We start from the raw sequence: 54,858 nt of genomic DNA on the forward strand, positions 1-54,858 counted from the left end.
CAGAGCCAGCCTGGCGCGTTCGCCGCCGGACAGCGTGCCCAGCGGGCGGCTCCGGTCCAGCCCGGGCAGCCCGAGTTCGTGCAGCGCGACATCCACCCGGACGTCGGCTTCGTAGCCGCCCCGGGTCTCGAACTCCGCCACCAGCTCCGCGTACACGTCCAGATCCGGAGAGGACTCCTCCCCGAGTGACCGCTCGGCCGCCCGCATGCGGGCTTCGAGCTCCCGAAGGTCGGCCAGCGCCAGGTCGACGGCTTCCGCGACGGTCACGTGCGGCGGCAGCGCGAGCGTCTGCGGCAGGTATCCGACGCCGCCGGGCGCGACGACCACGAGCTCACCGTTGGTCGGCTGTTCCTCCTCCGCCATGAGCCTGAGCAGCGTGGACTTGCCCGACCCGTTGTCGCCGATCACCCCGATCCGCTCGCCGGGCTTGACGGCGAACGACACGCGGTCCAGGACGACGCGGGTGTCGTATCGCTTCGTGATCTCGGCCAGTGACAGTTGGGCAGCGGTACTTATGAGGCCCACCTCCTCGCTTCCAGTGAGACGAGACGATCCGTCTCATGAGAGAGTAGCGTCACGTCCTTCAAGACGCAACGTCTCGTCTCAGGTCTATCCGAGGAGAAGGCGGCGGCGTAAGATCAACGCCGATTCCCCACCCTCCAGGGAGCGGCCATGCGGAAGGCAGTCGTCACCGGCAGCACCAAAGGGCTCGGGTTCGCTCTCGCCCGCGAACTGCTCCGACGCGGGCACTCCGTGGTCGTGTCGGGCCGTACCAGGGCGGCGGTGGACGAGGCCGTGGCGCGACTGCGCCCGGAGGCGGCGGAAGGCGCGGCCGTGCACGGGTGCGCCGTCGACATGACCGACCCCGAGCAGGTCGAGAAGCTGTGGGCCACCGCGGTGGACGCACTCGGCGGCGTGGACCTGTGGATCAACAACGCCGGCGTCGCCAACACCACCCGCCCCATCGTCGAGACCGCGCCCGGCGACGTCCGCGCGATGGTCACCACGAACATGCTCGGCACCGTCTACGGCTCCCAGGTCGCGGTACGCGGCATGCTCGCTCAGGGCGGCGGCCAGGTGTTCAACATCCTCGGCGGCGGCAGCGACGGCCGGATCCGTCCCGGCATGGGCGTCTACTCGGCCACCAAGCGCGGCCTCGACTCCTTCACCCGGGCGCTGGCCAAGGAGGTCGCGGGCACCGGCGTACGGGTCGGGCAGGTCAGCCCCGGCATGCTCATCACCGAGGGCTGGCTGCGCGAGGCCGCCGCCGCCCCCGAGCAGGTGGCCAAGCAGCGCAAGCTCCTCAACATCCTCTGCGACCACGTCGACGAGGTCGCTCCGTACCTGGTCGGCAGGATGCTGGCCGGCACGGGGAACGGCGACGTCATCGCCTGGCTCACCACCGGCCGGATGGCCCGCAAGTTCCTCACCGGCCGCAAGCGGGACGTGCTCGGCCGTTACGGCCTCTGAGCGGGGGATGCGGGTCCGAAGCCCGCCGGAAACACCGGTCCGAACGTCGCCAGCCCGCGTCGGGGGCCCGCACCTAGCGTGTTCCGCGATGGAAACCCTCCGGCCGTCCGGAGGGCCCCTACGGCGAAGGAACACCTATGGATCTGCAGTTGTCCGGCCGCGTCGCGATCGTCACCGGCGCGTCCAAGGGCATCGGCCTGGCCGTGACCCGCACCCTGCTCGGTGAGGGGGCCAGTGTCGTGGCCGTCTCCCGCAAGACCAGCCCCGAGCTGGCGGAACTGGGCGGCGACCTGCTCCACGTGCCGGTCGACCTGATGGACCCCGAGGCGCCCGGCCAGGCCGTGGCGCGGGCCGTGGAGGAGTTCGGCGGGCTCGACATCCTGGTGAACAACGCCGGTGGCCCGCCGCCCGGGGTTGCCCTGCCGCGCTTCTCCTTCATGGCACCCGCAGATGAGGACTGGCGGGCCATGTTCGAGTTCAACCTGTTCGCGGTGGTGCGCTTCGTCCGGGCCGCCATCCCGCCGATGCTGGCGCGCGGCGGCGGCTCGATCGTCAACGTCTCGTCGGGCTCCGCACGGCTCCCCGCCCCGATGAACGTCGACTACAGCGCGGCCAAGGCGGCCCTGAACAACGTGACCAAGGCGCTGTCGGAGGAGTACGCCCCGCAGGGCATCCGCGTCAACACGGTCTCTCCTGGACCGGTGCGCACGGCGTGGTGGACCGAGGAGGGCGGCGCGGCCGACATCATCGCCGGACAGGCGGGCGCCGACCGTGACTCCGTGCTGGACCGGCTGGCGCCGGAGATGATGAACCTGTCGATCCCGAGGCTGGTCGACCCCCAGGAGGTCGCCGACGCGATCGCCCTGCTGGCCTCGCCCCGCTCGGCCGCCACGACCGGCGCGGACCTCGCCGTGGACGCGGGCTTCCTCAAGCAGGTCTGACGGATCCGGCGACGCGGCCGGACGCGGAAGGCCATCGATCGCGTCCTCGATGGCCTTCCGAATGCCGTGGACCTGGCCGTCAGGGTCCGTTACGCGGGCAGGACCGAGCCGGTCCACACAGCGCCGGCGGCGGAGTAGACGCTGGCCAGTTCGCCGTCGAAGTAGGGAGAGAAGCTCGTGTCGTAACGCAGGCTGCCATCGGTGTCGGCGACGCTGATGGTGATGCCGTTGAGGTACCCCATGCGGCTGGCCTTGTCATAGCGCAACAGCCAGGAGGAGCCGAGGGCCCCTTCACCGGTGAACCGGGAATCCACGGCCATGAGTTCCTCCGCCTTCAAGCTGGGAACCCTTACGGCGCTTGTGTCACCCCTGGACGATTCGATGGTCTCACCCGTGTACGGCCGGGTGCCGTCGGGATGGGGGCCGGCGGGATAGCCGAAGACGTCGACCGAGGAGCCCAGCGGCTGGCTCCAGGCCAGCCCCTGGCCGCCGACGTTGTCGACCAGCCTTCCGAAGTTGGTCAACCCGCCTGAGGCAGAGGAGACGACGCCGCCGTAGACGTTGACGAAAGCGTAGTCGCGGTCGTAGTCGTCGTAGGTGGTGAAGTCGTAATGGCCGGAAACCTGCTTTCCGACGTAGAGACCCCACGGAGTCGTGCCACCGGAGTAGCCGGGAACGAAGACCCACTTGTCGAGGGTGGCGTAGGAACGCTGGGTGTCGTACACGCAGTGCGCTGCGGTGGCCACGAGGTTGCGGTACTGCGACTGCACGGCGGTGCCGGTGCACCAGTGCGGCTGACCGTCGGCGCCGACGAAGAACACCTTGCCCGAGGTGCCGGGCGCCTTGGCCTTCGCCGGATCGGAGGTGGACGGGGGCGTCGGCGGGATAGTGCCGGGCTTGGTGTCCGCGGGGATGCCGCTGATGGGAAGGACCTTGTCGACGGCGGTCCGGACGTTGTACGGAGTGGCGTTCATCAGATGGGCCCCGCCATCGCCGAGCCAGAACGCCGCGATCTCAGCAGCGGCCGCTTGGGAAGAGGCCAGAGGATCGGTCACCACGCTGGAAGCCCCAGCCGGTGCGGTCACCAGACCGGAGACCAGCAGACCGACAGTTAACAGACTCAGTGTTCGCTTCATCTCGCATCTCCAGATCTGCGGGCCGGACAGAGGGCGAAAATTCGAACAGGTGATCGCCACTGATCGCAGACGCTACCTGTCGGCCTCGTAAGGATCAACGATTTTTGCGCGGCGCCATCAACCACTGTCAGACGAGGAGTCACCGACCTGCGGGCTCCGCCGGAATCCGTCCGTGACAGCGTTGAGATCTTCGATCGCGAAGATCTCCCACAGCCTTCGTTCCGGACGGCACGGCATCGAGCGGGGAGTGCATGAGCATGGGTCGATGGGCGATCGGGCTGGCTCTCGTGCTGACAGCATCGATCCCGGTCATCGGCCCGCACGCCGGAGCCGTTACCCGTCCAGATCCGGTCGCGGCGCTGAAGCGGCAGCTCGACGGTCATGGCGGGGTGCGGGCGAGTTCGGTCTACCGAATTGTCTGGGGTCCGAAGAAGGACCACGTCACCAGCCGATCGCGGTCCGCCTACGAGTTCGGTGGCGGTGGAATCGTGGCCCTCGATTTCCGCCCCTCGAAGCCCTCAGCCGACGGTGCCTCCCGGGCCGTCGTCTTCCCGGGTCGTTCCTACGGCTGGTATCCCGACCGCCCTGCCTACCTGCCGGAGGGCAAGTCCTGGATTCTGGACACCGAGAAGAACGAGCTGTACCTGGAATGCGGGAAGATCAGGCTGAGCGATCCCGCCACTCTCCGGCACGTGCTGTCCACCACGACGGCCAAGCGGCCCGCCGGCGTCTACGACGGCACCCGCACCACTCTCCACGAGGGCAGCACCACCATCGGCAAGCTGTACAAGCTGAATCCGCGTCTATGGGTGGGCGACTTCGAGAAGCCCACAGGACGCTACGCGAGCTACGCCAAGTTGCCCGTGAAGTGGCGGCTGTGGCTCGGTCCGGATCAGCTCGTACGCAGGTGCCAGACGCGGTATGACGAGCCCGAATACCCCTGGAACGTCGAAGACCGCAGCCTCACGACCGCCGATGTGCGGTTCTCCGGCTGGGGCGACGCGATCCACATCGAGCCGCCCCCCGCCGAAGAGGTGGCTACGCGCGATGAGCTGGTCTTTCCCGACCACGACTGAACACGGCGATGGCGGGACCCAGACGGAAACCGCGCGGTGAGCGTGCAGCTCACCGCGCGGTAACCGATCACACGTCGTAGTAGAGCTCGAACTCGTGCGGGTGCGGGCGCAGCCGGATCGGGTCGACCTCGTTCTCGCGCTTGTAGGAGATCCACGTCTCGATCAGGTCGGGCGTGAAGACGCCGCCTTCGAGCAGGTAGTCGTGGTCCTCCTCCAGGGCGTTGAGCACGTCGGTGAGGGAGCCGGGCACCTGCGGGACCGAGCGGGCCTCCTCCGGCGGGAGCTCGTACAGGTCCTTGTCGACGGGCTCCGGCGGCTCGATCTTGTTGCGGATGCCGTCGAGCCCCGCCATCAGCATGGCGGCGAAGGCGAAGTACGGGTTGCAGGACGGGTCGGGCACGCGGAACTCGATGCGCTTGGCCTTCGGGTTGGAGCCCGTGATCGGGATCCGGACGCAGGCCGAACGGTTGCGCTGCGAGTAGACCAGGTTGACCGGTGCCTCGTAGCCCGGCACCAGCCGGTGGTAGGAGTTGACCGTCGGGTTGGTGAAGGCCAGCAGCGACGGGGCGTGCTTGAGCAGGCCGCCGATGTAGTAGCGGGCGGTGTCGGACAGGCCCGCGTAGCCGACCTCGTCGTAGAAGAGCGGCGAGCCGTCCTTCCACAGCGACTGGTGGCAGTGCATGCCGGAGCCGTTGTCACCGAAGATCGGCTTGGGCATGAAGGTGACGGTGTGACCGTACTCCATGGCCGTGCTCTTGATGATGTACTTGTAGAGCATCAGGTTGTCGGCCGTCTTGAGCAGCGTGCCGAACTTGAAGTCGATCTCCGCCTGACCGGCGGTGCCCACCTCGTGGTGCTGCATCTCGACGTCGATGCCGCACTCGATGAGGTTGCGGACCATCTCCGAGCGCAGGTCGGTGAAGTGGTCCATCGGCGGCACCGGGAAGTAGCCGCCCTTGTAGCGCGGCTTGTAGCCCAGGTTGCCGCCCTCGGTGGCCTTGCCGGTGTTCCAGGCGCCCTCGATGGAGTCGATGTAGTAGTAGCCCGCGTTGGACTTCGTCTCGAAGCGGACGTCGTCGAAGATGTAGAACTCGGCCTCGGGCCCGAAGAAGACGGTGTCGGCGATGCCGGTGCCCTTGAGGTACTCCTCGGCCTTGCGGGCGACGTTGCGCGGGTCGCGGCTGTAGGCCTCGCCGGTCAGCGGGTCGTGCACGAAGAAGTTGATGTTGAGCGTCTTGTGCTGGCGGAACGGGTCGACCACGGCGGACGACGGGTCCGGCAGGAGCAGCATGTCGGACTCGTGGATCGCCTGGAAACCGCGGATCGACGAGCCGTCGAACATGAGGCCGTCAGAGAAGACGTTCGCGCCGAAGTTCTCGACCGGGAAGGTGAAGTGGTGAGTCGTCCCCGGCAGGTCGGTGAACCTGACATCGACGAACTGCACCCCTTCGTCCCTGATGAACTTCAGGACGTCGTCGGCGGAGTTGAACACTCTCGAACCTCCCTGGGGACGGGCTATCACCCGTGAAGGTACGGCGCGGCCGTTTCCGCATGGTGTCTCGATTGTTTCGCATGTGTTACGCGGCGTTCACGTCCCCAGAAGGGCCCGGAACGTGGGCGCGCAGGACCGGTGACGGCGACTCCGCGGCCGGCTCGGGGGCGGGGGAGAGCAGGTCGGGGCGGACGGCGACGATCAGCAGGGCCGCCACGACCACCGCCAGCACGGCCGCGAACGCGTACCAGACCCGTCCCACGCGCCGGCGCCGGCGCGGGCGGGCGCCCTTGCTCGCCGCGGCGCTCAGCCTGCGCCGCTCCTCCTCGCTGAACTGCGCGACCAGTTCGTGGAAGCGCGCGTCCAAGTCGTCCCCGTACGGCATGGCCTCCATCATGCGCCGGACCACCCGCGTCACGGAAGCGCGGACGGGTCACGATCCCGACCGCCCCCACCGGCGGATACCTTTGACACATGAGCAGCAACGAGCCGCGGTGGACGCAGACCTGGCTGGGCGGGCTCCGGTCCGCCGGGGTCGATCTCGGTTATCCGGGGCAGCGCCTCGGGCTGCCGGAGGAGGGCAGCGGGTCCGTCTCCGGCTGGGGGCGCAGGATCGCCGCCCTGGTCATCGACTGGATGATCTGCACGTGGGCGATCACGCAGTTGCTGCTCGGGATCAGCACGGCCGAGCAGCCGTGGGTGCCCGCGATCGTGTTCGCCGTGCAGTACGTGGTACTGGTCGGGTTCATGGGGCAGACGTTCGGCCACCGGCTGGCCGGCATCCGGGTGGCGGCGATGGACGGCGGCGACCCCCGCCTGTTCCCGGTGCTGGTGCGCACGGTGCTGCTCGTGCTGGCCCTGCCGGCGCTGATCTTCGACCGCGACCACCGCGGCCTGCACGACCGCGTGTCGAACACCGTGGTCGTCCACATGTGAAAACCGTACCGGGTTTACTTTTGTACTGAGTACGGTTTACGCTGCCGTCATGATGATGGCGGGTTTGCGCGAGCGCAAGAAGGAAGAGACCCGGCGGCGCATCGCGGGCGTCGCGCTGGAGCTGTTCGCGGAGCGCGGGTACGACGCGGTGACGGTCAGCGAGATCGCCGAGGCGGCCGGGGTCGCCAAGGTCACCCTGTTCAACTACTTTCCCAGCAAGGACTGCCTGGCTCTCGACGGCATACACGACGACCTCGCCTCGATCGTGGCCCGGCGGCCGCCCGGCCAGACGCCCCTGGACGCGCTGCGCGCCCACTACGCCGCGCTGGCCGCCGACGGTCCCCGCGACGTCGGCCGGATGCTCGCCCAGGTCAGGGTCATCGCGTCCACGCCGGTGCTCATGGCGGGCGTCTACCAGGCGCACATGGGGCAGCGTCACGAGCTGGCCGCCGCGCTGCGGGACACGGCCGGCTCGGAGACGGCCGCGCAGCTCATGGCCGCCCAGATCACCGCCGTCATCACCACGGTCGAGGAGGCGTTCTTCCAGCGGCTGGCGTCCGGGACGCCGCTGGAGGAGGCGGGCCGGATGCTCGCCTCCGACGTGGAGCTCGCCTTCGACCAACTCCAAGACGGTATTGGTAAGGACAAATCATGAAAAAGGGCATCAACTATGACACCGGCTTCCTGCCCGAGCCCGACCGCAGCCGCAAGGCCTTCGACCGGGACACCGTCCGGCGCGACCTCCAGGTGATCGCCCGCGAGCTGAGCTGCCGGGCCGTCCGCGTCTCCGGCGGCGACCCCGCCCGTCTCGCCGTCGCCGCCGAGGAGGCCGCAGCCGCCGGGCTGGAGGTCTGGTACGCGCCGTTCCCGGTCGACCTCACCCCCGAGGAGACCCTGCCGATGCTGGCGGAGTGCGCCACGAAGGCGGAGGAGCTGCGCGCGGGCGGCGCCGAGGTGGTGCTGGTGGCGGGCTGCGAGGCCAGCGCGTTCCTGTCCGGTTTCATGCCGGGGGAGACGTACGGCGAGCGCCTGGGATCACTCACCGAGGCGTCCCCCGAATGGTGGAGCAGGGAGATCCCGGCGATCACCGAACGCCTGGACTCCTACCTGGCCGAGGTCGCGGCCACGGTCCGGCCGCTGTTCGGCGGCAGGATCACCTACGCCTCCGCGCCCTGGGAGTTCGTCGACTGGACCCCGTTCGACGTCGTCGGCCTCGACGCCTACCGCGCCGCCTACAACGCCGAGACCTTCCGCGACGAGCTGCGCGCCCGCTCCGGGCAGGGCAAGCCGGTGGCCGTGACCGAGTTCGGCACCTGCGCCTACCGCGGCGCCGGCGAGCGGGGCGGCTCGGCCTACCTGGTGCCCGAAGGCGCGGTGCCCGACGAGGACGAGCAGGTCCGCTATCTCGACGAGCTGCTCGACGTCTTCGAGCAGGAGGGCGTCGAGACGGCCCTGTGGTTCACCTTCGCCGGTTTCACCAGGATCGGCCGGGACGATCAGGCCGACCTCGGCTCGTACGGCGTCGTCAGGATGCTCGACGAGACGCGCTGGGAGCCGAAGGCGGCCTTCCACGCCATGGCCGCTAGATACGCGCGCAGGCCATGACCCCACGGCTAAAGTCCGAAGCCGGGGGCTTGCAGCTCCTCGCCGCTCACTGGTGGTGAGGGTTCAGGCCGCGTTCGGCTGCATGACGGCAGCCCAGCCCGTGACACCGCGCGAGGCGATGTTGCGGGCTGCGTTGACGTCGGCGTGCTCAGCGAAGCCGCACGACGTACAGCAGAAGGTTTCCTGGTCCGGCCGGTTCCGTTTGTCCATGAGCCCGCAGGCTGAACACTCCTGAGAGGTGTAGGCCGGGTCGACGTGGACCAGCGCGACCCCGGCGCGTGCCGCCTTGTAGCCGATGAAGCTTCCGAGCTGGTGGAAGCTCCACGAGTGCAGCGTGACCCGCTGGGGCTTGCGAAGCCGTACCCGATCGCGGATGCCCTGGAGGTCTTCCAGGGCAATCCCGCGCCCGGTGCGTTCTGCCTCGGTCACGATGCTCTTGGAGATGACATGGTTGATGTCCCGGGCGTACCGGGCCTCCTTGCGCCGCCGTGCCTTCAGCAGGCGTCTGGCAGATTTAGTCCGCTTGGCCTGGAGTCGCCGCCGCAGTTCCCGGTTGCGGTGACGGACCGCGGTCAGCGCTTTCCCTGAGTGGCGGGTCCCGTCCGAGGTGGTGGCGATGTTGGCGATGCCGAGGTCAACACCGATGAACGCATGGGGTTCGGTGACGTTGGCGTCCGGGGCGTCGCAGGTGGCGATCAGAAGCCACAGGCCGTCGCGGTGGACCAGGTCAGACTCGCCCCTGCGGTAGGCCGCCAGCATTCTGGCCTGCTCGTCGGAACAGCCGAGCCGGATGCCTTTCGTTCGGCCGCTGGTGGTCCAGATGGACACGGTGCGGTCCGGGATCTGCCAGGACAGGCACCGGTCGTCGAACGGCTGCGCCGAGTCCTTGCGGAACCTGATGGGCTTGTCCAGGGGTTTGCGGAGGTTGGCCCTCACCTGGGCGCGTACGGTCGTGTAGGCGTCGGTCACCTTTTTGATCACGTGCTGGGCGGGCTGGGCGGACAGACCCATGTTCTTGCACCAAATGTAGGTGTGCCTGCGCAGATCGTAGTTCCGGAACGTCTTGGTGTCCCACGCGATGCGCGACACCTCGTTCGCCGCGCGGTTGCACAGGTTCAGGGTGTCAACCAGCGCCGCCTCTTGGGCGGGCGTGGGGAACAGCCGCACCTGCACAACAAATTTCACGTAGTGAACTTATCGGCAATCGAACAACCGTGCGGGCCGAACGCCATTCCTTCCCAGGGCTAAAGCCCGGGGGCTCCTGGCGAATGCACGCTGAAGATGGCGGTGCCGGGCAGGTGGCGGCCCCGCAACGGGCTCCAGCCGCCCCACACCCGGTCGTGCCCCTCGGGCCACTCGGGCTCCAGCAGCCCGGTGATGGCGAGCCCGGAGGCGGCCAGCAGGCCCACCCAGTCGCCCATGGTGCGGTGGTGCTCGGCGTAGGTGAGGGTGCCGTGCTCGTCGCGTTCCTCGTACGGGCTGCGGTCGAAGTAGGAGCGGTCGGAGGTCAGCCCGCGCGGGCCCGGGTCGTCGGGGAACGCCCAACGGATCGGGTGGCTGACCGAGAACACGAACAGGCCGCCCGGCCGCAGCACCCGGCGCACCTCGCGCAGGACCGCCGCCGGGTCGGCCACGAACGGCAGCGCGCCGTACGCCGAGCAGGCCGCGTCGAAGCTCTCCGCGGCGAACGGCAGCGACTCGGCGTCGGCCTGGATCGCCGGCACCCGCACGCCGGTCTCCTCGTCGATGCGGCGCGAGTGGAGCAACTGGCCGCGCGACAGGTCGAAGGCGGCCACCCGCGCACCCCGCGTCACCAGCCAGCGGGCGCACTGCGCGGCGCCGCAGCCGATCTCCAGCACGTCGCGCCCGGACACCTCGCCGAGCAGCCGGGCGTCGGCCTCGTCGACGCCCTCAGGGCACCACACGAAGCCGGCGTCGCGCAGGAACGCGCCGTGCTCCGCCTGGTAGTCGTCGGCGTTGCCGTCCCACCAGCCGCGGTTGGCCCGCGACGACAGGGACGGCACTAGCGCATCTTGGGGCCGCGCGGCATGCGGGCGCCCTTGGGCATCGGACCCTTGGGCATCGGCATGTTCTTCGGCAGGGACCGCAGGCGGTCCTTCACCTCGTTGACCGAGGGCTTCTTCAGGTTGCGCGGCAGCTTCATGATGTGGCGCTGCAGCTTGGCCAGCGGGACCTGGCCCTCGCCGTCACCGCACTGGACGTCATAGATCTCCACGCCCAGCACCGCGCGGGCGATGCGCTTCTTCTCCGCCGCGAGCATGCGGGCCGTGCGGTTGCCCGGCCCCTCGGACACCAGGATGACGCCCGGATAGCCCACCACCATGTGGACCAGGTCCTGGTCGCGGTTGACCGCGATGGCCGGGGTGACCTGCCAGTTGCCGCGCATGCCCTGCAGCACGGCGGCGGCGGCGCCGGTCTGGCCGTGCAGCAGCGAATACTGCGCCCGCTGCGCGAGCTGCCCGAACACCACCAGGCCGACGGTGAACGCCAGCAGGATGCCCAGGAAGATCGAATACCACAGATAGTCCGTGACCAGACCGATCACGACCACCACAGCCAGCGTGCCGACCGCCGAGAGGAAGACGATCGGCATCCCCTTGGGATTGGACTGCTTGATGATCTGCGCGATCATGCGGAGCTGCTTGATGCGCCCCGGCTTCTCTGGGTCCTTGGACTTCGCCATGGAAGGAAGGATACAAACGAACCGGACAGGACGGAGAACGCGGCCGCCAGGCAGCCTCGCCGCGACCGCGATCTTTTTGCCGAATCCTGACTCTCAGACCTTGACCGTCGCCGAAAGCCTCCGGTCGGCGTAGTGGCGGGCGGCCTCCAGCAGGTACTCCCCGGACGCGACGCGCCACCCCCGCCCGTCCCAGACCTCGAACGTACGGTCAGGCACGTCCACGACGGCGGTCACGCTCTGCCCCGGCTCGGCCTCCACCACCGCGAACCCGGCCAGCCACCGGGCCGGGCGCCCCGGATCGGGCGTGACCGGCGCGGCGTAGACCTGCACGACCTCCCGGCCGCGCCGCCCGCCGGTGTTGGTCACGCGCACGGTCACCGACCCGCTCCCGCCGGAGATCGAGTCGTACGACCAGGTGGTGTAACCGAGCCCGTGCCCGAACCAGAACGCCGGCGCGCGCCCGCTCCGCTCCCACGCCCGATACCCGATGAACAGCCCTTCGTCGTAGACCATGACACCGCGGTCCGGAGTCACGTTCACCACCGGCGCGTCGGCAAGCCGGGCGGGCCAGGTCGTCGGCAGCCGCCCGCCCGGCTCGGCGTCGCCGAACAGCACGTCCGCCAGCGCCGCCCCCGCCTCCTGCCCCGGGAACCAGGTGAGCAGCACCGCCGCCACCGAGTCCAGCCACGGCATCTCCACCGGCGAGCCCGCGTTCACCACCACGACGGTGCGCGGGTTGGCGGCGGCGACCGCGGCGATCAGCTCGTCCTGGCGGCCCGGCAGCACCAGGTCCCCGCGGTCGAAGCCCTCGCTCTCCACCTCCGGCGTGGTGGCGGCCACCACCACGGCCACGTCGCTGCCGGCCGCCACCCGCACCGCCTCGGCGAGCAGCTCGTCCTCGCCGGGCGACGGCTCGGCGTGGCCGAGCACGCACACGATGAACACCATCCCCCTGAACCCGGCCGTCCGGTGCAGGACCTCCAGCTCGTACGTGACGCCCGCGTCCAGATCGGCGGTCACCCGCCGCTCCGGCGGCGACAGCAGCGCGGCCGGGTCGTCGCCGCCGGGGGTCAGCGTCTCGTCGAGCAGCACCCGGCCGTCCAGCGACAGCGTGTACGCGCCCGCGCCGGCCACCGACAGCTCGTGCCGCCCTCCGGTCTCCGGCGTGTACGCGGCGCGCAGCCGGACCGCCGCGAGCCGGTCGGCGTCCACTCCGGGCGGGGTCTCGCCGATCCAGCGCCCCTCGGCCGCCGGCAGCGGATGCTCGGCCAGGACCCGGCCGCCGGCGTCCAGGAAGGCCGCGGTGGCCGAGACCGCCAGCGGGGACAGGCGGACGCGCGGATCGGTGCCCCGCGCGTACCGGACCTCGACGCCGCCACGCCCGCGCAGGCCGTCCAGCGGGGAGACGAAGCGGGCGGGGAACACCTGGGCGCTGCCGCCGCCCATCACCCTGGCCTCCCTGGCCGCCGACCCGATCAGCGCCACGGACCGCACGCCGGACAGCGGAAGCAGCGGCCCGTCGTTCTTCAGGAGGGTGAAGCTCCGCGCGGCCACCTCACGCGCCAGCGCCACCCCGTCGATGACCTCACCGGCCGCGGCGGGCGGCGGCCCGCCCAGCGCGCCCGTGCGCTCGGCCAGGCGGAGCACACGGCGCACCCGGTCGTCGATCAGCGACTCCGGCACCCGCCCCGCGCGCACCGCCTCCTCCAGCTTGTCGCCCCACGGCCCGTGCGGGCCCGGCATGGCCACGTCGGTGCCGCCCAGCGCGGCGGCCTCGGTGGTGCGCACCGCCGTCCAGTCGGACACCACGAGACCGTCGAAGCCCCATTCGTCCTTCAGCACCCCGTGCACCAGATCGGCGTGCTCGCTCATCGTGACGCCGCCGACCGCGTTGTAGGCCGTCATGACACCCCACGCGCCGGCCTGGACGACCCGCTCGAACGGCCGCAGGTACAGCTCGCGCAGCGCCCGCGCGGACACCTCGACGCTGACCGTGAACCGCTCGGTCTCGGAGTCGTTGGCCACGAAGTGCTTGGGGGTGGTCGCCACCCCGCCCTCCTGCACGCCTTCCACGTACGCGGCCGCCACCTCGCCCGTCAGGTGCGGATCCTCGGAGAAGCACTCGAAGTGCCGCCCGCCCAGCGGCGACCTGTGCAGGTTGACGGTCGGCGCGAGCAGCACGTGCACGCCCTTGCGCCGGGCCTCCTGGGCGAGCAGCCGGCCCACCCGCCGGATCAGCCCCACGTCCCAGGTGGCGGCCATGGCGGTGGGGCTCGGCAGCGCGATCGACGGGCTGGCAGCGCTCCACCGTTCGCCGCGCACGCCGATCGGCCCGTCGCTCATCACCAGGCGGTCCAGGCCGATCTCCGGCACCGGGTGCAGCGCCCACATGGAGGCGCCGGTCAACATCCTGACCTTGGTACGCAGGTCCAGCCCGCTGATCACGTCGTCGAAGTCCACGATCACAGTGTCGGCGGCCCGGCGGCCGGGGTCACGCCACCACGAAGAACTCCAGCAGCTCGGGCAGCAGGGCCTCCGGGGCCACGGCGTGCGCCTGCCCCTCCAGCACCCGGTGGACGGCGCCAGGAACGCGCCCCGCCACGGCCCGCGCGGCCGCCGCCATCCACGCCGGGCCGGCGTCGCCGTTCATGACCAGCGCCGGCTGCGTGACCTCGGCCAGCCGGGCGGCCGGCAGCGCGTTGCCCGGTCCCATGACGGCCGCCTCGTACGCCAGCGTGTGCGCGACGGCCTCCACCTCCGGCCAGGACGGGTCGGCCCGCATCAGCGCCACGGCCTCCCGCGGCACCTCGGCCGCCGCCACCATGAACAGCTCGGCCGCGTCCCCCCGCCGCCCCTCCCGGACCAGGGCGTCGAGCCGGGCGGCGAAGTCGTGCGGCAGTACGGGGGCGTCGGCGGTCACGTGGTAGGGCGGCTCCCACACCGCCAGCTTGGTGACCTCCGGCAGCCGGGCCGCCGCCTCCAGCGCCAGCGCGCCGCCCGACGACCCGCCGAACACCATCGCCCGCCCGCCCGCCGCCCCGACGACCGCGGCCAGATCCTCGATCTCGCGCTCCACCGCGTACGGGGAGGTGTCGCCGCTGCCTCCCCGCCCGCGCCGGTCGTAGTCGTACACGGTGAACCACGGCGCCAGCCCCGCCGCCACGCCCGCCAGCGTGGGGTGACCCCTGCCGGCGAACGCGCCGTGCACCAGGACCACGGCCGGTCCCGAGCCGTGGCGGTCGTAGGCGATGGCGGTCCCGTCGGCCGAGACCGCCGTGCCCGTCAGCGTCACGGTGCTCATCCGGCCGGCTGCGCCAGGCAGAGCGCCTCCCAGTGGTGGCCGTCGAGGTCGGCGAAGGCCCGCTGGTAGCGGAAGTCGTCCTGCCGGGGCGGGCCCAGCGGGGTGGCGCCGGCGGCGACGGCCTTCTCGGTCAGCTCGTCCACCTGGGCCGGGTTCTCCAGGCCGATGACCAGGATCGCCTCGGTCGTCTTGGCCGGGTCGGCGAGCTCCCTGGCCGCGTAGCCGGCGAACACCGGCTCCGTCAGCAGCATGACCTGCGCGCCGTCGTTGATCATCACGGACGCCATGTCGTCGGCCATGCCGAAGAAGGCGAAACCGAGCGCGGTGAAGAACTCCTTCGAGCGGTCGAGATCCTTGACCGCCAGGTTCACGAAGAGCTGCATGACCGGACTCCATCCTCGTCAGGGGGTTCCCGCGTTCTCGCGGGAATGGGACCAGTCTGCGGATCGCGGCGGCCCCGGTCTTGGATCTGCGCGCCACCCCCTTGACGATGCGCGCCTACCGCAGGCTCGCCCGCCGGTACTCGGCCGGCGGCACCCCGTACGCGCGCTTGAACAGACGGCTGAAGTGGGCCGGGTCGGGCAGCCCGCAGCGGGCCGCCACCGCGCTGACCGGCACGCCCGCCAGCGCCGGATCGGCCAGGTCGCGGCGGCAGCGCTCCAGCCGCCGATGGCGGATCCAGCCCGCCACCGTCGTGTCGCGGGCCTCGAACACCCGGTGCAGCGAGCGCGGCGACACGTGACAGGCGGCGGCCACGGCGGCCGGGTCCAGGCCGGGATCACCCAGATGGCGTTCGATGAAGGCGTGCACCCGCGCCGTCAGCGCCTCCTGCCGGGCCCGCTCGGGCACCTCGTCCAGCCGGTCCACGCGCTCGGCCACGGCGGTGGCCACCAGATCCATCACCACCGTGGACAGCCGCGCGGCGCTGGCCGGCCGGTAGGTCTCCAGGTCCAGCGCCACCCGGCGCAGCAGCGGCGCGGCCAGCGCGGCGGTGCCCTCGCCGGCCGGGATCGGCACGGCGGTGATCGAGGTGGCCGCGCCGGCGGGCAGCGACAGCAGCTCGCGCGGGAAGCTGAACACCGCCAGCCGCACCGCCGCGTCGTAGGCCAGCTCGTAGGGCCGGGTGAAGTCGTAGAGGGCGAACCCGCCCGGGGCCAGCCGGACCGAGCGGCCGTCCTGCGACAGGATCGGGCTGCCCGACACGGCCAGCACCAGCCGGTAGAGCTCGGGGCTGTCACGCCGGATCAGGCCCGCCGTGCGGTGCACGCTGTGGGGCGTGGAGGTCTCCACCTTGCCGACGCCGATCGGGCCGAGCTGCCCGGCCTCGATCTGCCCCCGCAGCGGGGTGCCGCGGGCGATGTGGAAGTCGAGCGGGCCGAGCGTGTCGCAGACCACGCTGCGCCAGGCGTCGAGCCGCTGCCCCGGCGGCACGTCCCCGGTCCGGATCAGAATGGCCACGTCTCGCCCCCTTCCGACGCTCACGGTAGCGCGGCGACCGGATCGGGGAAACGCGGAAGCCCCGGGACCCCGCCCGGGGCTTCCGACGCCACGTGGCCACCGCGAACGACGCCGCGATCACGCCGCGAACGACGCCGCGATCACGCCGCCAAGGACGCCGCGAACGACGCCGCGATCACGCCGCCAAGGACGCCGCGAACGACGCCGCGACCACGCCACGAAGACGGCGCGATGACGCCGCGAACACGCCGCGCTGGCGGCGCGGTCAGGCCGTCTGGCGGGCGGCGATCGCCTGCTGGTAGAGCTTGCCCGCGCGGTACGACGAGCGGACCAGCGGGCCGGACAGGACGCCGGCGAAGCCGATCTCCTCGGCCTCCCGCTGCAGCTCCACGAACTCCTCCGGCTTGACCCAGCGCTCCACCGGGTGGTGGCGCGGGGTCGGCCGGAGATACTGCGTGATGGTGAGCAGGTCGGTGCCGGCGGAGTGGAGGTCGCGCATCGCCTCCAGCACCTCCTCGCGGGTCTCGCCCAGGCCGAGGATGAGGTTGGATTTGGTCACCAGCCCGGCCTCGCGGGCCGTCGTGATCACCTTCAGCGAGCGGTCGTAGCGGAACGCGGGCCGGATCCGCTTGAAGATGCGCGGCACGGTCTCGACGTTGTGCGCGAACACCTCCGGCTTGCTGGAGAAGACCTCCTCCAGCTGGCCGCGGTCGCCGTTGAAGTCGGGCACGAGCAGCTCGACGCCGCAACCGGGCAGCAGCGCGTGGATCTGCCGCGCGGTCTCGGCGTAGAGCCAGGCCCCGCCGTCGGGCAGGTCGTCGCGGGCCACGCCGGTCACGGTCGCGTAGCGCAGGCCCATCTGCTGGACGGACTCGGCCACCCGGCGCGGCTCGTCGCGGTCGTACTCCTTGGGCTTGCCGGTGTCGATCTGGCAGAAGTCGCAGCGGCGGGTGCACTGGTCGCCGCCGATGAGGAACGTCGCCTCGCGGTCTTCCCAGCACTCGTAGATGTTGGGGCAGCCCGCCTCTTCACAGACCGTGTGCAGGCCCTCGCGGCGCACGAGCGATTTCAGCTCGGTGTATTCGGGGCCCGTCTTCAGCTTGGTCTTGATCCACGGGGGCTTGCGCTCGATAGGGGTCTCGGCGTTGCGCACCTCCAGGCGGAGGAGCTTTCGGCCTTCAGGAGCAACGGTCACCCTGCCAGCTTACGTCTCCCGCCCGCATGGCCCTCGCCAGGGGCGTGGATCAGGCGATGAGCCCGAAACCGCGCACCGCGCGGGTGTAGTGGGCGAGTAACTCCTCGTCGATGCGCCCGGACTCCACCTCGCCCAGCAGCGGGGAACGCGCGGGCCCCGGCCGGTCGGCGCGGGCCAGCGCGTCGCGCCTGATCGCGGGCACGGTCTCGCCGCGCAGCGCGGCCGCCTGCATCGGCGCGAGGTAGCCGCCGGCGGCGATCAGCTCCTCCAGCTCCGCCACCTCCTCGGGCGTGACCGCCTTCGCGGCCAGCGCCAGCCTGCGCTCGCGCGCCCGCCCGTCGCCCGAACGGGCCAGCCGGGTCAGCGCGTACTCCACCAGCAGCACCGGGGCGCCCAGCACCCGGCCGATCACCCGGCCGATCCACCCGGCCACCTCGTAGCTCGTGTCCGGCGTGTGGAGCGCGCCGAGCGTACCGGTGAACTTGTCGCGGGCCTCCTCGCGCGCCGTCAGCGGCGCGGAGCCCAGCAGCGCCTGCCGCCACTCGCCCAGCGTCGACAGCGCGCCGCCCACCACCAGGTCGTCGCCGGTCGCCTCGCCCGCGTATGCCGTCGCCAGCAGGGTCACGCGCTGCCGCGGGCTCAGCGCCAGCCACACCGGCAGCCCCACCAGGAGCACCGGCGTGCGCCTGAGCCCCACTCTCCGGTAAGACGTCTCGGTCGCGAGATCCCTGACCGCCACCAGGTCCGGCGGCCTGACCCCGATCCGGGACGCGACCCGCCCGGCCGTCGCGTACAGCTCGGCGGCGTCCTCCCGGCCGAGCATCTCGGCGTCGGCGGGCACGCGCGCCAGGCGCGGACGCAGCAGCCACCCGATGCCGATCAGCAGCCCGCCGATCAGCCAGCCGAAGACGAACTCGGCGTTGACCACGATCGTGCGCGCGCCCAGCACGATGAAGGCGAGCGTCAGCGCGTGCACCAGAAGGGCGATGAGAAAGGCGGCGGCGCGTTTCACGCCCTGATCATAGGCACCGCCGCCCCGGCCGGGTAAGGGCCCGAGGGTTGATCCGCGGGGTCAGACCAGGGGAGGTCAGCGGCGCAGGAGATCCTCCTCGTGGAGGTCGTACGGCTCGCGGCCGAGGGCCTCCGCCAGGCGCTTCTCCGCGATCGGCATGACCTCCTCGGCCACGATGCGCCGGCCCGTCTCCGCGGACAGCGTCGAGACGCCCACGTCGGGCAGCCCGCACGGCACGATCCGGTTGAACCACCGGGGGTCGTTCGCGCAGTTGAGCGCGAACCCGTGCATCGACACCCCGCGCGAGACCCGGATGCCCACCGCTCCGAGCTGCCGGTCGGGCAGGCCCAGGCTGGCGTCCCCGGCGGCCCACACCCCGGGACGCCCCTTGACCCGCCTGGCGGTGACGCCGAAGTCGGCGCACACCTGGATCATCGTCTCCTCCAGCCGGCACACGTAGTCGACCACGTCCGAGACCGCGACGATCGGATAGGCGACGAGCTGGCCGGGGCCGTGCCAGGTCACCCGGCCGCCCCGGTCGACGTCGATGACCGGCGTGCCGTCGGCCGGACGCTCGTGCGCGGCGGCCCGCTTGCCGGCGGTGTAGACCGGCGCGTGCTCAAGGACCAGCAGCGTGTCGCCGAGCTCTCCGGCGGCCCGCTTGCCGTGCACCCAGCGCTGCAGCGACCAGGCCTGCTCGTAGGGGACGTCGACGCCTAGACGGACGATGGCGAGGCTGTGGGGATCGACCCCGTTGATGGGGCGCATGGGTCCATTGTGCCGTTCCCTCACCCTTGTAGGGTAATTCAGGATGTCAGCAGCCGAGGTTCGATCCTGAACTCCTTCACCCCGCCGGCGCCGTCATGCTCGACGCGGTACGCGTGACCCTCGGGCCGGCAGCTGACCGCCTGGATGAACTCGGTGCCGGCGTAGTGGAGCGCCACGCCCTCGTCGGCGGCGTAGCCGTCGGGCAGCTCGCCGCTCGCCACCGACTCGTGCAGCAGCGGCCGCCGCTGCGGCTCGGAGTCGTAGTGGACGCCGCACGAGTAGGGCAGCAGGGCCAGCCCGTCGGACCACGCCCGCAGCTCGGGGCCGAAGGAGTCGGTGTTGCCGCCGACGTGCCAGCACAGCGCGCCCGCGCTCTGCCCCGACAGCACCACCCCGGCCCGCCACGCCTCGGCGAACGCCTCGTCGAGCCCGTGCAGCCGCCACAGCGCCATCAGGTTGGCCACGCTGCCGCCGCTGACGTAGATCATGTCCTGTTCGAGCATCCAGGCGGCCGGGTCCTCGACGTTCGGCATCGGGAACACGGTCAGGTGGCTGACCTCGACGTCCCATCCGGTGAACGCGCCGTACATCTTCAGCAGCCAGGCGGCGTCGTCGCCGGTAGCGGTGGCGAGCAGGCCCAGCTTGGGACGGTCCTGACCGGTCAGGTCGAGGCCGTAGCGCAGCAGCGGGCTCGCCTCCATGAAACCGTAGCGGCCGGTCGGGCGGAACGAGCCGCCCCCGATCGCGAGGATGTGCGACTGGCCTGACCTGGTCATACGGAGTCTCCCGGAGCGAAGGTGGAACAGCTCACTACAGTACGGCGCGGAGCGCGTCGGCGAGGTCGCTATGGGTGAACTCGTACCCGCTGTCCAGCAGTTTCCCCGGCCGCAGGCGATGGCTCGGCAGCAGCCCCGCCTTGGCGAACTCGCCGAGCCCCAGCGACAGCGCGAACCCCGGCACCGGCATCGGCATCGTCGGCCTGCGCAGGACCTGGCCGAGCGTCCGGGTGAAGACGGCGTTGGTGACGGGCGTGGGGGAGCCCATGTTGACCGGGCCCGCCACCTCGGGCGTCGCCAGGATGTGGCGCACCGCGCCCACCCAGTCGGGCTCGCTGATCCACGACCAGTACTGCTTGCCCGAGCCGAGCGGCGCGCCGAGACCGGCCTTGAAGACGGGCAGCATCCTGACGAGCGCGCCGCCGCGCCCGCTCAGCGCCAGCCCGGTCCGCAGCCGCGCCACCCGCACTCCGAACCCCTCGGCGGCGGCCGCCTCCGCCTCCCACCGCTCGCACAGCTCCGGCAGGAACCCGCTGCCGCCCGGCGCGCCCTCGTCGACCACCCGGTCGCCGGTGTCGCCGTAGAAGTCGACCCCCGACGCCGAGACCAGCACGCCCGGAGGCCGCCGCGCCTCTCTCATCGCCCGCACCAGCAGCCTCGTGCTGTCGACACGGCTGCGCACCAGCTCCCGCTTGTACGCGGCGGTCCAGCGCCGCTCGGCGATCGGCGCCCCGGCCAGGTGCACCACCGCGCTCGCGCCGTCCAGGACGGCCGGGTCCAGCACCCCCTCAGCGGGCCGCCAGAGTGCCTCGTCGCCGCTCCTGGGCTCGCGCCGCACCAGAGTGACCACCCGCTCGCCCGCGCCCCGCAGCGCGGCGACCAGCGGCACGCCCAGCAACCCCGATGCCCCCGTCACGATGATCGCCATACGACCACCCTACGACGCCGCCTTCCCGCCGGCCGTCACCTCCCGCGCGATTCCCGACGACCCCATAACCGCGCCCGCCGCACTCACTGACCCGTGACCGTGCTCGCCGTGCCCACGGATCGGCGGTCCGAGAGCGTCCGGCAGCCGCGCCGAAGCGGTCCCCGGGGCACCTGCCGTCGGAGCTTTGTCCTGCGGTTGGTGCCGGGTGCCCGAAGTTCGTTCGGGAACGCGCGAAGGGGCCGGGCGCGACGGTGCGCGCCCGGCCCCTTCAGGTCCTCGTCAGGCGAGGCCGAGCTGGGCCTCGAAGCGGCCCTCCTCCAGGCGGCGCTTGATCGTCGTCAGGAAGCGGGCGGCGTCGGCGCCGTCGACCAGGCGGTGGTCGTAGGTGAGCGCCAGGTAGACCATCGACCGGACCGCGATGACCTCACCCTCGGGCGTGTCGACCACGACGGGCCGCTTGACCACGGCGCCGGTGCCGAGCATGCCGACCTGCGGCTGGTTCAGGATCGGCGTGTCGAACAGGGCGCCGCGGCTGCCGGTGTTGGTCAGCGTGAACGTGCCGCCGGTGATCTCGTCGGGGGTCACCTTGTTGGCGCGGGTCCGCTCGGCCAGGTCGGCCGTCTTGCGGGCGAGCCCGGCGAGGTTGAGGTCGCCGGCGTTCTTGATGACCGCCGCGATCAGGCCGCGCTCGGTGTCGACCGCGATGGCGAGGTGCTCGACGTCGAAGTACGTGACCTCCATGGTCTCGTTGTTGATCGTCGCGTTGAGCTTCGGGTGCTGCTTGAGCGCCTCGATCGCGGCCATCTCGAAGAACGGCATGAACGACAGCTTGACGCCCTCGCGGCGGAAGAACTCGTCCTTGGCCCGCGCCCGCAGCTGCGCCACCTTGGTGACGTCGACCTCCACGACCGTGGTGAGCTGGGCGGCCGTCTGGAGCGACTCCACCAGGCGCTTGGACATCGTCTGGCGCAGCCGCGTCATCTTCTCGGTGCGGCCGCGCAGCGTGTCGTCGACCTCCACCTGCTCGGGCGCGGCGGCCGGTGCCTGAGCCGCCGGGGCGGCGGCCTGCGGCGCGGCGGCCGGAGCGGCGGCCGGGGCCTGCGCGGCGGCGGGGGCGGGGGCCTGCTCACGCTGCTGCTTGGCGGCCTCGAGCACGTCCTGCTTGCGGATGCGGCCGCCGACCCCGGTGCCGGTGACGGAGTCGAGGTCCACGCCGTGCTCGTTGGCCAGCTTGCGCACCAGCGGCGTCACGTACGGGCTCTCGCCCGAGGTGGGCAGCGGCGCCTGCGCCGCGGGCTGCGCCGCGGGCTGGGCCGCGGGCTGCGGAGCCGGCCGGGGCGCGGGCTGCGGGGCCGGCTGCGGAGCGGGGGCGGCCGGGGCGGGCTGCGGGATCGACGAGGCGGGCGCGGGCTGCGGCTCCGGCTCCGGCTCAGGCTCGGGAGCGGGGGCCGCCTCCTCGGCCGGGGCGGGGGCGCCGGCCTGGCCGCTCTCGTCGATGACGGCCAGCTCGGCGCCGACCTCCACCGTCTCGTCCTCCGCCACGACGATCTTCTGGAGCACACCGCCGGCGGGCGACGGGATCTCGGTGTCGACCTTGTCCGTCGACACTTCGAGGAGCGGCTCGTCGGCCTCGACGCGCTCGCCCTCCTTCTTCAGCCAACGGGTGACGGTGCCCTCGGTGACGCTCTCGCCGAGCTGGGGCATCTGTACGGAGACCGGCATCGTTATCTTCTCTCGCGTTCTGATCTCGAGGGCTTGACTAGTTGTGTACGTGCAGCGGCTTGCCGGCCAATGCCAGCATGGCCTCCCCGACCGCTTCGGACTGCGTCGGGTGTGCGTGGATGAGCTGGGCGACCTCCGCGGGCAGCGCCTCCCAGTTGTAGATGAGCTGCCCCTCGGTGATGAGCTCGCCGATGCGGCGGCCCACCATGTGGACGCCGACGACCGGCCCGTCCTTGCGAGCGAGCACCTTGACCGCGCCCGCCGTGCCGAGGATCTGGCTCTTGGGGTTGCCCGCCAGGTCGTAGACCTGCTCGACGATCTCCATCCCGCGCTCCGCCGCCTGCGCGGACGTGATGCCGACCGAGGCGACCTCGGGGTCGGAGTAGGTGATCCGCGGCACCCCGGCGTAGTCGATGGGCGCCGGGCCGAGCCCGGCGATGTGCTCGGCGACCATGATGCCCTCGGCGAACCCGGCGTGGGCCAGCTGAGGGGTCGCGATCAGGTCGCCGACGGCGTAGACGCCGGGCGCGGAGGTGCGGCAGTGCTCGTCGACGGTGACGGTGCCGCGCTCGACGGCCACGCCGGCCTCCTCGAAGCCCAGGCCCTCCGTGACCGCGCCGCGGCCCACCGCCACGAGCAGGATCTCGGCGTCGAGGGTCTTGCCGCCGGCCAGCGTGACGAGCACGCCGGTCTCGGTGGTCTTGGCGGCGTCGAAGCGCACGCCGAGCTCGTACTTGATGCCGCGCCGCCGGAAGGCGCGCTCCAGCAGCTTGGAGCTGGACTCCTCCTCGGCGGGCAGCAGACGGGGGAGGGCCTCGACGATGGTCACCTCGGCGCCGAACGAGCGGTAGACGCTGGCCAGCTCGACGCCGATGACGCCGCCGCCCAGCACCACCACCGAGGACGGCACCCGGTCCATCCTGAGCGAGTGGTCGCTGGTGATGACGCGCTCGCCGTCGATCTCCAGGCCGGGCAGCGACCTGGGCGCGGAGCCGGTCGCCAGCACGAGGTGGCTCCCCTCGTACACCTCGGAGCCCACCTGGACGCGGCGCCCGCCCGCGAGCCGGCCCTCGCCCTCGACCAGGGTGACGCCGGCGGCCTTGAGCAGCCCCTGCACGCCCTTCCATGCACGGGTGACGATCTTGTCCTTGAACGCGTGGACGCCGGGGACGTCGATGCCGTCGAAGCGAGCCTTCACGCCGAACGACTCGCTCTCCCTGGTCTCGTCGGCCACCTCGGCGACGTGCAGCAGGGCCTTGGTGGGGATGCAGCCCCGGTGGAGGCAGGTGCCGCCGATCTTGTCCTTCTCGATCAGCGCGACGGACATGCCCAGCTCGGCCGCCCGCAACGCGCAGGCGTAACCGCCGCTGCCGCCACCTAGGACGACGATGTCGTAGGCCACAGGAAGGCTCCTTGTCGGGGTGGTCTTGTCGCCTTCATCTTTTCATTTGTTCGCCGTGCTCGCGTGCCGCTCGGCCAGTCCGATGAGCGTGCGCGTGACGGCGCCGGTGCCGCCCTTGGGGACGTAGCCGTACGGCTCGCCCTTGTTGAAGGCGGGACCGGCCATGTCGATGTGGGCCCAGCGCACGCCGTCGGGCACGAACTCCTTCAGGAAGATGCCGGCGGCGAGCATGCTGCCCCAGCGCTCCGGCTGGAGGTTGGCGATGTCGGCGATCGGGGAGTCGAGGCCCTTGCGCAGCTCCTCGGGCAGCGGCATCGGCCAGGCGCCCTCGCCGGCGGCGCCGGCCGCCTCGACGACCAGGTCGCGCAGCTCGTCGTCGTTGCCCATGATGCCGGCGGTGCGCCAGCCGAGCGCGACGATCTGGGCGCCGGTCAGCGTCGCCACGTCGATGATCGCGTCGGGGTTGTCCTCGGCGGCGCGGGCGATGCCGTCCATGAGGACCAGGCGGCCCTCGGCGTCGGTGTCGAGCACCTCGACGGTCTTGCCGCTGTAGCTGTGGATGACGTCGGAGGGGCGCTGCGCGGTGCCGCTGGGGAGGTTCTCCGCCAGGCAGAGGTAGCCGATCGCGTTGACCCGCAGGTCGAGCCTCGCGATGCCGACGAGCGCGCCGAACACCGCGCCCGCGCCGCCCATGTCTGACTTCATCCAGTCCATGGACGCGGACGGCTTGAGCGACAGGCCGCCGGAGTCGAACGTGATGCCCTTGCCGACGAAGGCCAGGGTCTTGTCGGCCTCGGGGTGCGTGTAGGACAGGCGGACCAGCCGCGGCGGGTTGGCCGAGCCCTGGCCGACGCCGATGAGGCCGCCGTAGCCGCCGTCCTTGAGCTGCTTGTCGTCGAGCACCTCGACGGACAGGCCCGCCTCGCCGCCGGTCTGCTCGGCGATCTCGGCGAACTTGGCCGGCCACAGGTCGGACGGCGGGGTGTTGACCAGGTCGCGCACCAGCGCGACGGACTCGGCCAGGACGGCGGCGCGTGCGGCGACCTCGCCGGGCGCGCCGGACAGCACGGTCAGCTCGGCGACGGGGTCCTTCTGGCCCTCGCCGGTGCGGTAGCGCGAGAACGCGTAGGCTCCCAGCAGCCCGCCCAGCGCCACGGCCTCGGCCTCGTCGGCCGATTCGGCCGGCAGGACCAGCGCGGCGCGCGCGGTGCCGGCCAGCGAGCGCACGGCGGCGCCGGCGGCGCGGCGCAGCCCTTCGAGGTCCGCCGACTCGCCCAGGCCGACCGCGACCAGCAGCGGCGCGGCGACGGAGCCGAAGGCCGGCAGCTTGGCGATCTCGCCGGGCTTGCCGGCGAACCCCAGGGAGGACAGCGTGGCGGCCAGCTTGCCGCCGAAGGCCGCTTCGAGGGGATCGGCGCCCGTCGCGGGGCGGGGACCTTCGGGGCCGGACCGGAAACCGACGATCAGCGCGTCGGTGTCGAAGGATACGGGATCTGCTGAGTTCAGCCGCACAGTGGTCACGTAAACCGACTCTATCGAGGGTTTCTGAGTACTAACAAACAGGGGTTCATCCCATGAATCGTGAGTCGCCTTCATGAAGACATGGTGCTAGTGTCATTAGCATCATGTTGCTGACATTGGACCTCAACGACGCTCGTCCCCTGCACGAGCAGGTGGCCGCGGCCATCCGCCGCGCCATCGGCGAGGGCCGCTACGCCCAGGGAGACCGGCTGCCGCCGGCTCGCGACCTGGCGGCGGCGCTGGGCATCAACCCCAACACCGTGCTGCGCGCCCTGCGCGAGCTGCGCGACGAAGGGCTGCTGGAGTTCCGGCGCGGGCGCGGCGTCAGCGTCGCCGCCCGCGCCGACGCGCGCACCCTGCTCCGCGAGCGGGCCCGCGAGCTGCTGGACGAGGCCCAGAGGTACGGATACGGCCGGGAGGATCTGATCGCCATACTCGAGGAGCTCGCATGAGCCTGCGCACCATCGCCGTGCCGGCGGGCGCGGTCGTCGCCGTCGCGGTGGTGGGGCCGCCGCTGGCGCTGCGCGACCGGCTGCCCGACCCGATGGCCGTCCACTGGGGCCCCGGCATGGCCCCCGACAACGCCGTGTCCTTCCCCGTCCACCTGATCATGCAGGCGGCGCTGTGGGGCTTCCTGTGGCTGGGGCTGGTCGCCGCCGCGCGGCGGGCCAGGGACAGCAGGTCCGGGCGCGTGTCCTGGTGGGCGCTGTTCGCCGGCGGCGCGCTGTTCGCGATCAGCATCTCCGCCATGACGCTGCTGGCCAACCTCGACGTCCCGGCCTGGACGGACGCGCGGCTCAGCCCGCTGGCGGCGGTCGCGGTGCTCGTCGTGCCGCTGGCCGCCGCGGCGCTCTCCGGCTACCTGGGCAGGGGCGAGCCCGACCCGCTGTCCGGCGACACGGAGCCGCCCAGGCTCACGCTGCGCAGCGGCCAGCGGGCCGTCTGGGTCAGCCGGATCAGCAACCCTTGGCCACTGCTCATCACCGCCGCCGGGGCAGCCGTGCTGTTCGCCCTCGGCACGCTGGACGTGACCGGGGTCGTCCGCCTGTCCAGCTTCGGCGCCGTGCTGCCCGCGCTGGTGATCGTGCTGGCGGTGGGGCTGTTCGCCTCCTCGCTCACGGCGCGGGTCAGCGAGGACGGGCTGGTGCTGGCCTTCGGGCCGTTCGGCTGGCCCGTCCGCCGCATCAGGCTCGACAAGATCGACCGGGCCTACACCGAGGATCGCCACCCGAGCCAGGTCGGCGGGTGGGGCGTGCGCGGCCTGCCCGGCAGGGCCACCATCATGCTGCGCGGCGGCGAGTGCCTGGTCCTGCGCTACCGCTCCGGCGGCCAGCTCGGCATCAGCATCGACGACGCCGAGCGCGGCGCCTCCCTGATCAACACCCTCATCGCGGAGAGGAGGACCGCGTGAAGCCGCTCCCCGTCTTCCTCGCCGTCGCCTTCGTCCTGTCCTGGCTCGTCGCGCTTCCCCTGTGGCTGGGCGGCGGTCTCGGACACCCGCTGATGCCGGTCTTCGGCATGCTGATGATGTTCACACCCACGCTGGGGGTGCTGGCGGCGTGGCGGGCGTCGCGGGTGCCGTTCCGCGAGTGGGCGCGAGAGACCGGGCTCACGCTCGGCGAGCGCAAGGGCCGCACCCTGCTGCTCGTGCTCGCCGCGTGGCTCGGCGTGCCCGCGCTGGTGGCCCTCGCGGCGGCGCTCAGCGTCGCGGCCGGGCTGCTCACCCTCGACCTCGACGGGCTCGGCCTCTATCGGGCGCAGCTGGAGGCGCAGAACGTGCCCGTGCCCGCCGGCCTGGCCACCGGCGTCGTCATCCAGTTCGTCATCGGCGTGGTGGCCGGGCCGCTGCTCAACGCCCTCCCCTCGCTGGGGGAGGAGTGGGGCTGGCGCGGCTATCTCGTGCCGAGGCTCACCGGCACCCGTGGCGTCGTGGCCGGCCTGATGCTCTCGGGCGCCATCTGGGGGCTGTGGCACGCGCCGCTGACCCTGCTCGGCTACAACTACCCCAACCTGGGCGCCGGGGCCGCGCTCTACTTCACCGGCTTCTGCGTGGTGGCCGGGGTGGTGCTCGGATGGCTGCGGCTCCGCTCGGGCAGCGTGTGGCCGGCCGTCGTGGCGCACGGCTCGCTCAACGCGACCGCGGGCGTCGTCCTGCTCCTCGGCGACGTCGCCGAGCCGCCCAACCTGGCGCTCGCCGGGCTGACCGGCCTCGTGGGCTGGGTCCTGCTCGCGATCCTCGGCGCGGTCCTGCTCAGGATCTTCCCGGTACGGGCACCGTCCGCCGACTGGCTCGCCGGGCGTCAGACGACCAGCACGTAGACCACCAGGGTCGCCGCGGCGGCGGTCTCCACGAGGGCGCCGAGCACGTCGCCGGTGATCCCGCCGAGCCTGCGCCGGGCATGGGCGAGCAGGAGCATCGCCAGCCCCAGCCCGGCCAGCAGCGCGACGGGCGGCCCGAGGACCCCCGGCCACAGCTCCCAGATCCCCGGTTCCAGCTGCTCCCGGTAGCGGAGCAGGTTCTGGAACGCCCCGGCAGGTTCGGGCGCGGTCCACGACCTCACCAGCCCGGCGGCCGGGGCGAAGGCCGCCGTGACGACCAGGGCGGCGAGGGTCACAATGAGGGCGGCGCCGGTCCGTACCGTGCCCGCGACCATCGCGCCCAGCCCGTCGGGGCGGGCGGCGGGCACAGCGGGGCGGCAGGCCCAGGCGAGCGTCAGGCGGCCCGCCACGCACGCCGTGACCAGCCCGGCGGCCCCGGCCTCCGTCAGGGCGGCCGCCTGGACCAGGACCGTGAACAGCACGGCCATCACCCCGAACGGCCCGATGTCCGACTTTTTCATGATGTCGAGCGCCTGGGCGGCGGGCTTCCCGCTGCCCAGCCCGTCCGCCAGATCCGCGAGCCCGTCCAGGTGCAGCCCTCGCGTCAGCACCGCCAGCAGCCCGAGCGCCAGCGCCGCGCCGAGCAGCGGCGGCCCGGGCAGCAGCAGCGGCAGCGCGGCGACCGCGCCGAGCGCCAACCCCACGGCCGGGGCCAGCGCCATCGCCCGGCCCGCCGCCCCGCGGTCCACCCGCGTCACCCGTACCGGGAACACGGTGAGCGTGCCGAGCGCGAGCCGCAGCCCGGCGGCGCTCAAAGCAGCTCTGCCAGCAGCCGGTAGTAGGAGAGCCTGGCCTCGTCGACCTCGGCGGGCCCGTACGCGGCCAGGAGGTCGGCGGCGGCCCGCCCGTCCAGCTCGCGCAGCGCGACGGCCAGGTCCACGTGGCGGTCGGCCACGCCGAGCTCGCCGACATCGACCAGGATCGCCTCGCCCGAGCCGGAGGCGAGCACGTTGGCGGGGGTGAAGTCGCCGTGCGTGACCACCAGATCCTCGCCGGCCGGCCGCTCCGCCAGGAGCCTGTCGTACACCTGCTCGGGCGTGAGGCCGGCGTGGTCGCCGTGGAAGCGGGCGGGGTCGACCAGCCCGGCGCGCACGTGACCGGCCGCCCTGGACAGCTTGACGTCCAGCCGCTCGTCGAAGGGGCACTCCGCCACCGGGATCTCGTGCAGCTCGCGCAGCGCCCGCCCCATGATCGTGCCGGCGTCCGGCGGCGGCCTGTGGTCGAGGCTCCGCCAGCCCGCCTCGGCCAGCACCAGCACGTCGCCCTCGAACGCCACCACGTCCGGCACGCTCGCCCACCGCTTGAGCCACCGCAGCCGCTCGTGCTCGGCCACCGCCACCGGGCCCTGCTTGATGAAGAACTCGCCGTGCGGTCCCGTCACCCGCAGCGTCTCGGCACTCAGGTCCGCGTGGTCGTCCGACCAGATCGCGTCTTCGCCGCCGACCAGATCGAAGACGTTCTCAGGGAAGCGCATGAGGACCGATCCTACGGGTGACGGCGATCGCGGCGGCCTGTCACCCGGTGTCCCATAGGCTTGCCGGATGCACGTGGTTGAACTCGAAGGCGTAGGCGTCCGGGTCGTCGGCAAGACCCTGCTGGACGCGGTCGACTGGCACGTGGCCTACGGCGACCACTGGGTGGTCCTGGGCCCCAACGGCGCGGGCAAGACGACGCTGCTGTCGCTCGCGGCGGCCGTGCGCCACCCGACCGTGGGCGCCGTGACCGTGCTCGGCCACCGGCTCGGCCGCGTCGACCTGCGCGAGCTGCGCCGCCACATCGGCCTGGTCTCCTCCAGCCAGCACCTGATCGACGAGAGCCTGATGGAGGAGGAGGGCGCGACCGCCCACACCGTGGTCCTCACCGGCCACACCGGCACCAGCGCCCCGCTCTGGGACCGCTACGGCGACGCCGAGCATGACCGGGCCAGGCGGCTGCTCGCCGACCTCGGCTGCAAGGACCTCGCCGACCGGCGGTTCCGGGTGTGCTCGCAAGGGGAGCAGGCCCGGATCCGGGTGGCCAGGGCGCTCATGGCCGACCCGGCGGTGCTGCTCCTCGACGAGCCGTTCGCCGGGCTCGACCTGCCGGCCCGCGAGGACCTCATCGACGCCGTCGAGGGCCTGGCGGAGACCCGGCCGGTGCTCACCACCGTCACGGTCACCCACCACCTGGAGGAGGTGCCGTCGACGACCACCCACGCCCTGCTGCTGCGCGAGGGTCGGGTGCTGGCGGCGGGTCCGGTGGCCGACGTGCTCACCCCGGCCAACCTGTCCGACTGCTTCGGCCTCCCGCTCCACGTCGACCGGCTGCACGGCCGCTGGTACGCCCGCTCCGTCCGCTGACGTCAGCAGCCGACGTCAGAGGGGGAGCGGCCGGCCCGCCACGACCAGCGTGACGTCCTCCGACTCGGCCGCCAGCCGCTCGTTCAGCCGGCCGAGCGCGTCACGGAAGGCGCGGCCGCTCGCCGTGGCCGGCACCACGCCCATGCCGGCCTCGTCCGACACCGCCACGACGCGCCCGGGCGCCCGCCGCCAGGCGCTCACCAGCTCGTCGCACCGCTCGTCCACCGGCGTGCGGTCGCCGTCCCACGCGCCGTGCTCGTCGAAGACCGCCGCCAGCCACGTGCCCAGGCCGTCGACCAGAAGCGGGGCCGTGGCCGCGCGGATCGCCCCGGCCAGGTCCGTGGTCTCCTCGGTGTCCCAGTGCGCGGGCCGCCGCGCCCGATGGGCGCGCACCCGGGCCGCCCACTCCGCGTCGCCCTCCGCCGAAGGGCCGGTCGCGACGTACGTGACGTACGGCTCCGCCGCCAGCCGCAGCTCGGCCTCTGCCGACTTGCCGGAACGCGACCCGCCCAGGATCAGCGCCCGTCGCGCCGGGGGCACGGCCTCCCCCTCGACGCCGCCCGGCTGTCCGGGGTGGCGTGCGGTTCCGTCCGGGGGTCGTCCGGTCGTGAGCGCGGTCGCCTCCGGCGGCGGCCCGCCTGCGTGGAGGACGGTCCCGTCCGGCACGGTGACGGCGCCCCACAGGCGCAGCCGCCGGCGCAGCTCGGCCGCGGACCGGACGCGGTGGTCCAGGCCGACGGCGACGACCTGGGTCTCGCCGGTGACCGCGCCGGACCGCCGCAGCGCCCCGAGCCTCTCGGGGCGGTCCAGGAGGTCGATCAGGACGACGTCGTACGGGACCGCCGCGTCGAGCGGCGCCTCCCGATCGGCGGGCACGCACAGCACCCGACGACCGTCCGGCCCCGCGAGCCCCAGCCCGCCCGCGAGCACCTCGTAACCGCGCGGCGCCGCCGCCCACGGGAACGCCACCACGTCGTCGACGACCAGGCCGAACGGCCGTCGGCCTGGCCGGTCGGCCGTAGCACAGGACGCGCACGGGCACCCCGGCTCCGGCCAGCCTCCCGTCCCCGCGGTCCCGGTGAGAAGAAGCCTCATCGCGCCGAGCGTACAAACCCGGGGGAGGAGGCCGCGCGGCGGGGGCCGATCATGGAGGGGAGCGGGCGCGCGGGATCGATCACGTGCCGCGGCCGGAGTAGGGTTCCAATGCCGCCGGGGGGTGTGCCGGCGGGCCGGCGGAGAAGGAGCGAATGGCATGACATGGCGTTGGCGTTACGAGGACGCGCACGGCGGTGAGGTGACGGACCGTCCCTTGCCCCGTGAGGTCTTTCCCAGCCAGGCCGACGCCGAGTCGTGGCTCGGCGAGAACTGGCGTGAGCTGCTCGACTCGGGGGTCGAACAGGTGGCGCTCCTCGAAGAGGAACGGGTCGAGTACCGAGGGCTGTCGCTGCGCCAGGAGTGACGTCCCCGCGAACGGGACGACCCCTTGAGCCCGGGGCTCAAGGGGTCGTCGCTCGTCAGGGACGCTTCGGCGGGCTCGCCGTCTTGCCGGGGTCGCGCTCGACCAGCGAGCCGAGCACGTCGTCGATGCGCTTCATCACCTCGGCCTCGAGCTTGACGCCCGCCGCCTTGACGTTGTCGCGCACCTGCTCGGGGCGGCTGGCGCCGACGATGGCGCTGGAGACGTTCGGGTTCTGCAGCACCCACGCCACGGCCAGCTGCGCCATCGACAGCCCCAGGTCGGCGGCGATCGGCTTGAGCTCCTGCACCTTCGCCAGCACGTCGTCCTTCATGAACCGGGCGATCATGCCCGCGCCGCCCGCCTGGTCGGTGGCCCGGGAGCCCTCGGGCGGGGCCTGGCCGGGCAGATACTTGCCGGTGAGCACGCCCTGCGCGATCGGCGACCAGACGATCTGGCCGACGCCCTCGCGCTCGCACAGCGGCACGATCTCGCCCTCGATGACCCGCCAGAGCATCGAGTACTGAGGCTGGTTGGAGACGATGCGGTCGAAGCCCATCTGATCGGCGATCTTCAGCGCCTCGGCGATCTGGGGCGCCGACCACTCGCTGACGCCCACGTACAGGACCTTGCCCTGCCGTACGAGGTCGTCGAAGGTCTTGAGCGTCTCCTCCAGCGGGGTCTCATAGTCGAAGCGGTGCGCCTGGTAGAGGTCCACGTAGTCGGTCTGCAGGCGGCGCAGCGAGGCGTGGATGGACTCGGTGATGTGCTTGCGCGACAGGCCCCGGTCGTTGCGGCCCTTGCCGGTGGGCCAGTAGACCTTGGTGAAGATCTCCAGCGACTCCCTGCGGACGCCCTTCAGCGCCCTGCCGAGCACCTCCTCGGCCTTGGTGCCCGCGTAGACGTCCGCGGTGTCGAACGTGGTGATGCCCTCGTCGAGCGCCGCCTGCACGCACAGTTTGGCGGCGTCCTCCTCGACCTGGGAGCCGTGGGTGAGCCAGTTGCCGTAGCTGATCTCGCTGACCATGAGACCGCTGCGGCCGAGGTGACGGAATTCCATGGATCAGACCTTATGGCTTCATGCCGGAAGATCCGCCCGTGGTCCGGCGGAGGCGTGCTGCGGCGGGGTTCCGCGCGCGGGTCTACTTCTTCGGCGGCACCGGCTTGCCGCCCGGCAGCAGCGTGGGCGGGGGGAAGCGCAGCCTGCGGATCTGCAGGGCGCGCATCGCGGCGTAGAAGCCCACCCCGCGCAGCGACTCGTCCGGCAGCTTCGCCGCCACCTCGCGCTTGACCTTCCAGGACACGTAGACGGACGTGAAGACCACGCCCACCATCATCACCGGCCAGCCCACCACGATCACCGCGTTGAGCACCTGGACGCGGATGGCCGGCGGCCACGGCACCCAGGTCGCCAGCAGGATCAGCAGCGAGAACGGCAGGAAGTACTGGCTGGGCAGCCGGCGGGAGTCGACCCAGTCGCGCGCGAACTTGCGCGCCGGGCCCTTGTCGCGCGCGGGGAGGTAGCGCTCGTCGCCCGCGAGCATGCCCCTGCGGGCCCGCTCACGCTCGGCGGTCTGCTTGGCCCGCATCTGCCGATAGGCCTCTTTGCGGTCCTTCGGCGCGCTCACCGGCTGGCGTCGTCTGCTCTCGGCGTCCCGGCGCTTGGGAGTGGGACGGCCCTTGCCCTGGGGCTTAGGATCGTCAGAGGGGACGGGGGAGTCGTCCACGGAGGTTTGGGAACGGCGTCGCAACACGTCTCAACCCTACCTGGACTGCAACTTAGTGACGCCCTCGTGCGTTATGCGTAGGGTAATCCCAAGGCGGCTGCGCTGCACTGGGTGACCACAGCACGACCGAAGAAGGGGACGGCCGACGCGCATGAGCGTGATGAAGAGACTTTCAATGATCTTCAAGTCCAAGGCCAACAAGGCCTTGGACAAGATGGAGGATCCACGCGAGACCCTCGACTACTCCTATCAGCGGCAGCTGGAGCTGCTGCAGAAGGTGCGTCGCGGGGTGGCGGACGTCGCCACTTCTCGCAAGCGTGTGGAGCTGCAGATCAATGGCCTTGAGCAGCAGAGCAAGCGTCTTGAGGAGCAGGGCCGCAAGGCGTTGTCCGTGGGGCGCGAGGACCTCGCCAGGGAGGCGCTGCAGCGCCGCTCCAACCTCCAGGCACAGATCGGTGACCTCAGGGTCCAGCACGACAACCTGCAGGGTGAGGAGGAGAAGCTGACCACCGCCTCGCAGCGGCTGCAGGCCAAGGTCGACTCCTTCCGCACCAAGAAGGAGACCATCAAGGCGACCTACACCGCCGCCGAGGCGCAGACGCGCATCAACGAGGCTTTCTCCGGCATCTCCGAGGAGATGGGCGACGTCGGCCTCGCGATCCAGCGCGCCGAGGACAAGACCGCCCAGATGCAGGCACGCGCCGGCGCCATCGACGAGCTGCTCGCCAGCGGCGCGCTCGACGACTACAGCGGCAGCCGCGGCGACGACATCCAGGCCGAGCTCGACCGCATGGGCGGCGGCATGGACGTCGAGCTGGAGCTGGCCAGGATGAAGTCCGAGCTCGGCCAGGGCCCCGCTCCGCAGTCCGCCATCGAGCAGGGCCAGCAGCCGCCTCAGCAGCAGGCTCAGCCGCAGCAGCAGGCTCAGCCCCAGCAGACCCAGCAGCTTCGTCAGCCTGGGGAGGGCGCATGATCGTCAGGATTATGGGCGAGGGTCAGATCGAGATCTCGCCCGAGGACATCGCGGTGCTCAACGACCTCGACAGCGAGCTCGAGGCGGCCATCGACGCGGGCGACGAGAAGGCGTTCCGCGTCAAGCTGCACGCGCTGCTCGACAAGGTGCGCCATGTAGGCAAGAGCCTGCCGGACGACTCCCTGGAGCCTTCTGAGCTGATCCTTCCCCCCGCGGACGCCTCTATCGAGGAGGTCCGGGAGATGCTGGGAGACCAGGGCCTGATTCCGGGCTGAGCCGATGAAGACCAGGTTCGCGCCCGACAGCGGCCTCACCCGCCGGATGGTCGCGACGATGTTCCTTCTCGGCCTGCTCTACGTGGTGTTCGTCGGCGTCCTCATCGCCTTGGGGGCGCAGGCGGTCACCGTGCTGGTGATCGCGGGGGTCCTGCTGTTCGTGCAGTACTTCCTGTCCGACCGCATCGCGCTGTTCGCGATGCACGGCCGGGAGGTCTCGCCCCAGGAGGCCCCCGAGCTCCACGGCATGATCGATCGGCTGTGCGCGATGGCCGACATGCCCAAGCCCCGGGTGGCGATCGCGCAGTCAGACGTCCCCAACGCGTTCGCCACCGGGCGCAACCGCAAGAAGGCCGTCGTCTGCGTGACGACCGGCATCCTGCGCAGACTGGAGCCGCGCGAGCTCGAAGGGGTGCTGGCCCACGAGCTGTCGCACGTCGCCCACCGCGACGTGGTGGTGATGACGATCGCGTCGTTCCTGGGCATCGTGGCCGGGCTGATGACGCGCGTCGCACTCTATACCGGGCTCGGCAACCGCCGCGGCAACGGCCAGGGCGGCCTGCCCATCGGGCTGATCGTCATGGTCGTCTCGATCGTGGTGTACGCGGTCAGCTTCCTGCTCACGCGAGCACTGTCGCGCTACCGCGAACTGTCGGCCGACCGGGCGGCCGCGCTGCTCACCCAGCAGCCGTCGGCCCTGTCGAGCGCGCTGGTCAAGATCTCCGGGGACATGGCCAGGATCCCCACCCGCGATCTGCGCGACGCGGAGCCGTTCAACGCGTTCTACTTCGCGCCCGCCCGGGCCAAGGGGGAGACGCTGGCCAACCTGTTCTCCACCCACCCGCCGCTGGAGCGACGGCTGGACCAGCTCGCGAAGATCTCCAACCAACTCGGAAGGGGCTGAGCGCGATGGGTTGGCTCGATGCCATCCTGGGCCGGACGAAGCCGGTCAAACCCGATCTCGACGCGTTGTTCGCACTGCCGTCGGCGGCCGTGACCCTCCAGGCGGCGACCGGCATGGTGCCGACCGGCACCGGCTCGGTGTCGTTCCGCGCGGCCGAGGGCGGAGCCTTCGCCACCCTGGAGCGCGACGTCAAGGACCTGCTCGGCGGCCGGGTGGAGGAGTTCACCGACAGCTACGGCTACACCTGGCTGCTGGTGCGCCGGACGCCCGACGCGGTCGGCGACCTGGTCACCGAGCTGCACGCGGTCAACTCCTCGCTGGAGGACGCCGGGTTCGGCCCGTCGCTGCTGTGCTCGCTGGTGTCGTTCGCCGACCCCGACGGCAGGCGGCTGGCCGTCGTCTACCTCTACAAGCGCGGCACCTTCTACCCGTTCGCGCCGCTGTCGGGACAGCGCCGCGACAACGCCCTGGAGCTGCAGGCGCGCGGGGTGCTCGACGGCGAGCTGCCGCTGGAGGAGGACCTCAGCCGCTGGTTCCCGGTCTGGGGCGCTCCCGGGCTCTGACGCTTCCCGGCCCCGGTCGCCCACGGTGATGTAATCATCACGTGGAGCGAAGGTTGTGCGTGCTGGCCGCGTCCGCGTTCATCGGGGCCGCGCTGCTGTCCAGCGCGTGGGTCACCGGCCAGCTGACGACGCCGCGGGTCGACAGGGCCCACGGCTACGTCGGCGAGCTCGCGGCCCGCGACCAGGAGTGGACCCGCCTGTTCAGGGTCAGCGACGTGCTGGCCGGGCTGGCCTGCCTGGCCGGCGTGGCGCTCGCGCCCCGGGTGCGCCAGGAGTGGCAGGGCTGGCTCGCGCTGGCCTCGGCCGGCCTGCTGACCGCGCTCGCCGGCCTGTTCCCGATGGACTGCGCCGTGCTCAGCGACCCGGCCTGCGTCCCCGCCACCCTCTCCCACCGCGCGCACGTCGCCGCCGCCGTGCTCGCCGCGGTCGCCGTGCCGGTCTCCATGGCGGTGCTCAGCGCCCGCTGGCGCGCCACCGGGGCGTGGCTGCTCACCGGGCTGACCGCCGTCGCCGGCGTGCTCACCCTGGTCACGGCCGCCTCCGGCCAGCTCGCCGGGCTCGCCCAGCGGGGGCTGGTCACGCTGGTCGCCGTCTGGCTGGTGTACGTGGCCGTACGGCTGCTCGAATCGGACGCCACCGTCCTGATGCCCGGCCCGCTGCACGTCGTCCGGGAGGGCTCGGGCCCGGCCGTGCTGATCGCCTGCGGTCCGGGCGGCGCCTGGTGCCACTGGGACGCGATCGCCGCCGACCTGGCGCGTGACCGCCTCGTCATCCGGTTCGACCGCCCGGGGCTCGGGCTGAGCCCCGCGTCCCCCGTACCTCCGACCCTGCACGGCGAGGCGGCGCGGCTGGCCGCGCTCGCCCCTGAGCACCCCGAACGGGTCACGGTGGTCGCGCACGCCGTCGCGGCCTGGCACGCCGAGGCGTTCGCCCGGCTGCACCCGCTGCGCGTGGCCCGGCTCGTGCTCGTGGACCCGGCCTGCCCGCCTCCGCCGGGGCGCGGCACCTCCTCGATCGGGCGGGCGCTCGGCGCGTGGCTGCCCGCGCTGGGCGGCACGTGGGGCGCGGCCGCGCTGGCCCGCCTGGCCGGGCCGGTGGCGCACCGGCTGATCGCGGGCTGCGCCGACACCCACCGCCTCTACCGGGGCGGGCGGGTGGCCGCCGCGATCGCGGGGGAGTGGCTGGCCCGCCGCGACATGGCCGTCGAGCTGCGCGAGATCAGGGCCGAGCATCGCCTGCCCGCCGTGCCCGTGACCGTGATCCGCACACGGCGGAGGTCCGCGGGCTGCCCGGAACGGCTGGCCGCGCAGCTGAACGCGCGCCTCGTGCACCTGCCCGCCCACCGGTCCGCACCGGGGCTGCGGCTGCGTCCGCACGCGTTGCGGGCCATCGCCGACGCGGTCTGACGGCGTGAAAAGGTGACGCGGACCGCCGCGAGCCGCGACAATGTCCAGAAGTCATGACGTAGGCCACATGTGGGGAATATCGTGCCGGACCTCGCGCCTCTGCGCCCAGGGGACCCTGCCTCGGTGGGGGCGTACACGCTGGCCGGACGGATCGGTGAAGGCGGGCAGGGCCTCGTCTTCCTCGCGACCGCCCCCGACGGAGCCAGGGTGGCGGTCAAACTGCTCCGCACCGACCTGGCCGGGGACGAGGAGGCGTCGGTACGGTTCGTCCGCGAGGTCGAGCTGGCCCGGCGGGTGTCGCCGTTCTGCACCGCCCAGATGATCGAGACGGGGCTGGTCAACGGGCGCCCGTACATCGTCAGCGAGTACATCGACGGTCCCACGCTGGCCGACGTGGTGCGGACCGAGGGGCCGCGGTCCGGCACCTCGCTGCACCGGCTGGCCATCGGCACCGTCACCGCGCTGGTGGCCATCCACCAGGCCGGGATCGTGCACCGGGACTTCAAGCCGTCCAACGTGGTGCTGGCCTCCGACGGGCCCCGGGTGATCGACTTCGGCATCGCGAAGGCGCTCGACCTGACCTCCACGCTCACGGCCAGCGCGATCGGGACGCCGTCGTTCATGGCGCCGGAGCAGTTCAGCGCCGGGAGCCCGGGAGCGGCGGCGGACATGTTCGCCTGGGCCTGCACGCTGCTGTACGCGGCCTCGGGGCAGGCGCCGTTCGGCCAGGACAGCGTCCCCGCGGTGGTGAACCGGATCATGAACACCGATGCGGACGTCGGCGTCATCGCCGACCCGGCGCTGCGTTCGCTGGTGGCCGACTGCCTGGCCAAGGACCCGTCCCGGCGGCCCACCGCCCAGCAGGCGCTGATGCGCCTCCTGGGGCAGTCGCAGGACGCCCCGTGGGCGAACCCCGCGGGTCCGGGGACGCCTGCCGGGTCCTTCCCGGGTGGCGCGGGTGTCATGGGCGGCTTCTCCGCTCCGGGAGCGGCCGGGGGTTCGGGTCCGTACCCGGGTGGTCCCGGCATGCCCGCCGGCTCCTTACCGGGCGGCGCCGGTGTGCCCGGCGGGTTCTCCGGGAGCGGCGCTCCAGGTCCGTATCAGGGCGGGTACGGGGCGGACGCGGCGGGGCTGCTGTGGCAGGGGAGCGCCGCCGCGGCCGGGCCCGGCCACGCGCCGCGCCCCACCGGCCCCGGCCAGGCGCCGTACGGGCCGCACGGGCCGTACGGGCACGGGCCGTATCCTCCCCCCACGCGCCCGGGCAAGGGGCGCGGGACCGGATGGATCGTGGCGGGCGCCGCCGTGGCCACGGTCGTGCTCGTGGCCGCCGGCGCCTTCGTGGTGAGCAGGCTGGCCCTGCCCGACGCGACGCCCACGCCGTCCCCCACGCAGGCCGCCACCAGCGCGGCGCCCACGCCCACGCCGACCCCCACGCCGGAGGCCAGGACGATCCGGCTCCCCGAGACCTCCGTCGAGCTGGAGGAGCGGTCCTCCGACCCCATCAAGCTGGCCTCGTACACCACGGAGAGCGGCAAGAAGCTCTACGTCAGGCAGCCCGGCACCGACCGGTTCGGCCGCGACTCGCGCTACTTCGAGTACGTGCTCAACCACGACGGCAGCCGGGCGCTCGGCACCGACGTCGACTACAGCACCGGCCGCAAGGCGCTGCTGTCGGTCATCGACCACCGCACCGGGGACAGGCGCGCCATCGAGGTCAGCGACGCCCCGATCTTCCCCACCACCCCGCGCTGGTCGCCCGACGGAAAGCTCGCCCTGGTCACCCTGTACCGGGCCACCGACTCCGAGAGCGTCGAGTACGGGTACGGCATCGTCGACGTGGACGCCGGCACCGCGCGCACGTACGAGGTCAAGCAGAAGGGCGCGGGCGAGTGGCGGTTCTTCTGGAACTCCGGCGGTGACGAGGTCGGCACCTGGGTGAACGGCCGGATGACGTTCTACGACCTGAACGGCGGGAAGCTGCGCACCCTGCCGAAGGCGGGCGAGCCGGTGTGGGTGGAAGGCGACGACGTGTCGCCCGGCGGCGACCGGTTCCTCGCCCACTGCGCGCCCGCCTCCGCCACCATCTGCGCGCACCCCACCAGCGGCGACGGTGAGGCCGACCGGGTGCCGTTCACCAGCGAGAGGCTGATCGGCTGGTGGGACGACGAGCACCTGGCCGTGTGGCGGGCCAAGGGCGCCGGGTTCGAGGCCGTGGTGATCGACCTGTCGGGGAAGGTACAAAGGGTGCTCGCGACCGCCCCGAAGCGGTCAGAGTTCGACAAAATGGCATTCCGATTCAGCAGGGGAACACCTTAGAGGCCGGAGGGCCCTCGTGGACATCACCGCGGACATCACCGTGATCGGAGAGGGCGCGGCCGACGCCGTGCCGGACGTGATGCGCCTGCACACGGGCGTCGAGGTGCGCAGGCAGTCGGCTGCCGAGGCGTTCGCGGGGGCCAGGGCCGCCGCGGCCCGGCTGGCCGAGGCGCTTCGCGGGGCCGGCGTCGCGGCCCACGACCTGCGCACCACCGAGCTGTCGCTCGGCCCCGAGTACGAGGCGTACCCCAAGGTGTCGGCCTACCGGGCGGCGCAGGGCGTGGAGGCGGTGGTCCGCGACCTGGCGCGAGCCGACCATGTCATCGACACGGTGGCCGGCGTGGGGGAGGAGGCCAGGCTGAACGGGATCGCGTTCGAGGTGTCCGACCCGGACGCCGCGCTGGCGACGGCCAGGGACGAGGCGTTCCGGCAGGCCGCCGCCAAGGCCGGGCAGTACGCCGGGCTGGCCGGGCGGCCGCTCGGCCGGGTGGTGTCGGTCAGCGAGGAGTCCGGCGCGCCGCCGAGGCCCATGGCGCGCACGATGGCGGCCGAGGCGCAGGACTCGGTGAGCCCCGGACGGCAGGCGGTGCACGTCACCGTCCGGGTCGGCTACGACTTCGGCGACTAGGCCAGGGCGAGCATCCGGTCCAGGGCGACCCGCGCCCAGTGGGCGGTGTCCTCGTCGACGGTGATCTGGTTGACCACGTCGCCGAGCGCCAGCGACTCCAGCGCCCACACCAGGTGCGGCAGGTCGATCCGGTTCATGGTCGAGCAGTAGCAGACCGTACGGTCCAGGAACGACACGCTCTTGTCCGGGAACATCTGGGCCAGCCGCTTGACCAGGTTGAGCTCGGTGCCGATGGCCCAGGCCGACCCGGCGGGCGCCTCGCGCAGCGTCTTGATGATGTGCTCGGTGGAGCCCACGTGGTCGGCCTTGAGCACCACCTCGTGCCGGCACTCCGGGTGCACCAGCACGTTCACGCCGGGGATGCGCTCGCGCACGTCGTCCACCGACTCGGCCGTGAAGCGGCCGTGCACCGAGCAGTGGCCGCGCCACAGGATCATGCGCGCCCGCTCCAGCTGCTCGGTGGTCAGCCCGCCGTTGGGGCGGTGCGGGTTCCACACCACGCAGTCGTCGAGCGACAGGCCCATCTCCAGCACGGCCGTGTTGCGGCCGAGGTGCTGGTCAGGCAGGAACAGCACCTTCTCGCCCTGCTCGAACGCCCACGTCAGGGCGCGGCGCGCGTTGGACGAGGTGCACACCACGCCGCCGTTGCGCCCGCAGAACGCCTTGATGTCGGCGCTGGAGTTCATGTACGTGACCGGGACCACGCTGCCGGCCAGCCCGGCGTCCTCCAGCGCCTCCCAGGCCTCCTCGACCTGGTCGAAGGTGGCCATGTCGGCCATCGAGCAGCCCGCGGCCAGGTCCGGCAGCACCACCTTCTGCGAGCCGGCGGTCAGGATGTCGGCCGACTCGGCCATGAAGTGCACGCCGCAGAACACGATGTACTCGGCCTGAGGCCGGGCGGCGGCCTGCTGCGCCAGCTTGAACGAGTCGCCGGTGACGTCGGCGAACTGGATCACCTCGTCGCGCTGGTAGTGGTGGCCCAGCACGAACAGGCGGTCGCCGAGCGCCTCCTTGGCCTTACGGGCCCGTTCGACCAGCTGGGGGTCTGAGGCCGGCGGCAGCTCGCCGGGGCAGTCGACCCCTTTCTCGCTGTGCGGATCGGCGCTCCGTCCGAGCACGAAGAGCGGAAGTCCCGTCTGGGTGGTCATCGCCCTGCCCCCTTATCGTCTAAGTGACGCATACATCATGTCATACCCGTACGACCGATTTGTCCCGGGGGGAGCGAGGTGGGAATGTGTGGCATCCCCCCGGTGTTGGTAGCGTCATTAGTAGGACGTCGGAAACAGACCCGGTTAGGGAGTCAGCAGATGACGGTTGAGAGCAGCGAGACCACGGCACAGGGCCTGGTCCTGACCGAGGCGGCCGCGACCAAGGTCAAGTCCCTGCTGGAGCAGCAGGGCGAAGAAGGTCTGCAGCTGCGCGTTGCCGTGCAGCCGGGTGGTTGCTCCGGGCTGCGTTACCAGCTCTTCTTCGATGACCGTTCGATGGACGGCGATGTCGTGACCGACTTCGACGGAGTGGGCGTGGTCACCGACCGGATGAGCGCTCCCTACCTGATGGGCGCCACCATCGACTTCGTCGACACCATCGAGAAGCAGGGCTTCACCATCGACAACCCGAACGCCACCGGCTCCTGTGCCTGTGGCGACTCGTTCAACTAGTCGATCAGCCCGCCCGATCGGGCACCGGGGGCCCCGATCCGTCTTTGTGCGGGCGGGGCCTTCGCGTATCCTCGTGGGGCTCAACTGGCTTGCTGACAACGAGGAAGAAGAATCCCGTGCGCATCGCCGTCACCGGCTCCATCGCGACTGACCACCTGATGACCTTTCCCGGCAGCTTCGGCGATCAGCTCATCGCCGAGCAGCTCGACCGGGTGTCGCTGTCGTTCCTGGTCGACGACCTGCAGATCCGGCGTGGCGGCTGTGCGGCCAACATCGCCTTCGGCATGGCCTGCCTGGGTCTGCGGCCCTTCCTGGTCGGCGCGGTCGGCAACGACTTCGCCGACTACCGCTCCTGGCTGGAGCGTCACGGCGTCGACTGCGAGTCGGTGCACGTCTCCGAGACGCAGCACACGGCGCGGTTCCTGTGCACCACCGACGACAACCACAACCAGATCGCGTCCTTCTACACCGGCGCGATGGCCGAGGCGCGGCTGATCGAGCTGCAGCCCGTCGCCAGCCGGGTGGGCGGCCTGGACCTGGTGCTCGTCGGCCCCAACGACCCCGACGGCATGCTCCGCCACACCGACGAATGCCGCCACCGCGGCATCCCGTTCGCCGCCGACATCTCCCAGCAGCTCGCCCGCATGGCCGACGAGCAGATCCGCCAGCTCGTCGACGGCGCCGCCTACCTCTTCTCCAACGACTACGAGAAGGGCCTGATCGAGCAGAAGACGGGCTGGTCCGACGAGGAGGTGCTGAGCCGGGTCGGCGTCCGCGTCACCACGCTCGGCCCCAAGGGCGCCGTCATCGACCGCGAGGGCGAGCCCTCCATCCACGTCGCCCCCGCCCCCGAGCGGGGCAAGGTCGACCCGACGGGCGTCGGCGACGCCTTCCGCGCGGGGTTCCTGGCGGGTCTGGCCTGGGGGCTGCCGCTGGAGAGGTGCGGCCAGATCGGCAACCTGACGGCCACCCACGTGCTGGAGCGCGTCGGCGGCCAGGAGTACGAACTCGGCCAGAAGGTCTTCCTGGACCGTTTCACCGAGGCCTACGGCACCGACGCCGCCGCCGAGATCGCCCCGCACATCCGCTGCTACCACCCCTGACACGGGCGCGCCCCCGCCGCGGACGGCGGGGGCGCGGTGTCCTTCCGTACGGTCAGGTCCCCGCGTAGACCCGGTGGACGAACTCGGCGAGCTGGTCGTCGGGCAGGTGGCGGGCCAGGTCGGCTTCGCTGATCATGCCGACCATGCGGTGGTCGCGCATCACCGGGAGCCGCCTGATCTGGTGCTCCTCCATGCGCGCCAGAGCCTCCTCGACCGTCGCGTCGGCCGGTATCCACACCAGCCCGGTCGCCAGGTCGCCGGCCCGCACGCGGGACGGGTCGTGGCCCGTGGCCACGCACTCCACCACGATGTCGCGGTCGGTGATGATGCCGGTCACCCGATCGTCCAGGCATACCGGCAGCGCGCCCACCCCGAGCTCGCGCATGAGCTGCGCGGCCCGGTCGAGCGTCTCGTGTGACTGGATGCACTCGACCCCTTGGCTCATCAGGTCGCCGGCGGTGTCGCTCATGTCTCTCCCCCTCGAAGAAGTGCTGCTTCCTCTCCAAGGGGCCGCTACCCCGTACAGGGCGGCTCAGTAGTTGCGCCGCACGTGGATCGCCCAGCCCCCCTGGGGCAGCTCGTACGAGCCCACATGGCGGTGGGACTTGAGCCGGCACCAGGCCGGCACGTCGGTGAAGGCGGCCGGGTCGTCGGCCAGCACGGCCACCACGGCGTTGAGCGGGACGTAGTTGATCTGCTCGGCGAGCATGATGATCGGGATGGGGCACTTCTTCCCCAGCGCGTCGATCGTCAATGCCGGCTGAGTGGCCTCGGTCATGCGACTCCTGCGTCCTGGCGGATCCGGTGCACCAGCTCGGGCAGCACGGTGAGGAACCTGTCGACCTCGGCCGCGGAAGCGCCCCTGGGCAGTGACACCCGGACATTCCCATGCGTGAGCACGCCCATCGCTTCCAGGACGTGCGATGGACGAAGCGTACTAGCCGTGCAGGAACTCCCGGACGAGACCGCGAATCCGGCCTTGTCGAGCTCGGTGAGCAGCGCCTCGCCGTCGACGTACAGACAGGAGAACGTGACGATGTGCGGGGCCCGGTCGTCGGGGTCGCCGATCACCTCCACGTCCGGCACCACCTTCGGCACCGTCTCCCTGATCTTGCCGACCAGCGCGGACAGCCTGGAGCGTTCCCGGGCGGCGTCGGCCGTCATCGCGCGCAGCGCGGCGGCCGCCGCCACGATGCCCGGCACGTTCTCGAACCCCGGCACGCGCCTGCGCTCGCGCTCGTCCTCCGGCAGGAACGAGCGGAACCGGGTGCCCTTCCTGACCGCCAGCACGCCGACGCCGGGCGGGCCGCCCCACTTGTGTGCGCTGGCCGTCAGCACCGACCAGCCCTCGGGCAGCGGCATCCGGCCGGCCGTCTGCGCCGCGTCCACCAGCAGCGGCACCCCGTGGCGCCGGCAGGCCGCGGCGGCCTCGGCCACCGGTTGGACCGTGCCGACCTCGTGGTTGGCCGTCTGCAGGCAGGCCAGGGCCGTGTCGGGGCGCGCCACCGCCTCGGTGAAGGCCGCCAGGTCGACCCGCCCCAGCCGGTCGACGCCGACGAGCTCGGCGCTGCCGCCCTCGCGTTCGTGCAGGCGGGCCCCGTGCAGCACGCTGGAATGCTCGACGGCGGAGGTCACCAGATGGCGGCCCGCCCGCCGCCTGCCCTGTAGGGTGCCGAGCAGACCGAGATGCACGGCCTGCGTGCCGGAGGAGGTGAACGTCACCTCGTCGGGCCGCGCGCCCAGCGCCTCGGCCACCTCCGTGCGGGCCTGCTCCAGCAGCAGGTGGGCACGGCGGGCCTGGTTGTAGAGCCGCGCGGGATCGGCCCAGCCGACGTCGATGGCCGCCAGCAGCGCTTCACGTGCCTGGGGATGCAGCGGCTCGGTGGAGGCCGCGTCGAAGTACGCCACGCTTCTATGATCCCACTCATGGCACGCCATCGAGGGGGCGCGCGGAAGGGCGGGGCACTTGCGCGCTAATGTGTCTGCAATCAGCTGTGCATCAGGAAATACGAGCGCCCGGGAGAGACTCCTGGGCTTCATCTGTGGGGTAGGCGATCCGTGAGTCCGACCCGCCGTTCGACGCGGCGTTCGTTGGCCCGGCGTAGAGTGCCGCGCGCCGCCGCTTTGGCGTTGCTACTGGCCTCCGCTACGGCGTGTGCAAATGACGTTCCCGAGGCAAAGTGGTCCAACGGACTGCTGCCGGACGCCATCACCCAGCAGGGTGAGACCGTCACGGCCCTGTGGAACGGAGCGTGGATCGCCGCGCTCGCCACCGGCGGAGTGGTCATCGGCCTCATCGTCTGGGCCTGTCTTTTCCACACCAGGCGCAGGGCCAAGGCCGATCTCCCGCCGCAGGTTCGCTACAACCTGCCGATCGAGATGCTCTACACCCTGGTGCCGCTCGTCATGGTGTCGGTGTTCTTCTTCTTCACCGCCCGTGACAGCGAGGAGCTGAGCCGGGTGACGGGCGACGCCGACGTGAAGGTCAAGGTGGAGGCGTTCCAGTGGAGCTGGCGTTTCACCACCACGACGGCCGACGGCAAGACGACCGAGCCGGTGAGCGGCATGCCGGTGAGCGACTACCAGCAGGGTCCGCAGCTCGTGCTGCCCGTGGACAAGAAGGTGGAGTTCGACCTCTTCACCGATGATGTGATCCACTCCTTCTGGGTGCCCGACTTCTTGTTCAAGCGGGACATCATCCCCGGCATCCCCGATGACAACCCCGGGCGCAAGTTCGAGGTGACCACCCTCAGCAAGCCCGGCGTCTACGCCGGCCGGTGCGCCGAGCTGTGCGGCGTCGACCACAGCCGCATGCTCTTCTCGATCAAGCTCGTGACGCAGCAGGAGTTCGACCAGTACGTCGCGTCCAACCAGGCGGGGAGTGCCCAGTGACCGCCATCCAAGAGCCGATCACCACCCCGGCCCCGCCGGTGCGCCGGCCCACCTCCAAGGGCCGGATCATCGCCAAGTGGCTGTCCTCCACGGACCACAAGGTGATCGGCAACCTCTATCTGATCACCTCGTTCATGTTCTTCCTGGTCGGCGGCATCATGGCGCTGGTCATGAGGGCCGAGCTGGCCCAGCCGGGGCTGCAGTTCACCAGCAACGAGCAGTTCAACCAGCTGTTCACCATGCACGGCACGATCATGCTGCTGATGTTCGCGACGCCGCTGTTCGCGGCCTTCGCGAACGCGGTCATGCCGCTGCAGATCGGCGCCCCCGACGTGGCGTTCCCGCGGCTCAACATGGTGAGCTACTGGCTCTACCTGTTCGGCAGCCTCATCGCGGTCTCGGGCTTCCTCACCCCGGGCGGCGCGGCGTCCTTCGGCTGGTTCGGGTACGCGCCGCTGTCCAACGCGGTCTACTCGCCCGGCATCGGCGGCGACCTGTGGATCATGGGCCTGACGATGTCGGGTCTGGCGACGATCCTCGGCGCGGTCAACTTCATCACCACGATCATCTGCATGCGCGCGCCCGGCATGACCATGTTCCGGATGCCGATCTTCACCTGGAACATCCTGCTGACCAGCATGCTCGTGCTGATGGCCTTCCCGGTGCTGGCCGCCGCGCTGCTCGCGCTGGAGTCCGACCGCAAGTTCGGCACGCACATCTTCAGCTCCGAGGTCGGCGGGCCGATGCTGTGGCAGCACCTCTTCTGGTTCTTCGGCCATCCAGAGGTCTACATCATCGCGCTGCCGTTCTTCGGCATCATCACCGAGATCCTGCCGGTCTTCAGCCGTAAGCCGATCTTCGGCTACATCAGCCTCGTGGCCGCGACGATCTCCATCGCCGGCCTGTCGATGACCGTGTGGGCGCACCACATGTTCCCCACCGGGCAGGTGCTGCTGCCGTTCTTCTCGTTCATGACCTTCCTCATCGCGGTGCCGACCGGCGTGAAGTTCTTCAACTGGGTCGGCACGATGTGGCGCGGTCACCTGAGTTTCGAGTCACCGATGCTCTACTCGATCGGCTTCCTGGTGACGTTCCTGCTCGGCGGCCTGACCGGCGTCATCCTGGCCTCGCCGCCGCTCGACTTCCACATCAGCGACACCTACTTCGTCGTCGCCCACTTCCACTACGTGGTGTTCGGCACCGTGGTGTTCGCGATGTTCGCCGGGTTCTTCTTCTGGTGGCCCAAGCTCACCGGCAAGATGCTCGACGACAGGCTCGGCAAGGTGCAGTTCTGGCTGCTGTTCATCGGCTTCCACGCGACGTTCCTGGTGCAGCACTGGCTGGGCATGCTCGGCTTCCCGCGCCGCTACGCCGACTACGGGGCCGCCGACGGCTTCACCGACCTCAACATGATCTCGTCCGTGGGCGCGTTCGTGCTCGGGGCCTCGACGCTGCCGTTCTTCTACAACGTCTGGAAGACCTGGCGCACGGCGCCCAAGGTCACCGTCGACGACCCGTGGGGCTACGGTGGCTCGCTCGAGTGGGCGACCTCCTGCCCGCCGCCGCGCCACAACTTCACCAAGCTGCCTCCCATCCGGTCCGAGCGTCCCGCGTTCGACCTCAAGTACCCGCACCTGTCCGCCAAGCCCGCGCCGGAGGTGGAGGCCTGATGAAGGTCCAAGGTTGGCTGTTCCTGCTGTGCGGCCTGTTCTTCGCCGGTGTCACCGTCGCCTACTGGTTCTGGACCAAGGCGGCGACCGGGGTGGGCGAGCCGGTCGGCACCACCGCGCTGGCCATCTCTGTCGGCTTCGCGTTCATGATCGGCTACTACCTGATGTTCACCGCGCGGCGCATCGGCGCCCAGCCGGAGGACAACAAGCAGGCCGACATCAGCGACGGCGCCGGTGAGATCGGCTTCTTCAGCCCCAGCAGCTGGTGGCCGCTGTTCGTCTGCCTGGCCGCCGCCTTCACCTTCGCCGGGTTCGTCATCGGCCTGTGGATGTTCATCATGGGCGTGTTCCTGGTGATCATGGCGATGATCGGGTTCGTGTTCCAGTACTACCGGGGCCACTTCTCGCACTGACCCCTCGTCCACGAGCGGGCGTCCTTCTTCAGAGGGGACGCCCGCTTTTTGGTGTTCTTTACTGGACTGCGGATGTGGCCAAACGATCACCGAGGGTAATAACAGAGATGAATCTGCTCGACTCGGACGGGGGGAGTGCTGATGGGGCGCGTAGCGGGTCGATCGATGAGCCTGGGACTGGGCATGGCCGTGCTGCTGACGGCGTGCTCGGCGAGCAGCGCCGCCGACGAGGAGCGCAAGGCGGCGCCTGACGCCACTGTGGCGATCCAACCGGCCGACCGGGCGGCCAACGTGCCGACGGACCAGACGGTCGTCGTGGCGGCCCATGGAGGCACGCTCAGGAGCGTCACCGTACGCAGCGAGGACGGTGCCCTGCCGGGCGTGCTGAGCGCCGACGGGACCCGCTGGCGCAGCACCGCCACCGCCCGCCCCGGCACCACCTACACGATCCGCTCGGTCGCCGCCAACAGCGACGGCAAGCAGACCGAGAAGAGCAGCACGTTCTCCACCGTCAAGGCGGCCACGTCCTTCGACATCGAGAGCATCTCGCCCAGCAAGAACACCACCGGCCTGACCGTCGGCGTCGGCATGCCCATCATGATCGCCTTCGACCAGCCGATCGCCGACCGGGTCGCGGTCGAGCGCAACCTGCTCGTCCGTACCTCCAAGCCCGTCGAGGGGGCCTGGCACTGGTTCGACGACAAGCGGGTCGACTTCCGGCCGCGCGAGTACTGGCCCGCGCACACCGACGTGCGCGTCGAGGCCAACCTGGCGGGCGTGCAAGGCGGCAAGGGCATGTTCGGCAAGCGCGACCTGGCGATCGACTTCAAGATCGGCCGATCGCAGATCACCAAGGGCAGCGTCGACGAGCACGTGCTGGTCGTGCGGCGGAACGGCAAGAAGATCCGCGAGATGCCGATGAGCGCCGGCAAGGGCGGAGTGATGAAATATCACACCACCTCAGGTATTCACCTGGCCATGTCCCGCGAACCGGTCACCATCATGACCTCGCCCGGCATCGGCCCCGGCCAGGCCGGCTACTACCAGATGACCGTGTACAACACGGTGCGCATCTCCAACAGCGGCGAGTACGTGCACAGCGCCCCCTGGTCGGTGGGCTCCCAGGGGTACGCCAACGTCAGTCACGGCTGTGTGAACGTCAGCCCGGACAACGCGGCCTGGTTCATCAAGAACACCCTGATCGGCGATCCCATCATCATCACGGGCTCTCCGCGCCCGCTGGAGCCGACGAACGGGTGGGGGCACTGGCAGGAGAACTGGAAGCAGTGGCTCAGGTGGAGCTCCATCAAGGACGGGCCCACCCTGCCGTTCTCCTGACCTCGTACGGGCCTGACCGCGGCGGGGCCGCGGTCAGGAGGAGACGGAAGCGCTGGTCTTGATCCAGCCGTCGAGGGTGGCCGAGGCGCGGCCGGAGTCGACGGCCTGGGTGGCGCGGGCGTAGGCGTCGATCATGGCCGAGTCGAGGTCGTCGCCGGGGCCGTCGAGCGCGACCAGGGCGGCGGCGGCGTTCAGCAGGACGGCGTCGCGCACCGGCCCGGTCTTGCCGCCGAGCAGGTCGTGCACCGCCTGGGCGTTGAAGGCCACGTCGCCGCCGCGCAGGGCGCCCGCCTCGGCGCGCGGGATGCCGAGCACCGCCGGGTCGAAGGTGGTCTGCGTGGCGCTGCCGTCGGCGACCATCCACACCGTGGAGGTGGTGGCGATGGTCAGCTCGTCGAGCCCGTCGTCGCCGCGGAAGACCAGCGCGGAGACGCCCCGCTCGGCGAAGACCCCGGCCAGCACCGGGAGCATGCGCGGGTCGTAGACGCCGATGGCCTGGGCGGCCGGGCGGGCCGGGTTGGTGAGCGGGCCGAGGAAGTTGAAGACGGTGGGGACGCCGATCTCCTTGCGGGTCGGCCCGGCGAAGCGCAGCGCGGGGTGGTAGACCGGCGCGAAGCAGAAGGCGATGCCGGCCTCGGTCGCCACCCGGGCGGTCTGCTCGGGGGTCAGGTCGAGCCGGATGCCGAGGTGCTCCAGCACGTCGGCAGCGCCGCACGAGGAGGAGGCGGCGCGGTTGCCGTGCTTGACGACGCGGGCGCCCGCGGCGGCGGCCACGATGGCGGCCATGGTGGACACGTTCACGGTGTGGGCGCGGTCGCCGCCGGTGCCGACGACGTCCACGACCGGGCCCTCGACGTGCAGCGGCGTGGCGAGGTCGAGCATCGTGCGGGCCAGGCCGGTCACCTCGGCCACGGTCTCGCCCTTGGCGCGCAGCGCGACCACGAAGGCGGAGATCTGGGCGGGTGTGGCGGTGCCGGACATGATCTCCCGCATCGCCCAGGCCGTCTCGTCGGCCGTGAGGTGCTCCCCGGACAGGAGCGCGGAAAGGATGGCCGGCCAGGTCGTCCGCGAGTCCACGTCAGGCACCTACTTGGCGTTGAGTCGGGTGGAGGAGCGACGGCGCATGAGGTCGGCGACGGTGTCGGCCAGCACCATGGGCTCCAGGGGCTGGGACACGACGGCGTCGGCCCTGGACCAGTCGGCCAGCCAGCGGTCGTCGCGCCGGGCGATGATGAGGCAGATGGGCGGGCAGTCGTAGACCTCGTCCTTGGCCTGGCGGCTGACGCCCATGCCGCCCGCGGGCTGGGTCTCGCCGTCGAGCACGGCCACGTCGATCTCGCCGGAGCCGAGCCACTGGTGCACCTTCGGCTCGGTGGCGCACTCCACGACCTCCACGAAGGGCACGTCCATCGCCGGCCGCCGGCCGATCGCCTGCCTTACCGCCTGCCGGGTGGCGGCGTCGTCGCTGTAGACGAGGACCTTCATCGTGTCGGTGCTCACGGTCGCGCTCACTATCGGTCGTAGCGGTAGGGTCATCTGGGATCGTACCGTTGGCACGGCGTGCGGACCCAGGTTGGCGCCCCTGGCGGGCGATATGTCCCAATTATCCCAGGTTAGACGCCTGATTGTTCCCGCTAACGGGGGGGCGTGCGCCGGACCGACCACCAGAGCCGCAATAATGCTGCCCGTGGCGACAGCATCCGCAATTACTTCGACGACGACAGGTCAGCCGTACCGCAGACCCAACCTGGTCAGCGTGGGTACGATCGTCTGGCTGTCCTCTGAGCTCATGTTCTTCGCGGCGCTGTTCGCGATGTACTTCACCATCCGGTCGGTGAGCGTGGGCCAAGGCATCGACTGGGCACCCGCCTACATCCCGGCGGGCGCCTCGGCCGAGGGCCTGGCTCACCTGAACATCCCGTTCGCGACGGTCAACACGACGATCCTGGTTCTGTCCAGTGTGACGTGCCAGCTAGGCGTGTGGGCCGCGGAAAAGGGGCAAGTCAGCAAGCTCAGGTTCTGGTATCTCGTCAGCTTCCTGATGGGGTCGGTGTTCATCGCCGGCCAGCTGTACGAGTACATGGAGCTGGCGAGCGAGGGCGCGACCTTGTCCGCCAACCCCTACACGTCGGTGTTCTACCTCACGACGGGCTTCCACGGCCTGCACGTGACCGGTGGCCTGATCGCGTTCCTGTTCGTGCTGGGACGTACGTACGCCGCGAAGCGCTTCACGCATGAGCAGGCAACCAGCGCCATCGTCGTGTCCTACTACTGGCACTTCGTCGACGTCGTCTGGATTGGTCTTTTCGCGACCATCTACATCATTCAGTAAGGAACGGGACCTCTGTGACTAGGATCACCGCTTGGCGGCGGCATCCCCTCGCGAGATATGCCGTCCTGATTTTGGCGTTGGCGCTGGTCGGGACGGCATATGCTACGTTTGTGCAGGTGAGCAGGCCTGCTGACGCGGCGCTCGCGTCGGGCAAGGTCGACGATGTGGCGAGGGGCAAGAGCCTCTTCCAAGCTCACTGCGCCAGCTGCCACGGGCTCAACGCCGAGGGCACGTCGACGGGCCCCACGCTCATCGGCGTCGGCGCCGCCTCCGTCGACTTCCAGATGAGCACCGGACGGATGCCCGCGTCCAACCCGGGTGCCCAGGTGCCGCGCAAGCCGCTGCCCGAGTGGGTCGACAGCGACAGCATCAGCGACATCGCGGCGTACGTGCAGTCGCTCGGCGGCGGTCCCACCGTGCCGTCCGGCGACCAGGTGGACCCGGCGCTGGGCGACGCCGCCAAGGGCGGTGAGCTCTTCCGCGCCAACTGCATCCAGTGCCACAACTGGGCGGGCGCCGGCGGCGCCCTGACGCGGGGCAAGTACGCCCCCAACCTGAACGAGTCTTCTCCCACCCAGATCTACGAGGCGATGGTCACCGGCCCGCAGGCGATGCCGGTCTTCAACGACACGACCATCACGCCCGAAGAGAAGCGCAACATGATCGCCTACATCGTCCAGGTGCGGGAGCAGACCGACCCCGGAGGTTTCGCCCTGGGTCGGATTGGCCCGGTAACCGAAGGCCTCGTAGCCTGGGTCGTGGGCATCCTTGCCCTCGTCCTCGCCGCAATCTGGATCACCGCGAAGAAGCGACAGAAGTCATGACTGACAACGAGCACGAGATCGAGCAGCCGGACGAGCGCGTCCCCAAGCGCGTGATCGGCACCCCGCCGCCGGGCACCCCGATGCTCGGCGAGGCGGAGGCGCGCGACGCCGGCGACGCCGGGGGCGAGACCCCCGGCATCACGCTGCAGGACGAGAAGAGGGCGAGCGGGGCCGAGAAGCTCGTCGCCCTCTGCTTCCTGCTCGCCTTCCTGGGAGGCGTCGCGTTCCTCGTCTCCTATGTGGTGTTCCAGGTGGGCAGCCCCGAGGCGACCGGAGTCTCCAACCTGGCTCTCGGCAGCTCCCTCACCGTGGCGGTGCTGGGCCTGGCCGTCGGCATCGTCGTCTGGGTCCGCCAGATCATGCCGAAGTACGCCCTGGTCCAGGAGCGTCACCTGATGGTCTCCGGCGAGGACGACCGCGAGGTCGTGGCCGACACCTTCGTCGAGGGCGCCAACGAGAGCGGCTTCGTCAAGCGCAAGATGATGCGCCGCACGCTGCTGCTGGCGGCCGCGCCGCTCGGCCTGATCCCCCTGATCCTGCTGCGCGACCTCGACAACACCAAGATGAAGGCCACCAGCTTCAACAAGCTGCTGCGCCACACCGTCTGGGGCGAGAAGACCGTGGAGGGCCAGCCGCGACGCCTCATCGTCGAGGGCACCGGCCAGCCGATCAGGGCGGCCGACTTCAACTCGCCCGGCGGCATCCTGTCCATCGTCCCCGAAGGCTACGAGCACGACCTGAACGTGCTCGCCAAGGCCACGCTGATCTTGATCAAGTTCCGGCCCGAGGAGCTGAAGTCGGGCGTCAACAAGAACTGGACGCACGACGGCATCGTGGCCTATTCGAAGATCTGCACGCACGTCGGCTGCCCCGCGGCCCTGTACGAGCAGACGACCCACCACATCCTGTGCCCGTGTCACCAGTCGACGTTCGACGCCGCCGACGGCGCCAAGGTCATCTTCGGTCCGGCGGCCCGGCCGCTGCCGCAGCTGCCGATCACCGTCGACAACGAGGGCTTCCTCGTCGCGGCCGGTGACTTCCCGGTGCCGGTCGGCCCCAGTTACTGGGAGCGCGGCGACGCCGAGGCGGAGGCCAGGGCCAAGGGAGGCCAGGCATGAGCGAGCTGACAACCGTGCCCAAGGCGGTCGGCGGACCGTCCAACTGGCTCGACGAGCGCCTCGGCGGAGCCAACTTCCTCAAGCGCAACCTGCGCAAGGTCTTCCCCGACCACTGGTCGTTCCTGCTGGGTGAGATCGCGCTCTACTCGTTCATCATCCTGCTGCTGACCGGTACGTTCCTGACGTTCTGGTTCAAGCCCAGCATGGAGCACGTCCTCTACGACGGCTCCTACGCGCCTCTGCAGGGCGTGGGGATGTCCGCGGCCTACGCGTCGTCGCTGGAGATCAGCTTCGACGTCCGCGGAGGTCTGCTCATGCGGCAGATGCACCACTGGGCGGCCCTACTGTTCATCGCGGGCATGATGGTCCACATGCTCCGGGTGTTCTTCACCGGCGCCTACCGCAAGCCGCGTGAGATCAACTGGATCATCGGCATCCTGCTGCTGACCCTGGCCCTGGCCGAGGGCCTCACCGGTTACTCGCTGCCGGACGACCTGCTCTCCGGCGCGGGCGCGCGCATCACCCAGGGCGTGGCGATCTCGCTGCCGCTGGTCGGCACGTACGTCTCGTTCTTCCTGTTCGGCGGGGAGTACCCGGGCACGGATCTCATCTCCCGGTTCTACGCGCTGCACATCCTGCTCATCCCGGGCATCCTGCTGGCGCTGATCTCGGCCCACCTGGTGCTCATGTGGGTGCAGAAGCACACCCAGATGCCGGGCAAGGGGCGGGCCAACACGAACGTGGTGGGCGCGCCGTTCTACCCGGCGTTCATGGCCAAGGCGGGTGCCTACTTCCTGTTCACGCTCGCCGTGGTGGCAGGGCTGTCGACCTTCGCCCAGATCAACCCGATCTGGATCTACGGTCCCTACACGCCCGCCGACATCTCGGCCGGGTCCCAGCCAGACTGGTACATGGGCTTCCTCGAAGGATCCCTGCGCATCATGCCGGCGTGGGAGATCAACATGTTCGGCACGGCCCATGCCGGCACACTGCCACTGAGTGTGATCATCCCGGCGTTGTTGCCACTGGGGCTCGTCATGACGGGTCTGGCGCTCTATCCGTTCCTGGAACGCTGGATCACGGGCGACCACCGCGAGC

General features: G+C 71.2%; 58 protein-coding genes (2 of these 58 running past the window's edge). 28 read left to right on the forward strand and 30 right to left on the reverse strand.

From position 1 onward, the window contains the following. Positions 1-516 carry the 5' portion of an ABC-F family ATP-binding cassette domain-containing protein gene (locus ACZ6YG_RS04675; protein WP_466017469.1) on the reverse strand. Its footprint begins 1,245 nt before the window's first position, so only the first 516 of its 1,761 coding nucleotides appear in the window; its start codon is at positions 514-516; its stop codon lies beyond the left edge, outside the window. Positions 517-672: 156 nt separating this feature from the next. Between ACZ6YG_RS04675 and ACZ6YG_RS04680 the strand changes: the two genes are divergently transcribed. Continuing rightward, positions 673-1,470, forward strand: coding sequence for an SDR family oxidoreductase (locus ACZ6YG_RS04680; protein ID WP_148032852.1), 798 nt, complete (start codon positions 673-675; stop codon positions 1,468-1,470). A gap of 137 nt (positions 1,471-1,607) precedes the next feature. After that, entirely contained in the window at positions 1,608-2,411 is an 804-nt protein-coding gene (locus ACZ6YG_RS04685) for an SDR family NAD(P)-dependent oxidoreductase (RefSeq protein ID WP_466017225.1), read from the forward strand. Positions 2,412-2,500: 89 nt separating this feature from the next. Here the strand turns inward: ACZ6YG_RS04685 and ACZ6YG_RS04690 are convergent, their stop codons facing one another. After that, entirely contained in the window at positions 2,501-3,547 is a 1,047-nt protein-coding gene (locus ACZ6YG_RS04690) for a trypsin-like serine peptidase (protein WP_466017226.1), read from the reverse strand. A 257-nt stretch (positions 3,548-3,804) separates the two neighbouring features. Between ACZ6YG_RS04690 and ACZ6YG_RS04695 the strand changes: the two genes are divergently transcribed. Beyond that, positions 3,805-4,623: a hypothetical protein gene (locus tag ACZ6YG_RS04695; protein WP_466017227.1), complete on the forward strand. Its 819-nt coding sequence runs from the start codon at positions 3,805-3,807 to the stop codon at positions 4,621-4,623. 67 nt (positions 4,624-4,690) lie between these two features. On the opposite strand, the gene glnA is transcribed toward ACZ6YG_RS04695, so the two are convergent. Together glnA and ACZ6YG_RS04705 are read right to left on the reverse strand one after the other, a co-directional pair. Then, on the reverse strand, positions 4,691-6,115 hold the full coding sequence (glnA, locus tag ACZ6YG_RS04700) for a type I glutamate--ammonia ligase (protein ID WP_148032849.1): 1,425 nt from the start codon (positions 6,113-6,115) through the stop codon (positions 4,691-4,693). A gap of 85 nt (positions 6,116-6,200) precedes the next feature. Further along, the gene (locus ACZ6YG_RS04705) at positions 6,201-6,500 is read right to left on the reverse strand and encodes a hypothetical protein (RefSeq protein ID WP_219544698.1); all 300 of its coding nucleotides are present in this window, start codon (positions 6,498-6,500) and stop codon (positions 6,201-6,203) included. An 89-nt stretch (positions 6,501-6,589) separates the two neighbouring features. On the opposite strand from ACZ6YG_RS04705, the gene ACZ6YG_RS04710 reads away from it, so the two are divergent. The 3 genes from ACZ6YG_RS04710 to ACZ6YG_RS04720 are packed head-to-tail and all read left to right on the forward strand — an operon-like array spanning position 6,590 to position 8,656. Next, positions 6,590-7,051, forward strand: a complete 462-nt coding sequence (locus ACZ6YG_RS04710; RefSeq protein ID WP_466017228.1) for an RDD family protein — start codon at positions 6,590-6,592, stop codon at positions 7,049-7,051. A 49-nt stretch (positions 7,052-7,100) separates the two neighbouring features. Continuing rightward, the gene (locus ACZ6YG_RS04715; protein WP_466017229.1) at positions 7,101-7,706 is read left to right on the forward strand and encodes a TetR/AcrR family transcriptional regulator; all 606 of its coding nucleotides are present in this window, start codon (positions 7,101-7,103) and stop codon (positions 7,704-7,706) included. Then, on the forward strand, positions 7,703-8,656 hold the full coding sequence (locus ACZ6YG_RS04720; protein WP_466017230.1) for a hypothetical protein: 954 nt from the start codon (positions 7,703-7,705) through the stop codon (positions 8,654-8,656). The genes ACZ6YG_RS04715 and ACZ6YG_RS04720 overlap by 4 nt, the downstream gene beginning before the upstream one ends. Before the next feature lie 63 nt (positions 8,657-8,719). Here ACZ6YG_RS04720 and ACZ6YG_RS04725 read toward each other — a convergent pair whose 3' ends face one another. The 15 genes from ACZ6YG_RS04725 to ACZ6YG_RS04795 form a co-directional block, all read right to left on the reverse strand. Next, positions 8,720-9,823 (reverse strand): RNA-guided endonuclease InsQ/TnpB family protein, encoded by a 1,104-nt coding sequence (locus tag ACZ6YG_RS04725; protein ID WP_466017231.1) that lies wholly within the window; start codon positions 9,821-9,823, stop codon positions 8,720-8,722. 77 nt (positions 9,824-9,900) lie between these two features. Next, a complete protein-coding gene (locus ACZ6YG_RS04730; RefSeq protein WP_466017232.1) occupies positions 9,901-10,680 on the reverse strand; it encodes a class I SAM-dependent methyltransferase in 780 nt (259 codons plus the stop codon). After that, positions 10,680-11,360 (reverse strand): DUF4191 domain-containing protein, encoded by a 681-nt coding sequence (locus ACZ6YG_RS04735; protein WP_148032844.1) that lies wholly within the window; start codon positions 11,358-11,360, stop codon positions 10,680-10,682. Before ACZ6YG_RS04735 ends, ACZ6YG_RS04730 begins: the two co-directional genes overlap by 1 nt. A gap of 93 nt (positions 11,361-11,453) precedes the next feature. Next, on the reverse strand, positions 11,454-13,820 hold the full coding sequence (locus tag ACZ6YG_RS04740) for a beta-glucosidase (RefSeq protein WP_466017233.1): 2,367 nt from the start codon (positions 13,818-13,820) through the stop codon (positions 11,454-11,456). A gap of 31 nt (positions 13,821-13,851) precedes the next feature. After that, on the reverse strand, positions 13,852-14,661 hold the full coding sequence (locus tag ACZ6YG_RS04745) for an alpha/beta fold hydrolase (RefSeq protein ID WP_466017234.1): 810 nt from the start codon (positions 14,659-14,661) through the stop codon (positions 13,852-13,854). Then, on the reverse strand, positions 14,658-15,044 hold the full coding sequence (locus tag ACZ6YG_RS04750) for a VOC family protein (protein ID WP_187281266.1): 387 nt from the start codon (positions 15,042-15,044) through the stop codon (positions 14,658-14,660). Before ACZ6YG_RS04750 ends, ACZ6YG_RS04745 begins: the two co-directional genes overlap by 4 nt. A gap of 115 nt (positions 15,045-15,159) precedes the next feature. Further along, complete coding sequence (locus tag ACZ6YG_RS04755) at positions 15,160-16,119, reverse strand: AraC-like ligand-binding domain-containing protein (RefSeq protein ID WP_271278492.1); 960 nt, start codon at positions 16,117-16,119, stop codon at positions 15,160-15,162. Positions 16,120-16,384: 265 nt separating this feature from the next. Next, positions 16,385-17,314 (reverse strand): lipoyl synthase, encoded by a 930-nt coding sequence (lipA, locus tag ACZ6YG_RS04760; RefSeq protein WP_148032841.1) that lies wholly within the window; start codon positions 17,312-17,314, stop codon positions 16,385-16,387. A 49-nt stretch (positions 17,315-17,363) separates the two neighbouring features. Then, positions 17,364-18,326: a M48 family metalloprotease gene (locus ACZ6YG_RS04765; RefSeq protein WP_466017235.1), complete on the reverse strand. Its 963-nt coding sequence runs from the start codon at positions 18,324-18,326 to the stop codon at positions 17,364-17,366. 75 nt (positions 18,327-18,401) lie between these two features. Beyond that, positions 18,402-19,094 carry a lipoyl(octanoyl) transferase LipB gene (lipB, locus tag ACZ6YG_RS04770; protein ID WP_148032839.1) on the reverse strand — a complete coding sequence of 231 codons (693 nt, stop codon included), beginning with the start codon at positions 19,092-19,094 and terminating at the stop codon, positions 18,402-18,404. A 38-nt stretch (positions 19,095-19,132) separates the two neighbouring features. Continuing rightward, positions 19,133-19,870: a Type 1 glutamine amidotransferase-like domain-containing protein gene (locus ACZ6YG_RS04775; protein ID WP_148032838.1), complete on the reverse strand. Its 738-nt coding sequence runs from the start codon at positions 19,868-19,870 to the stop codon at positions 19,133-19,135. A gap of 34 nt (positions 19,871-19,904) precedes the next feature. Next, positions 19,905-20,798 carry a TIGR01777 family oxidoreductase gene (locus ACZ6YG_RS04780; protein ID WP_466017236.1) on the reverse strand — a complete coding sequence of 298 codons (894 nt, stop codon included), beginning with the start codon at positions 20,796-20,798 and terminating at the stop codon, positions 19,905-19,907. 279 nt (positions 20,799-21,077) lie between these two features. Then, a complete protein-coding gene (sucB, locus tag ACZ6YG_RS04785; protein ID WP_466017237.1) occupies positions 21,078-22,520 on the reverse strand; it encodes a 2-oxoglutarate dehydrogenase, E2 component, dihydrolipoamide succinyltransferase in 1,443 nt (480 codons plus the stop codon). Positions 22,521-22,557: 37 nt separating this feature from the next. After that, the gene (gene lpdA, locus ACZ6YG_RS04790) at positions 22,558-23,922 is read right to left on the reverse strand and encodes a dihydrolipoyl dehydrogenase (RefSeq protein ID WP_466017238.1); all 1,365 of its coding nucleotides are present in this window, start codon (positions 23,920-23,922) and stop codon (positions 22,558-22,560) included. 42 nt (positions 23,923-23,964) lie between these two features. Beyond that, complete coding sequence (locus tag ACZ6YG_RS04795; protein ID WP_466017239.1) at positions 23,965-25,443, reverse strand: leucyl aminopeptidase; 1,479 nt, start codon at positions 25,441-25,443, stop codon at positions 23,965-23,967. A 104-nt stretch (positions 25,444-25,547) separates the two neighbouring features. Here ACZ6YG_RS04795 and ACZ6YG_RS04800 point away from each other — a divergent pair, with 104 nt between their 5' ends. From ACZ6YG_RS04800 to ACZ6YG_RS04810, 3 genes are read left to right on the forward strand one after another with little or no spacing between them, the layout of a single operon-like run. After that, positions 25,548-25,895 (forward strand): GntR family transcriptional regulator, encoded by a 348-nt coding sequence (locus tag ACZ6YG_RS04800; protein WP_187281263.1) that lies wholly within the window; start codon positions 25,548-25,550, stop codon positions 25,893-25,895. Further along, positions 25,892-26,854: a hypothetical protein gene (locus ACZ6YG_RS04805; protein WP_466017240.1), complete on the forward strand. Its 963-nt coding sequence runs from the start codon at positions 25,892-25,894 to the stop codon at positions 26,852-26,854. Before ACZ6YG_RS04800 ends, ACZ6YG_RS04805 begins: the two co-directional genes overlap by 4 nt. Then, positions 26,851-27,762: a lysostaphin resistance A-like protein gene (locus ACZ6YG_RS04810; protein WP_466017241.1), complete on the forward strand. Its 912-nt coding sequence runs from the start codon at positions 26,851-26,853 to the stop codon at positions 27,760-27,762. The genes ACZ6YG_RS04805 and ACZ6YG_RS04810 overlap by 4 nt, the downstream gene beginning before the upstream one ends. Here ACZ6YG_RS04810 and ACZ6YG_RS04815 read toward each other — a convergent pair. Beyond that, on the reverse strand, positions 27,744-28,577 hold the full coding sequence (locus ACZ6YG_RS04815; protein ID WP_466017242.1) for an adenosylcobinamide-GDP ribazoletransferase: 834 nt from the start codon (positions 28,575-28,577) through the stop codon (positions 27,744-27,746). The two genes, ACZ6YG_RS04810 and ACZ6YG_RS04815, sit on opposite strands and share 19 nt — an antisense overlap. Next, complete coding sequence (locus ACZ6YG_RS04820) at positions 28,574-29,296, reverse strand: aminoglycoside 3'-phosphotransferase (RefSeq protein ID WP_148032831.1); 723 nt, start codon at positions 29,294-29,296, stop codon at positions 28,574-28,576. Before ACZ6YG_RS04820 ends, ACZ6YG_RS04815 begins: the two co-directional genes overlap by 4 nt. A gap of 67 nt (positions 29,297-29,363) precedes the next feature. Between ACZ6YG_RS04820 and ACZ6YG_RS04825 the strand changes: the two genes are divergently transcribed. After that, entirely contained in the window at positions 29,364-30,161 is a 798-nt protein-coding gene (locus tag ACZ6YG_RS04825) for an ABC transporter ATP-binding protein (RefSeq protein ID WP_148032830.1), read from the forward strand. A 15-nt stretch (positions 30,162-30,176) separates the two neighbouring features. Here the strand turns inward: ACZ6YG_RS04825 and ACZ6YG_RS04830 are convergent, their stop codons facing one another. After that, positions 30,177-31,256, reverse strand: a complete 1,080-nt coding sequence (locus tag ACZ6YG_RS04830) for a bifunctional adenosylcobinamide kinase/adenosylcobinamide-phosphate guanylyltransferase (protein ID WP_466017243.1) — start codon at positions 31,254-31,256, stop codon at positions 30,177-30,179. Positions 31,257-31,413: 157 nt separating this feature from the next. On the opposite strand from ACZ6YG_RS04830, the gene ACZ6YG_RS04835 reads away from it, so the two are divergent. Beyond that, the gene (locus ACZ6YG_RS04835; protein ID WP_148032828.1) at positions 31,414-31,620 is read left to right on the forward strand and encodes a hypothetical protein; all 207 of its coding nucleotides are present in this window, start codon (positions 31,414-31,416) and stop codon (positions 31,618-31,620) included. Positions 31,621-31,675: 55 nt separating this feature from the next. On the opposite strand, the gene ACZ6YG_RS04840 is transcribed toward ACZ6YG_RS04835, so the two are convergent. Beyond that, complete coding sequence (locus ACZ6YG_RS04840; RefSeq protein WP_148032827.1) at positions 31,676-32,677, reverse strand: aldo/keto reductase family protein; 1,002 nt, start codon at positions 32,675-32,677, stop codon at positions 31,676-31,678. A gap of 82 nt (positions 32,678-32,759) precedes the next feature. Further along, positions 32,760-33,371 carry a DUF3043 domain-containing protein gene (locus ACZ6YG_RS04845; protein ID WP_466017244.1) on the reverse strand — a complete coding sequence of 204 codons (612 nt, stop codon included), beginning with the start codon at positions 33,369-33,371 and terminating at the stop codon, positions 32,760-32,762. Positions 33,372-33,495: 124 nt separating this feature from the next. Between ACZ6YG_RS04845 and ACZ6YG_RS04850 the strand changes: the two genes are divergently transcribed. The 7 genes from ACZ6YG_RS04850 (at position 33,496) to ACZ6YG_RS04880 (ending at position 40,409) form a co-directional block, all read left to right on the forward strand. Continuing rightward, positions 33,496-34,317, forward strand: a complete 822-nt coding sequence (locus ACZ6YG_RS04850) for a PspA/IM30 family protein (RefSeq protein WP_148032826.1) — start codon at positions 33,496-33,498, stop codon at positions 34,315-34,317. Then, positions 34,314-34,592, forward strand: a complete 279-nt coding sequence (gene pspAA, locus ACZ6YG_RS04855) for a PspA-associated protein PspAA (RefSeq protein WP_148032825.1) — start codon at positions 34,314-34,316, stop codon at positions 34,590-34,592. The genes ACZ6YG_RS04850 and pspAA overlap by 4 nt, the downstream gene beginning before the upstream one ends. A gap of 4 nt (positions 34,593-34,596) precedes the next feature. Beyond that, positions 34,597-35,496: a zinc metalloprotease HtpX gene (gene htpX / locus ACZ6YG_RS04860; protein WP_148032824.1), complete on the forward strand. Its 900-nt coding sequence runs from the start codon at positions 34,597-34,599 to the stop codon at positions 35,494-35,496. A gap of 5 nt (positions 35,497-35,501) precedes the next feature. Beyond that, the gene (pspAB, locus tag ACZ6YG_RS04865) at positions 35,502-36,059 is read left to right on the forward strand and encodes a PspA-associated protein PspAB (RefSeq protein WP_271279994.1); all 558 of its coding nucleotides are present in this window, start codon (positions 35,502-35,504) and stop codon (positions 36,057-36,059) included. Between the two features lie 41 nt (positions 36,060-36,100). Further along, on the forward strand, positions 36,101-37,465 hold the full coding sequence (locus tag ACZ6YG_RS04870; RefSeq protein WP_219544679.1) for an alpha/beta fold hydrolase: 1,365 nt from the start codon (positions 36,101-36,103) through the stop codon (positions 37,463-37,465). A gap of 123 nt (positions 37,466-37,588) precedes the next feature. Further along, entirely contained in the window at positions 37,589-39,781 is a 2,193-nt protein-coding gene (locus ACZ6YG_RS04875) for a protein kinase domain-containing protein (RefSeq protein WP_466017245.1), read from the forward strand. Between the two features lie 16 nt (positions 39,782-39,797). Further along, positions 39,798-40,409: an SIMPL domain-containing protein gene (locus ACZ6YG_RS04880; RefSeq protein ID WP_261808685.1), complete on the forward strand. Its 612-nt coding sequence runs from the start codon at positions 39,798-39,800 to the stop codon at positions 40,407-40,409. Here ACZ6YG_RS04880 and nadA read toward each other — a convergent pair. Next, positions 40,406-41,557, reverse strand: a complete 1,152-nt coding sequence (gene nadA, locus ACZ6YG_RS04885) for a quinolinate synthase NadA (RefSeq protein ID WP_466017246.1) — start codon at positions 41,555-41,557, stop codon at positions 40,406-40,408. The genes ACZ6YG_RS04880 and nadA overlap by 4 nt on opposite strands. Positions 41,558-41,716: 159 nt before the next feature. Here nadA and erpA point away from each other — a divergent pair, with 159 nt between their 5' ends. Both erpA and ACZ6YG_RS04895 read left to right on the forward strand, forming a co-directional pair. Continuing rightward, on the forward strand, positions 41,717-42,070 hold the full coding sequence (gene erpA, locus ACZ6YG_RS04890; RefSeq protein ID WP_148032819.1) for an iron-sulfur cluster insertion protein ErpA: 354 nt from the start codon (positions 41,717-41,719) through the stop codon (positions 42,068-42,070). A 116-nt stretch (positions 42,071-42,186) separates the two neighbouring features. Beyond that, positions 42,187-43,173 (forward strand): carbohydrate kinase family protein, encoded by a 987-nt coding sequence (locus tag ACZ6YG_RS04895; protein WP_148032818.1) that lies wholly within the window; start codon positions 42,187-42,189, stop codon positions 43,171-43,173. Between the two features lie 52 nt (positions 43,174-43,225). On the opposite strand, the gene ACZ6YG_RS04900 is transcribed toward ACZ6YG_RS04895, so the two are convergent. From ACZ6YG_RS04900 to ACZ6YG_RS04910, 3 genes are all read right to left on the reverse strand, one after another. Next, positions 43,226-43,642 (reverse strand): CBS domain-containing protein, encoded by a 417-nt coding sequence (locus tag ACZ6YG_RS04900; RefSeq protein ID WP_148032817.1) that lies wholly within the window; start codon positions 43,640-43,642, stop codon positions 43,226-43,228. Positions 43,643-43,705: 63 nt separating this feature from the next. Beyond that, positions 43,706-43,951, reverse strand: coding sequence for a sulfurtransferase TusA family protein (locus ACZ6YG_RS04905; protein WP_148032816.1), 246 nt, complete (start codon positions 43,949-43,951; stop codon positions 43,706-43,708). After that, the gene (locus tag ACZ6YG_RS04910) at positions 43,948-45,081 is read right to left on the reverse strand and encodes a cysteine desulfurase family protein (protein ID WP_466017247.1); all 1,134 of its coding nucleotides are present in this window, start codon (positions 45,079-45,081) and stop codon (positions 43,948-43,950) included. The genes ACZ6YG_RS04905 and ACZ6YG_RS04910 overlap by 4 nt, the downstream gene beginning before the upstream one ends. A gap of 216 nt (positions 45,082-45,297) precedes the next feature. Between ACZ6YG_RS04910 and ctaC the strand changes: the two genes are divergently transcribed. From ctaC to ACZ6YG_RS04930, 4 genes are all read left to right on the forward strand, one after another. Beyond that, complete coding sequence (ctaC, locus tag ACZ6YG_RS04915) at positions 45,298-46,065, forward strand: aa3-type cytochrome oxidase subunit II (protein WP_246639776.1); 768 nt, start codon at positions 45,298-45,300, stop codon at positions 46,063-46,065. Next, positions 46,062-47,735 (forward strand): aa3-type cytochrome oxidase subunit I, encoded by a 1,674-nt coding sequence (gene ctaD, locus ACZ6YG_RS04920; protein WP_148032813.1) that lies wholly within the window; start codon positions 46,062-46,064, stop codon positions 47,733-47,735. Before ctaC ends, ctaD begins: the two co-directional genes overlap by 4 nt. After that, positions 47,735-48,148 (forward strand): cytochrome c oxidase subunit 4, encoded by a 414-nt coding sequence (locus ACZ6YG_RS04925; protein ID WP_148032812.1) that lies wholly within the window; start codon positions 47,735-47,737, stop codon positions 48,146-48,148. The genes ctaD and ACZ6YG_RS04925 overlap by 1 nt, the downstream gene beginning before the upstream one ends. Before the next feature lie 165 nt (positions 48,149-48,313). Then, on the forward strand, positions 48,314-49,486 hold the full coding sequence (locus tag ACZ6YG_RS04930) for a L,D-transpeptidase (protein WP_466017248.1): 1,173 nt from the start codon (positions 48,314-48,316) through the stop codon (positions 49,484-49,486). Positions 49,487-49,519: 33 nt separating this feature from the next. Here the strand turns inward: ACZ6YG_RS04930 and trpD are convergent, their stop codons facing one another. Both trpD and ACZ6YG_RS04940 read right to left on the reverse strand, forming a co-directional pair. Beyond that, positions 49,520-50,563 carry an anthranilate phosphoribosyltransferase gene (gene trpD / locus ACZ6YG_RS04935; RefSeq protein ID WP_219544671.1) on the reverse strand — a complete coding sequence of 348 codons (1,044 nt, stop codon included), beginning with the start codon at positions 50,561-50,563 and terminating at the stop codon, positions 49,520-49,522. A gap of 9 nt (positions 50,564-50,572) precedes the next feature. After that, positions 50,573-50,971 carry a response regulator gene (locus ACZ6YG_RS04940; protein WP_148034755.1) on the reverse strand — a complete coding sequence of 133 codons (399 nt, stop codon included), beginning with the start codon at positions 50,969-50,971 and terminating at the stop codon, positions 50,573-50,575. Between the two features lie 193 nt (positions 50,972-51,164). Between ACZ6YG_RS04940 and ctaE the strand changes: the two genes are divergently transcribed. The 4 genes in view from ctaE to qcrB are tightly spaced (at most 14 nt apart) and all read left to right on the forward strand, a layout consistent with a single transcriptional unit that may run on beyond the window. Further along, positions 51,165-51,818 (forward strand): aa3-type cytochrome oxidase subunit III, encoded by a 654-nt coding sequence (gene ctaE / locus ACZ6YG_RS04945; RefSeq protein WP_281429370.1) that lies wholly within the window; start codon positions 51,165-51,167, stop codon positions 51,816-51,818. 14 nt (positions 51,819-51,832) lie between these two features. Next, positions 51,833-52,642 (forward strand): cytochrome bc1 complex diheme cytochrome c subunit, encoded by an 810-nt coding sequence (gene qcrC, locus ACZ6YG_RS04950; RefSeq protein WP_466017249.1) that lies wholly within the window; start codon positions 51,833-51,835, stop codon positions 52,640-52,642. Next, entirely contained in the window at positions 52,639-53,760 is a 1,122-nt protein-coding gene (gene qcrA / locus ACZ6YG_RS04955) for a cytochrome bc1 complex Rieske iron-sulfur subunit (RefSeq protein WP_148032807.1), read from the forward strand. Before qcrC ends, qcrA begins: the two co-directional genes overlap by 4 nt. Further along, a protein-coding gene (qcrB, locus tag ACZ6YG_RS04960; protein ID WP_148032806.1) for a cytochrome bc1 complex cytochrome b subunit crosses the window boundary here: on the forward strand, positions 53,757-54,858 show its 5' portion. The gene runs 551 nt beyond the window's last position; the window shows 1,102 of its 1,653 coding nt (coding positions 1-1,102); its start codon is at positions 53,757-53,759; its stop codon lies off the right edge, out of view. The genes qcrA and qcrB overlap by 4 nt, the downstream gene beginning before the upstream one ends.

This window comes from Nonomuraea sp. NPDC054003 (assembly GCF_055585125.1).

Excerpts from the sequence above, each read along its gene's own strand:
- ACZ6YG_RS04690 (WP_466017226.1), bottom strand. The coding sequence starts at position 3,547 with ATGAAGCGAACACTGAGTCTGTTAACTGTCGGTCTGCTGGTCTCCGGT.
- ACZ6YG_RS04735 (WP_148032844.1), bottom strand. The coding sequence starts at position 11,360 with ATGGCGAAGTCCAAGGACCCAGAGAAGCCGGGGCGCATCAAGCAGCTC.
- ACZ6YG_RS04925 (WP_148032812.1), top strand. The coding sequence starts at position 47,735 with ATGAAGGTCCAAGGTTGGCTGTTCCTGCTGTGCGGCCTGTTCTTCGCC.
- ACZ6YG_RS04800 (WP_187281263.1), top strand. The coding sequence starts at position 25,548 with ATGTTGCTGACATTGGACCTCAACGACGCTCGTCCCCTGCACGAGCAG.
- htpX (WP_148032824.1), top strand. The coding sequence starts at position 34,597 with ATGAAGACCAGGTTCGCGCCCGACAGCGGCCTCACCCGCCGGATGGTC.
- ACZ6YG_RS04840 (WP_148032827.1), bottom strand. The coding sequence starts at position 32,677 with ATGGAATTCCGTCACCTCGGCCGCAGCGGTCTCATGGTCAGCGAGATC.
- ACZ6YG_RS04780 (WP_466017236.1), bottom strand. The coding sequence starts at position 20,798 with ATGGCGATCATCGTGACGGGGGCATCGGGGTTGCTGGGCGTGCCGCTG.
- ACZ6YG_RS04905 (WP_148032816.1), bottom strand. The coding sequence starts at position 43,951 with ATGACCGAGGCCACTCAGCCGGCATTGACGATCGACGCGCTGGGGAAG.
- pspAB (WP_271279994.1), top strand. The coding sequence starts at position 35,502 with ATGGGTTGGCTCGATGCCATCCTGGGCCGGACGAAGCCGGTCAAACCC.
- ACZ6YG_RS04680 (WP_148032852.1), top strand. The coding sequence starts at position 673 with ATGCGGAAGGCAGTCGTCACCGGCAGCACCAAAGGGCTCGGGTTCGCT.
- ACZ6YG_RS04750 (WP_187281266.1), bottom strand. The coding sequence starts at position 15,044 with ATGCAGCTCTTCGTGAACCTGGCGGTCAAGGATCTCGACCGCTCGAAG.
- lipB (WP_148032839.1), bottom strand. The coding sequence starts at position 19,094 with ATGCGCCCCATCAACGGGGTCGATCCCCACAGCCTCGCCATCGTCCGT.
- ACZ6YG_RS04930 (WP_466017248.1), top strand. The coding sequence starts at position 48,314 with ATGAGCCTGGGACTGGGCATGGCCGTGCTGCTGACGGCGTGCTCGGCG.
- qcrA (WP_148032807.1), top strand. The coding sequence starts at position 52,639 with ATGACTGACAACGAGCACGAGATCGAGCAGCCGGACGAGCGCGTCCCC.
- ACZ6YG_RS04720 (WP_466017230.1), top strand. The coding sequence starts at position 7,703 with ATGAAAAAGGGCATCAACTATGACACCGGCTTCCTGCCCGAGCCCGAC.
- ACZ6YG_RS04825 (WP_148032830.1), top strand. The coding sequence starts at position 29,364 with ATGCACGTGGTTGAACTCGAAGGCGTAGGCGTCCGGGTCGTCGGCAAG.
- ACZ6YG_RS04850 (WP_148032826.1), top strand. The coding sequence starts at position 33,496 with ATGAGCGTGATGAAGAGACTTTCAATGATCTTCAAGTCCAAGGCCAAC.
- ACZ6YG_RS04900 (WP_148032817.1), bottom strand. The coding sequence starts at position 43,642 with ATGAGCGACACCGCCGGCGACCTGATGAGCCAAGGGGTCGAGTGCATC.
- pspAA (WP_148032825.1), top strand. The coding sequence starts at position 34,314 with ATGATCGTCAGGATTATGGGCGAGGGTCAGATCGAGATCTCGCCCGAG.
- erpA (WP_148032819.1), top strand. The coding sequence starts at position 41,717 with ATGACGGTTGAGAGCAGCGAGACCACGGCACAGGGCCTGGTCCTGACC.
- ACZ6YG_RS04940 (WP_148034755.1), bottom strand. The coding sequence starts at position 50,971 with ATGAAGGTCCTCGTCTACAGCGACGACGCCGCCACCCGGCAGGCGGTA.
- ACZ6YG_RS04745 (WP_466017234.1), bottom strand. The coding sequence starts at position 14,661 with ATGAGCACCGTGACGCTGACGGGCACGGCGGTCTCGGCCGACGGGACC.
- ACZ6YG_RS04835 (WP_148032828.1), top strand. The coding sequence starts at position 31,414 with ATGACATGGCGTTGGCGTTACGAGGACGCGCACGGCGGTGAGGTGACG.
- ACZ6YG_RS04820 (WP_148032831.1), bottom strand. The coding sequence starts at position 29,296 with ATGCGCTTCCCTGAGAACGTCTTCGATCTGGTCGGCGGCGAAGACGCG.
- ctaE (WP_281429370.1), top strand. The coding sequence starts at position 51,165 with ATGCTGCCCGTGGCGACAGCATCCGCAATTACTTCGACGACGACAGGT.
- ACZ6YG_RS04695 (WP_466017227.1), top strand. The coding sequence starts at position 3,805 with ATGGGTCGATGGGCGATCGGGCTGGCTCTCGTGCTGACAGCATCGATC.
- ACZ6YG_RS04775 (WP_148032838.1), bottom strand. The coding sequence starts at position 19,870 with ATGACCAGGTCAGGCCAGTCGCACATCCTCGCGATCGGGGGCGGCTCG.
- nadA (WP_466017246.1), bottom strand. The coding sequence starts at position 41,557 with ATGACCACCCAGACGGGACTTCCGCTCTTCGTGCTCGGACGGAGCGCC.
- ACZ6YG_RS04715 (WP_466017229.1), top strand. The coding sequence starts at position 7,101 with ATGATGATGGCGGGTTTGCGCGAGCGCAAGAAGGAAGAGACCCGGCGG.
- ACZ6YG_RS04830 (WP_466017243.1), bottom strand. The coding sequence starts at position 31,256 with ATGAGGCTTCTTCTCACCGGGACCGCGGGGACGGGAGGCTGGCCGGAG.
- ACZ6YG_RS04710 (WP_466017228.1), top strand. The coding sequence starts at position 6,590 with ATGAGCAGCAACGAGCCGCGGTGGACGCAGACCTGGCTGGGCGGGCTC.
- ACZ6YG_RS04805 (WP_466017240.1), top strand. The coding sequence starts at position 25,892 with ATGAGCCTGCGCACCATCGCCGTGCCGGCGGGCGCGGTCGTCGCCGTC.
- ACZ6YG_RS04685 (WP_466017225.1), top strand. The coding sequence starts at position 1,608 with ATGGATCTGCAGTTGTCCGGCCGCGTCGCGATCGTCACCGGCGCGTCC.
- ACZ6YG_RS04705 (WP_219544698.1), bottom strand. The coding sequence starts at position 6,500 with ATGCCGTACGGGGACGACTTGGACGCGCGCTTCCACGAACTGGTCGCG.
- sucB (WP_466017237.1), bottom strand. The coding sequence starts at position 22,520 with ATGCCGGTCTCCGTACAGATGCCCCAGCTCGGCGAGAGCGTCACCGAG.